The sequence below is a fragment of the Streptomyces fuscichromogenes genome (genome assembly GCF_014645815.1).
GTDB classification, from domain to species: domain Bacteria; phylum Actinomycetota; class Actinomycetes; order Streptomycetales; family Streptomycetaceae; genus Streptomyces; species Streptomyces fuscichromogenes.
The window spans coordinates 114,566-169,853 of the sequence record NZ_BMML01000014.1 but is presented as its reverse complement, the minus strand read 5'-3'; the positions used below and the strand labels follow the sequence as shown (position 1 = coordinate 169,853).

Genomic DNA, 55,288 nt, shown 5'->3' with positions numbered 1-55,288 from the left:
GGTGCGCGGGAGCGGTTCTAACCTGACGGTATGTCAGATGACGAGTCGTACGAACTGCTCGGGTTCGACAATGTGGTGATGCCCGTCGGGAGGCTCGCGGACGCCGTCGCCTTCTACGAGCGGGCCGGGTTCACGGTCGGGTTCCGGTTCGACGAGGGCGGCATCGCCCTGCTGAAGGTCGGCGGCGAGACCCCCGGGATCCTGCTGCGGACCGAGGAGGGGCTGGGGCACCGGCCGGCGGTGTGGGCCTCGCCGCGTGTGTGGCTGGAGGTGCCGGACGCGCGGGCCGCGGCCGAGCGGCTCAAGGAGGCCGGGATCGCCGTGCTCGACGAGCCGTTCTCCGTGGCCACCGGCTGGACCGTCGAGGTCGCCGACCCCTGGGGGAACATCCTCGGCCTCACGGACTACAGCAAGCGGCCGGAGCTGGCCCGGCGAGCGTGAACGGGGCCACTCGGCCATCGAGTTGAACGTGTTCAAAACAAGGTCTACAGTCATCCCTGTCAGCGTTTTGAACGCGTTCAAGAAGGGGTGGGGCATGGACCGTACCGTCATCGCCTACGTCATCTACCTGCTCGTCAGCATCGGCCTGACCGTCTGGGTGGCCCGCACGCTCAGCCGCAACGGGCGGATCTTCCTCTCCGACGTCCTGCACGGGAACGAGCAGCTCGCCGACGCCGTCAACCACCTCCTGGTGGTCGGCTTCTACCTCGTCAACCTCGGCTTCGTCGCGCTCTACCTGCACACCAGCGACACGATCGAGGACACCCGGGGCATCTTCGAGGCGCTGTCGTCCAAGCTCGGGGTGGTGCTGCTGGTGCTCGGTGTGATGCACCTCGGCAACGTCTACGTGCTCAACCGGATACGGCGGCGCGGAATCATGGAGAAGGAGCAGTTCCCGCCGGTCCCGCCGCAGGGCTGGACCGCACCGGCGGCCGGGGCATGAGCACCGTGACCGCGACCGCCGACCGGGGCGCCCAGCGCGTCCCGGTCCACGGGCTCACCGTCCTCTACGACGCGGAGTGCAGCCTCTGCACCCACCTGCGCGACTGGCTCGCCCGGCAGCCGCAGCTGGTACCGCTGGAGCTGGTCCCGGCGGGCTCGGCCGAGGCGCGGACCCGCTTCCCGGAGCTGGACCACTCGGCCACCTTCGAGGAGGTCACCGTCGTCGGCGACTCGGGGCAGGTCTACCGGGAGACCGCCGCCTGGATCGTCGTGCTGTGGGCGCTGCGGGAGCAGCGGCCGCTGGCGCACCGGCTGAGCACACCGGCCGGGGCCCGGCTGGCGCGGGGCGCGGTGCTCGCCGCCGCCCGCTGGCGGGGGGCGCAGTGGGGCGGGAAGGTGTACCGGCGGGAGGACGGATGGTCATATGACCCGGGGATCGGGTGGATCTACGACCCGCCGGGCTGTGACGGCGGCGTCTGCGCCACTCGTTAGGCTCTGTCCGTGTCCGCGAAGAACGACGGTCCTGTCGAGACCGGTGCCCAGAGCAGCAAGTCCGAGCAGACCCGTGCGCTGATCCTGGAGACGGCGATGCGGCTGTTCCGGGAACGCGGCTACGAGAAGACCACGATGCGGGCGATCGCCACCGAGGCCGGGGTCTCCGTCGGCAACGCCTACTACTACTTCGCCGGCAAGGAGCACCTGATCCAGGGCTTCTACGACCAGCTCGCCGCCGAGCACCGGGTGGCGGTCCGCGAGGTCCTGGAGCGGGAGACCGACCTGGAGGCGAGGCTCGCGGGGGTGCTCAAGGTGTGGCTGGACATCGCCTTGCCGTACCACGAGTTCGCGGTCCACTTCTTCAAGAACGCGGCCGACCCCGACAGCCCGCTCAGCCCCTTCTCCCCGGAGAGCGAGCACGCCCGCGAGGAGGCGATCCGCGTGCACCGCGAGGTGCTGGCCGGGGCGAAGACCAAGGTGGCGCCTGAACTGCGGGACGTGCTGCCGGAGTTGATGTGGCTCTCGCAGATGGGGCTGGTGCTGTACTGGATCTTCGACCGGACCGAGGGGCGCGAGCGCAGCTACCGGCTGGCCGAGCGGGGGGCCCGGCTGACCGCGCGGGGCGTGTCCCTCGCCCGGTTCCGGGTGCTGCGGCCGCTGGTCCTGGAGGTCCACGAGCTGTTCACGGACTTCCTGCCGGGGATGACGCGGGTGCTGCCGGATCCGGGGGGCAAGGGGCGGCGGGGCCAGTGATCACTTTCGGGTGAACGGCGTCGAACGGGACACCGAGGGTGCCGCGTGCCTACGATGATGCTCTCGACACCAGCCCATGGGAGGCACCTGATGTCCGCAGCAGCTGTCGAGTATCCCGAACGTCCGGCGAGCAAGAGTCGCCCCATGACGCTCACCGAAGCTGCTGACATGTTCGGGGACCGGATGCCGGGCTACCGCGTCGAGATCATCGGAGGCCAGCTCCTCGTGACCCCACCGCCAGACGGCCCCCACGGGGAGGTCCTCACTGACTTGATGGTTCCGTTCCTCGCAGCGGGCCTGCACGGCAAGCAGTCCAAGGTGATTCAGGGCATCGGGCTGTCGCTCCCGGAGGGACCGGAGGATTACGCGATCCCGGATCTCTCGCTGGTCGACTCCGACTACGTTGATCACCGTACCGAGAACGGCTGCTACGACCCCGCGTGCTTCCGCCTGGTCCTGGAGGTCACCTCCAACAACTACCAGCAGGATCTGCGGACCAAGGTGGCTGTCTATGCCAAGGCGATGATCCCCGTCTACGTCATCGTCGACCGCAAGCACAAGCGCCTCCACGTACTCACCGACCTCACCGAGGACGCCTATGCGACTCATCGCGTCCACGCCCCCGGCGAGATCGTTTCTCTGCCCGACCTCATCGGCGCCACAGTCAGCCTGGACGTCGGGCAGATCTTGGAGGTGGGGAACCCGACGCCTAATTGACCGCGTCCACCTCACCCTCGGCAAGCTCCACGTCGTACACCACCGGCCCCTCCCCCACCGTCACCTGCCGGGCCTTCGAGCCGTACGACGGTGACGTGACCGACAGCAGGTACGCGCCCGGCGCTGGGACCGAGACGATGTAGGAGCCGTCCGCCAGGGACGTCACGCGGTCCAGTTGGCGGCCGCCCTTGGACATCAGGGCCACCGTCGCCGCCTCCACCGGGTCGCCGTCCGCCGTGCGGACGAAGCCGTGGATCGCCGTGGCCGGGCCGGTGGGCTCACCGGGCTCCGGGGCCGCCGTCTCCTGCGGTTCCACCGCGAGATGCGGAAGCCGCTTGTCCAGCCAGGCCGGCAGCCACCAGTTGGAGTTGCCCAGCAGGTGCATCGCCGCCGGGACCAGGGCCGTACGCAGGATGAAGGCGTCCAGGGCGACCGCGGCCGCAAGACCGACGCCCGCCATCGCCGCGCCCGAGTCGCCGCTGAGGACGAAGGCCAGGAAGACGCAGACCATGATCAGGGCGGCGCTGTTGATGACGCGGCTGGTCTCCGCCAGACCGACGCGGACCGCCCGTGCGTTGTCCCTCGTGTGCACCCACTCCTCGTGCATCCGGCTCACCAGGAACACCTGGTAGTCCATGGAGAGGCCGAAGAGCAGGGAGAGCATGATGACCGGGAGGAAGGCGTTGATCGGGCCCTCCTTGCCGAGGCCCAGCAGGTCCAGGCCCCAGCCCCACTGGAAGACCGCGACCAGCACGCCGAAGGAGGACGCCGCCGCGATCAGGTTCATCAGGGCGGCCGTCAGCGGGACGACCAGGGAGCGGAAGGCGAGCAGGAGCAGCAGGAAGCCCAGGGTGATGATCGTCGCGATGAACAGGGGCAGCCGGTCGCCGGTGACGGAGGCGAAGTCCTTGGAGACCGCCGTCACGCCGCCGACATGGGCCTGGACGCCGGCCTTCGGGATCACCCGGTCGCGGATCGTGTCGATGAGGTCGTCCGTCTCCTTGGACTGCGGGGAGGTGGTGGGGACCACCTGGATGACCGTGACGCCCTGGGACGGGGGCAGTTCGGCGACCTGGGCGACGCCCGGCGTCGACCGCAGGCCCTGGACCAGCTTCGCCGTGTCGCCGCCGACGCCGACCACCTGGAGGGGGCCGTTGAAGCCGGGACCGAAGCCCTCGGCGAGCAGGTCGTAGGCCTTCCTGGTGGTCGTGGACGCGTCGTCGTTGCCCTGGTCGGTGGCGCCGAGGCGGAGCGAGAGGACCGGGATGGCCAGCACGGCCATGACGACCACCGCGAGCGCGGCGATGCGGCGCGGGCGCTTCTGCACGTTCGCCGACCAGCGGGCCGCCAGGCCGCTCGCCTTCTCCGGTTCGGGGCCCTCGGCGGCCAGCCGGCGGCGCTGGCGGCGGCTGAGGACGCGCGGGCCGAGGAAGCCGAGCAGGGCCGGGAGGAGGGTGGTGGCCGCGAGGACGCTGAGCACGACCGTGAGGGACGTGCCGACGACCACGCCGTCCAGGAAGTGCAGCCGTGTGACCAGCATGCCGGCCAGGGCGATGCAGACCGTGCCGCCCGCGAACAGCACCGCCCGGCCCGAGGTGTTGAGGGCGGTGACCGCCGACTCCTCGGGATCCATGCCGCGCAGGATGCCCTTGCGGTGCCGGGTGACGATGAACAGGGCGTAGTCGATGCCGACGCCGAGGCCGATCAGGGAGGCCAGCAGCGGGGCGATGTCGGGGATGTCGACGGCGTGGCTGATCAGCTGGGTGGAGAACAGGCCCATGCCGACCCCGAAGACGGCGATCGCGATCGGAAGGGTCATGGCGAAGAAGGAGCCGAAGGCGAGGAAGAGCACGACGGCGGCCGCGACGATGCCGACCATCTCGGAGAGGCCCTGCGGCGGCTCCTGGACGCGCTGGATGGCCTGGCCGCCCAACTCCACCTGGAGACCGCTGCGTTCGGCGGCCTGCGCGGTGTCGAGGACCTTCTGCACCTGCTCCTTGGGTATCTCGTTCGCCCGCTTGGTGAAGGTCAGCTGGGCGTAGGCGATCGTGCCGTCCTTGCTGATCTGCCCCGCGCCCCGGGTGCCCGCGTAGGGGCTGGTGACCGCGCCCACGCCGGGCAGCTTCGCGATCGTGTCGAGGGCCGGCTGGATCCGGTCCTGGACCGCCTGGTCCCGCACCGAGCCGCTGTCGGTCTTCCACACCACGGTGTCCGTGTCACCGGAGGTGTTCGGGAAGGCCTTCTCCATCAGGTCGTACGCGCTCTTGGAGTCCGTGTCGGGGAGGGAGAACACGTTCGCGTAGTTCGTGCCCGCCGCCGAGGCCGAGAAGCCCACGCCGAGGAGTGCCCCCACCCATACCAACAGGACCACCAGCCGGTGCCGATAGCACCACCGTGCCAATGCCGTCACGCTCAACAGCTCCTTGTCGTAGATCACTTCGGTCGGTCGGTCCCCCAGGTCCTGGGCACCAGGATCGGCAGCGGGCCGCACGCCGGGACACCGGGCGCGCATGACTCTCAAGGAACTCCAAAGCTGCGCGCCCCCGGCCGTCGGCGGCGGCGCCGATACTGGGGGCATGACGGCTCCAGGCAGCACCGTGCTGATCGTGGAGGACGAGCCCAGCATCGCGGACGTCCTCGCCATCGCCCTGCGCTACCACCGGTTCGAGGTGATGACGGCCGGTACGGTCCGGGACGCCCTCGCGCTGGCCGAGCGCACCCGGCCGGACGCGGCCCTGCTCGACGTGATGCTGCCGGACGGCGACGGGCGGGCGCTGGGGCGGGAGCTGCGTGCCCGGCGGCCGGACCTGGCGCTGGTGTTCCTGACCGCCCGGGACGCGCCCGCCGAGATAGTCGGGGCGCTCGGCTACGGTGACGACTACATCACCAAGCCGTTCAACATCGACGAGGTGGTCGCCCGGATCGGCGCCGTGCTGCGCCGCACCCGCCCGGCGGACGTCATCCAGCAGCGCCCGCCGCTGTGCTACGGCGACCTGGAGCTGGACGAGACGACGTACTCGGTGCACCGCGCCGGCCGCACCGTCGAGCTGACCCCGACCGAGTACGCGCTGCTGCGCTTCCTGGTCCGCAACGGCGGCCGGATCGTGCCGAAGGAGCAACTGCTCAAACACGTCTGGCAGTACGAGCACATACCGTCCGAGTCGACCGTCGTGGAGACCTACATCAGCTATCTGCGGCGCAAGCTCGACGCCCTGGGAGCCCCGGTGATCACCACCCGGCGGGGCGTCGGATACGGCCTGACATGAGCCTCGGCAAGCGCCGGCACCGGCACGGTCTGCACTCGCTGCGCGGCAAGCTCACTCTCGCCAACGTGGGGCTGCTCGCCGTCGGCATCGTGGTGGCGACCACCGTGAGCATCATGGGCATGCGGCTGTACCTGCTCGACCAGGTGGACTCCGAGCTGCTCAAGATGCGTACCTCGCTGGGGAGTTCGGGGCTGACGCTGCGGCAGGTCGACTCGCTGAGCGCACTCGGTGTGATCCGCGACCGGATCGTCCCCACCGAGTCCGACCCGGCACCGGACTCGATCTTCACGGTCATCGACGCCCGGGGCGACGCGATCTCCGTCTTCGACATGAGGCCGACCGAGGCCCAGCGCGCCCTCGCGGCCGCCGTGCCCGACCCGCGCGCCCTCGCCGCCGCGCCCGCCCCGCACGACGTCGACGTGCACGGGTCGTCCTACCGGGTGACGGCGACCCGGCTCGCCGACGGCCCCTACATCCTGCTGGCCACCTCGACCGAGCTGCTGCACCAGGGCATAGCCAAGGCGCTCCGGCTCGACTTCGCGGTCGGCACGCTGCTGCTCGCGCTGCTGTGCTGTCTGACCATGTACAGCGTGCGGCAACGGCTGCTGCCGCTGGAGGACATGGTGGAGACGTCGTCGGCGATCGCCGAGGGCGACCTGACCCGTCGGGTGCCCTCCAGCCAGCACCCGACGGAGGAGGTCGAACAGCTGCGGCTCGCCCTCAACTCGATGCTGCACCAGGTGGAGACGGCCTACCGGACCCGCGAGCACAGCGCGGCCCAGCTGCGCCGGTTCGTCGGCGACGCCTCGCACGAGCTGCGCACCCCGCTCGCCGCCATCCGCGGCTATCTCCAGCTGTACGAGAAGGGGATGCTGAGCGAGCCCGGGGAACGGCGCCGGGCCTGGGGCCGGATGCAGGGGGAGGTCGACCGGATGGGCCGACTGGTGGACGAGCTGCTGCTGCTCGCCCGGCTCGACCAGCGGCCGGAGATCCGGTTCCGGAACGTCGACGTGAGCCGGCTGGTACGGGACGCGGCGGAGGACCTGCGGGCGCAGCAGCCCGGCCGGCCGGTGGCCGTCAGCGCCGACGGGGCGGTGCTGGTGCGCGCGGACGAGTCGGGGCTGCGGCAGGTGCTGGGGAACCTGATGGCCAACGTGCGGGTCCACACGCCGTGCGACGCCACCGTGCGGTTGGGGGTGGAGCGGGTGGACGGGGTGGTGCGGGTGTGGGTGGCCGACGAGGGGCCGGGGCTGAAGGAGGAGGACGCGGGGCGGATCTTCGACCGGTTCTTCCGGGTGGGGAGCGGGGAGGGGAGCGGGCTGGGGATGGCGATCGTGCAGGGGGTGGTGGAGGCGCACGGGGGTGAGGTGTCCGTGCGGACGGCGCCCGGGGAGGGGCTGGCGGTGACGGTGACATTGCGTTGCGGCTGAGTTTCGGGCGCGGGTGCGTGGGGGCTGGTCGCGCAGTTCCCCGCGCCCCTAAAGGGGCGCACTGCAACGCCCTTCTTTTAGGGGCGCGGGGAACTGCGCGACCAGCCACGACGGCGCCGCAGCCGCAATACCTACAGGTCGACCGAGATCAAGGCCCACACGGTCTTGCCGTGGGATCCCCTGCTCCACACTCCCCAGGCCGCCGCGATCGTCTCCACCAGGTGCAGGCCCCGGCCCGTCTCGTCGTCCTCGCGCACGATCCGCGGTCTGGGCTCGGCGCGGCCCTCGTCCGAGACCTCCAGCAGGCAGGAGCCGTCCGCCAGGGCGGTGACCGCCACCTCGAACTCCCGCTCCCGCAGGGGGCCGTGCCGGACGACGTTGGTGGCGAGTTCGGAGACGAGGAGCAGGGCGTCGCCGACCGCCGGGGTGTCCGGGCCGTGGCCCCAGGCGGCCAGGTGGTCCCGGACCCGGTGCCGGGCCAGGCCGACGGACGCCGGGTGCCTGGGCAGCCGGAAGGCGTTGCGTCTCAGCACGTCTGCTCCTCACCCGGCGCCCGCCCGCGTCACGTGGGGTGCGCCGGGTGTCAGCCCGTCAGATCCAGTTCAGGCTCCACAGGCGGAAGATGCCCGTGCTGTCCGTGAGGTACTGGGCCCCGCCCACGTCCTCGCTGCTGAGGACGTAGTCCGTGCGCTGCCACAGCGGGATCAGCGGGACGTCGTCCGCCACGTCCGTCTGTACGTTGCGGAAGTCCTGGTCGGCCTGGCTGCGGTCGGCGTAGCGCTGGCTGTCCTGGAGGAGGTGGTCGACGATCTTGTTGCTGTAGCCGGTGCTCATCACGGAGTCGCTGCCGACCAGGGAGGCGCCGAAGGTGTCCGGGTCGGGATAGTCTGCGACCCAGCCGACCGCCCAGGCGTCCATCTTCCCCTCGGCCCAGGACTTCTGGAAGTCGGTCCACTCGTAGCCCTTGACGTCGACCTTGAACAGGCCGCCCGCCTCCAGCTGCTTCTTCAGCGCGGCGGCCTCCTCGGCTCCCGCGCCGTGGCCGATGCCGTACCCGAAGGAGAACGTGACGGGGGTGCTGATGCCGGCCTCCGTCAGGAGCGCCTTCGCCTTGGCGACGCTCTGGGTCGGGTAGGTGTCGAAGAAGGAGGTGGTGTGGCCGGTGAGGCCGGTCGGGATCAGCGAGTACAGCGGTTCCACCGTGCCGTCGTACACGGTCGAGGCCAGTTGCTCGCGGTCGACCAGCCAGGCGAGGGCCCGGCGGACCAGCACGTCGTGCAGGGGCGAGCTCTTGCGGGTGTTCAGGTACAGGTTGCGGGTCTCGGAGCTGTCCGACTCCAGGACCCGCTGGTCGGGGTCGCTCGGCGAGAGCTTGGAGACCATGGCGGGCGGCAGCGTCCGGGTCGCCACGTCGATCTGCTTGGCCTTGTACGCGGCGGCGAGCTTGGCCGAGTCGGCGTAGTAGCGCAGTTCGACGGGGCGGCCGGTGCCGCTCAGCCCGCCCTGGTAGCTGCTGTTGGGCTGCAGACTCGCCTGCTTGTCCTTCGTGTACGACGTCAGGGTGTACGGGCCGGTGCCGTCGACCGCGTTGTCGGTGCGCAGCTTGTCCGCGGGGTACCTGTCCTTGTCGACGATCGCGCCGGCGCCGGTGGCCAGCTTGAACGGGAACGTCGCGTCCGGGGACGACAGGTGGAAGGTGACGGTCCGGCCGGAGGCGGTCACCGAGGCGAGCGTCGAGAGCAGCGAGGCCGGGCCGACATCCGAGTTGATCTTCTTGACCCGGTCGAAGGAGTACTTCACGTCCTCGGCGGTCATCGCCCGGCCGCTCGGGAAGCTGATCCCGTCGCGCACCACACAGCGGTACGTCCGCAGACCCGAGTCGGTGAACTTGCAGCTCTGGGCGGCGTCCGGGACCGGCTGGACACCTCCGGGCTCGAAGGTCATCAGTGTCTGGAAGACGTTGTTGAACAGCGCCCAGGAACCGGCGTCGTAGGCACCGGCCGGGTCGAGCGAGGTGACGGCGTCGGTCGTGCCGACGGTGATCGTCCTGCCCTTGTTCTCCTGCGACGGCAGCAACTGCCAGCCACCGATTCCCACGACCGCCAGAACGACCAGTGTCACGAGAATCCGCATGCGAACAGATCGCATGGTTGGTGCCCTCCCCAAATGTCACTCCCCTAAGTGACGCGGCTCACCTAACCACAGGTGTTTCTCGTGGGGGAAGAGTGATCCGACTAGATGAGGAAGAACTTACCGAGGGCTTGTTTCCCCCGGATTTCACAGCTTTTCCACAGGGGGCCGCCGTGCCGCTCCCCGTGGCGTCGCTATGACGTACGGCGCAGCGCGCGCACTCCGCGCAACCCGATGACCCCGATGACCGTCCCCAATACGAAGGACACGACGGCCAGGGTCAGGTGGATCCAGAAGTACGCCGTGGGGTGGCCGTCGTCGAAGGCGAGCCCGCTGCCGTCCTTGACGAGGTTCTTGACGAAAGTGATCCAGATGAACCAGCTCCACACCCCGAACACGAGCAGGAACCAGGAGACCCGACGGCTGAGCTTCATGGGTTCAGTATCTCCGGGCGGTGTCCGGTTCCGGTTCCGGGGTGGGGTCGGTGACGGGACTTCGGTGTCCGGGGCAGGTACGTTCTCGTCCGTGCCCGCTCCGAAGCCCAAGGCCAGCCGTGTGCTGCTGGTCACCTCCGCCGCCCTGCTGTCCCTGTCGCTCACCGCGCCGGCCGCGCTCGCCGCGCCGACCCCCTCGGCCACTCCGTCGGCCACTCCCCCGGCGGACATGTCGACGGTCGGCGGTACCCGGCTGGGGCAGCCCGGTACCCAGGTGAACCCGGCCGCCGGGGTGCCGGTGCTGCCGAAGGACGTCACGGCGCGTTCCTGGATCGTCTCCGACGCCGAGTCGGGCGAGGTGCTCGCCGCGCACAACGCGCACTGGCGGCTGCCCCCGGCGAGCACCCTGAAGATGCTGTTCGCGGACACCGTGCTGCCCCGGTTCCCGAGGTCGACCCCGCACAAGGTGGTGCCGGCCGACCTCGCGGGCATCGGCGCCGGCTCCAGCATGGTCGGGATAAAGGAGGGCCAGACCTACACGGTCCACGACCTCTGGCTCGGCGTGTTCCTGCGCTCCGGCAACGACGCCGTGCATGTGCTGTCCGCGATGAACGGCGGGGTCGAGCAGACCGTCCGGGACATGCAGCAGCACGCGGACGAACTCCAGGCGCTGGACACCCATGTGGTGAGTCCGGACGGGTACGACCAGCCGGGGCAGGTGTCGTCGGCGTACGACCTGTCGCTGTTCGCGCGTTCCGGGCTGCAGAAGAAGGACTTCCGGGAGTACTGCTCGACCGTGCGGGCCGCGTTCCCCGGCGACACGGCGAAGAACGCGAAGGGCAAGGCGGTCCGTGGGACCTTCGAGATCCAGAACACCAACCGGCTGCTGAGCGGTGACACCGACGTCCCGGTGTACCAGGGCATCGCGGGCGTGAAGAACGGCAACACCACCAACGCGGGTGCCACCTTCACCGGGGTCGCCGAGCGGAACGGCCGGGTGCTGCTGGTCACCGCGATGAACCCGGAGAAGAAGGAGCACAACGAGGTCTACAAGGAGACCGCCAAGCTGTTCGACTGGGGCTTCCAGGCGGCCGGGAAGGTGACGCCGGTGGGTGAGCTGGTGCCGCCCAAGGGGGCCGTGGGCACCAGTCCCGAGCCGCGGGCCACCGCCGTCGGGAAGGACGCCGGCGTGAGCTCGAAGCCGGTGGCCGCCGCCTCCGCCCAGGGCTCCGGCGGGGTCGGGATCGCGCTGGCGATCGCGGGCGGCGCACTGGTGCTGCTGACCGGCGCCGCGTTCCTGGTCAACCGCCGTTGGCCGCTGCCGGATCTGGTGCGCCGGCGGCCTCGTCCCTGAACTCGGCGGTGGTCTCCTCCGCCGTCCAGGCGGCGCAGAACAGGACGATCCTGGCGGTGAAGTTGATCCACAGCAGCAGGGCCACCGGGACGCCGAACGCGCCGTACATGCTCTTCCCGGCGACGCCCTGGATGTAGCCGCTGAGCAGCAGTTTGAGGAGTTCGAAGCCGACCGCGCCGATCAGGGCCGCGACCAGCAGGCGGCGGCGCGACGGTTCCACGCCGGGCAGCAGGGTGAGGACGTAGAGCAGGAGCAGGAAGTCGGCCGTCACGGCGACGGCGAACGCGGCGGTACGGAGCAGGATGCTGCCCCAGCTGTGTTCGGCGATGCCGAGCTGCCGGGATGTCCAGCCGACCGCCGCCGAGGCGATGGTGGACACGGCGAACGTGACGAGCACCGCGCCGCCGAAGCCGACCAGGATCACGCTGTCCTTGGCCTTGGCGAGGATCGGGTTCTGGTCCTTGTCGGCCAGCTGCCACACCGCGCGCAGGCAGTCCCGCATCTGGCCGACCCAGTTGATGCCGGTGAACAGCAGGACGGCACCGGCGATCAGGCCGACCGTGCCGGCGTTCTGCACCAGGGAGTGGATGTCCAGCTGGTCGGAGATGCCGGGCACCTGGTCGGCGATCTTCTTCTGGATGTCCTGCTGCCGGGACTCGCTCAGCGTGGCGGCCCCGATCGCGGCGCCCACGGTCAGCAGCGGGAAGAGCGAGATGAAGCTGATGAAGGTCATGGCGGCGGCCAGCCGGGACCACTTCACCCGGTCGAGCCGCTCGTACGACCGCCACGCGTGCGTCGTCATGAGCCGGCCCACGAGGGGGCCGACCACGGGGAGTTTTCTCAGCCAGTCCATGATCCGACTCTGCCCTGTGCGCGGAACACCAATGTACGGGTACCCCAGAAGCGCAGGACGGTGGCCAGCGCCATGCCGACGACCGCTCCGGAGACGGTGTCGGCGCGCTGGGAGGTGAGCCCGAGTCCGTAGTGGCTGACGGCGAGGCAGACCAGCTGGACCAGGGCGCCGGCGAGGTTCACCGCGACGAAGACGGCGTAGGGGCGCACCCCGGTCGCCCGCGCGTGCCGGTAGGTGCCGCAGGCGTTGCCGAGGTAGGCGACCGTGCAGCCGGCCACGAAGGACAGGGACTTGGCGGTGAGCGGGTCGAGGGCGGCCGGGCCGCGCAGCCAGCTGAAGAGGCCGAGGTCGGCGGTGTAGGCGAGCAGGCCGACGGCCGCGAAGCCGATCAGTTCGCGCTGGTGCGCGGTCACCAGTGGGCCACCGCGAGGCCGTACATCGCCAGCCAGGCCAGGCCGATCAGGGCGAGGGCGCGGTCGCCCAGGACGACGTCCTCGGGTTCGCCTGCGGTGCCGCGGTCGGCGAAGACGGCGTACCGCAGGATCGCCAGGATGAAGGCGACCATGGACAGCTGGCGCCAGGGCAGCAGGCCGGCGGCGGGCCCGCGGTGGCCCTCCAGGGCCCACAGGCAGTAGGCGAGGACGGCGACTCCGGCGGCCAGCTGCCAGACGAAGCGAAGGTAGCCGGTGGTGTACTCGGTGAGCAGCGCGCGGGTGGCGCCGGCCTTCCCGGCCATCTGCACGGCCTCGGAGTAGCGCTTGGCCGACACCATGAAGAGCGCGCCGAAGCCGGTGGTGATCAGGAACCAGCGGGACAGCGGGATGCCGAGGGCGACCCCGCCGATCATCGCCCGCATCAGGAAGCCGGTGGTGACGACGACGAGGTCGACGACCAGGACGTGCTTCAGGGCGACGCAGTAGGCCAGTTGCATGCCCAGGTAGGCGATCAGCAGGGCCGGGACCAGGGGTGGGGTCAGCCGGGCCGCGAGCAGCGGGGCCAGGACCGCCAGGACGCCTCCCGCGGTGTAGGCGACGGGGACCGGGACCTGCCCGGCGGCGACCGGGCGGCGGCACTTGACGGGGTGGGCGCGGTCGGCCCCGGCGTCCCGGGCGTCGTTGATCAGGTAGACGGCGGCCGCGCAGGCCGTGAAGAGGGCGAAGGTGAGGGCGAGGCGGGCGAGGGCGTGCCCGGAGAACAGCTGGCCGGCGGCGGCCGGAGCGGCGATGACCAGGGTGTTCTTGACCCACTGCTTGGGTCGGGTGGTCTTCAGCAGGCCGAGGAGTACGCCGTGGAGGGTGACGGGGGCCCGGGGTGGTGCGGACGGCCGCGCGGGGTGGGCGCGCTGCTCATGCAGAGTCGTTTCAGCAATGCCCTCGGCCGGCCCCTGCGCCGGTGTCGTCCCGGCGACGCCCCCGGCGGCGGCGTGCGCGGTCTCAGTCACGCCCGCCTCCGCTCATCCAGCGCGCCCCGGCGCGGGCCGTGAGCGCGCCCAGGGCCGCGCCCGCCGCCACGTCCGTCGGGAAGTGCACGCCGACGACCAGCCGGGACAGGCACATGGCGGCCGCGAGGGGAGCGAGGGCGGGCACGCCGAGCGCCCCGAAGGCGACGGCGGCGGCCGTGGCGGAGGTGGCGTGCGAGCTGGGGAAGGAGTGCCGGCCCGCGGTGCGCATCCGGGGCCGGACATGTGCGGGGCGCGCCCGGCGGACGACCCGTTTGACGCCCATACTGCCCAGGTGCGCACCCGCGACCAGCGCCGTGCCGCGCAACCAGGCGCCGCGCCGCGCGCCGTCCACGGCGGCCCCGGCGAGGCCCGCCGCGAGCCAGAGCGCGCCGTGCTCACCGGCGAGGGAGAGACCGCGCGCGGCCGACGCGACGCGTGGATCGGCGCCGCAGGCGTGCAGTGCGGAGAGGATCCGGTGGTCCATGTCGTCCATTGGACTCACTGTTCACCTTCACCCCGCCAAAGCTACGACCATATTGAGCGACATTCCGATAATCACCCGTTTCGAGGAGTCGGGTGATCTTCCGTTACCAACCCCTCATTGCTCGCATCACACCCATACGACAGCGATACGGTCGTCCTCATGCCTGGAAAGCCTGAAGGGCCCGCAGGTCCCGCCGCGCCCGAGACCACCGTCTCCGTCACCGGCTGGGGCCGCACCGCCCCCACCGCCGCCCGCCTGATCCGTCCCCGGACCTACCAGGAGGCGGCGAACGCGATCCGGAGCTGCGGGGCGCGCGGCGGTATCGCGCGGGGGCTCGGACGGGCCTACGGCGACGCGGCGCAGAACGCCGGCGGAGCCGTGCTCGACATGACGGGCCTCGACCGCATCCATGCCATCGACGCCGACGGCGGCACCCTGCTGTGCGACGCCGGGGTCTCGTTGCACCGCCTGATGGAGGTGCTGCTGCCGCTCGGCTGGTTCGTCCCGGTGACCCCGGGGACCCGCCAGGTGACGGTGGGCGGCGCGATCGGCGCCGACATCCACGGCAAGAACCACCATGTCTCGGGATCGTTCTCCCGTCACGTGCTGTCCTTCGAACTCCTCACCGCCGACGGCCAGGTCCGTACGGTGAGCCGCGGCACCCCGCTGTTCGACGCGACGGCCGGCGGCATGGGTCTGACCGGAGTGATCCTCACGGCGACCGTCCGCCTCCTCCCCGTCGAGACGTCGTACATGCGCGTCGACACCGAACGCGCCACCGACCTCGACGACCTGATGGCCCGGCTGACCGCCACCGACCACCGCTACCGCTACTCGGTCGCCTGGATCGACCTGCTCGCGCGCGGGGCGGCGACCGGGCGCGCGGTGCTCACCCGCGGCGACCACGCGCCCCTGGAGGCGCTCGGCAAGGCCACCCGCGCCGGGCGCGCGCCCCTCGCCTTCCGCCCCCGCACCCTCCCGGCCGCGCCCGGCTTCGTCCCCGACGGCCTGCTGGGCCGCGCCACCGTGGGCCTCTTCAACGAACTCTGGTACCGCAAGGCACCCCGCGCCCGGGTCGGCCAGCTCCAGCGCATCGCCACGTTCTTCCACCCCCTGGACGGCGTTCCGCACTGGAACCGCGTCTACGGCCGGGCCGGCTTCGTGCAGTACCAGTTCGTCGTCGGGCACGGCCAGGAGGCCGCCCTGCGCCGGATCGTGGGCCGGATCGCCGAGCACCGCTGCCCGTCCTTCCTGGCCGTCCTCAAACGCTTCGGCGACGCCGACCCCGGCTGGCTCTCCTTCCCCGTGCCCGGCTGGACCCTCGCCCTGGACATCCCCGCCGCGCTGCCCGGCCTCGCCGGCTTCCTCGACGAACTGGACGAGGAGGTCGCGGGTGCCGGCGGCCGCGTCTACCTCGCCAAGGACGCCCGGCTCCGCCCCGAACTGCTGGCCGCGATGTACCCCCGCCTCGACGACTTCCGTTCCCTGCGGGCCGAGTTGGACCCACGCGGGGTCTTCGTCTCCGACCTGTCCCGCCGTCTCGGTCTCTAGACCTCCGCCAGACCTCCGCCAGCCCTCAGGAGTCGCCGTGAAGGACGCTTTCGGAATGCCCCAGTCCCTGCTCGTCCTCGGCGGTACGTCGGAGATCGCGCTGGCCACCGCGCGCCGGCTGATCGCCCGCCGCACCCGTACGGTCTGGCTGGCGGGCCGCCCCTCCCCCGCCCTCGAACAGGCCGCCGGGCAACTGCGCGCCCTCGGCCCGGACGTGCACACCGTCCCCTTCGACGCGCTCGACCCCGAGTCCCACGAGGCGGCGCTCGGCAAGGTCTTCGCCAACGGCGACGTCGACCTGGTGCTGCTCGCCTTCGGCATCCTCGGCGACCAGGCGACCGACGAACGCGAACCGGTGAACGCCGTGCGCGTCGCCCAGACCAACTACACCGGCGCCGTCTCGGCGGGCCTGGTCAGCGCACGGGCCTTGCAGGCGCAGGGCCACGGCTCGCTGGTGGTCCTCTCCTCGGTCGCCGGGGAGCGGGCCCGCCGCTCCAACTTCATCTACGGTTCCAGCAAGGCGGGCCTGGACGCCTTCACCCAGGGCCTGGGCGACGCCCTGCACGGGACGGGCGTGCACGTGATGGTCGTCCGGCCGGGGTTCGTGCGGTCGAAGATGACACAGGGTCTGGAGGAGGCACCGCTCGCCACGACCCCGGAGGCGGTCGCGACGGCCATCGAGGTGGGCCTGCGCAGGCGCTCGGAGGTGGTGTGGGTGCCGGGCGCGCTGCGGGTGGTGATGTCGGCGCTACGGCACGCGCCGCGGGGTCTGTTTCGGAGACTTCCGATCTGAAGCGCCCCGTGAGGGGCGCGAGGAACTGCGCGACCAGCCACGAACCACCCGCGGGCTACCGACTCGCGATGCTCCCCCGCTCCGCATGCCCCACCTGAGGCGGCACAACGGCCCCGCCGAACACGTACTCCCGCAGCTTCCGCCACACCCCGTCGAGCCCCTGCTCGTGCAGAGCGAACCCCGTGCAGGGCCACTCGGCCTCGAAGTCCGCCAGCTCGGCGAACGCCCGGTCCATCGCCGCCTCGTCGATCCCGTGGGCGACCGTCACATGCGGGTGGTACGGGAACTGCAGCTCCCGCTCCAGTGGCCCCGACGCGTCCCGCACCCGCTGCTGCAGCCAGGCGCAGCCGTCCGCTCCCTCGACCACCCGGACGTACACCACCGGCGACAACGGCCGGAACGTACCGGTCCCGCACAGCCGCATCGGAAACGGCCGCCCCACCGCGGCGACCTCGCTCAGGTGGGCCTCCACCGCGGCCAGCGCCGCCGAGTCGATCTCCGTCGGCGGCAGCAGGGTCACGTGTGTCGGAATGCCGTGGGCCGCGGCGTCGCCGAAGCCCGCGCGCCGCTCCTGGAGCAGGCTGCCGTGAGGCTCCGGGACCGCGATCGACACGCCGATCGTTACGGTCCCCACGTCGTCTCCCGTCGGTCGTGGTGGGCGGACGCATGTCGGGTTCGTACCCGGGCGTCCGGCTATCGACTGTACGGCCACGGCCGCCTCCCGGGCAGCCGCGGCCGAAGTGATGTGCAGCGCTTCGCTTCGCTCAGTGCTTGGCGGGCAGGAAGCCGACCCTGTCGTAGGCCTGGGCCAGGGTCTCGGCCGCGACCGCACGGGCCTTCTCGGCGCCCTTGGCCAGGATCGAGTCGAGGGTCTCCGAGTCGTCCAGGTACTGCTGGGTGCGCTCCCGGAACGGGGTGACGAAGTCGACCATGATGTCGGCGAGGTCCGTCTTGAGCGCGCCGTACATCTTGCCCTCGTACTCCTGCTCCAGCTCGGCGATCGACCTGCCGGTGAGGGTGGAGTGGATGGTGAGGAGGTTGGAGACGCCCGGCTTGCCCGCGGCGTCGTAGCGGATCACGGTCTCCGTGTCGGTGACCGCGCTCCTGACCTTCTTCGCGGTCGCCTTCGGGTCGTCGAGGAGGTTGATGAGACCCTTCGGCGTGGACGCCGACTTGCTCATCTTGATCGACGGGTCCTGGAGGTCGTAGATCTTCGCCGTCTCCTTGAGGATGTACGGCTTCGGGATGGTGAAGGTCTCGCCGAAGCGGCCGTTGAAACGCTCGGCGAGGTCGCGGGTGAGCTCGACGTGCTGGCGCTGGTCCTCGCCGACCGGCACCTCGTTGGCCTGGTAGAGCAGGATGTCGGCGACCTGGAGGATCGGGTACGTGAACAGGCCGACGCTCGCGCGGTCCGTGCCCTGCTTGGCCGCCTTGTCCTTGAACTGGGTCATCCGGCTGGCCTCGCCGAAGCCGGTGAGGCAGTTCATGACCCAGGCGAGCTGGGCGTGCTCGGGGACATGGCTCTGCACGAACAGGGTGCAGCGGTCCGGGTCCAGGCCGGCCGCGAGCAGCTGGGCGGTGGCGAGCCGGGTGTTGGCGCGCAGGTCGGCGGGGTCCTGCGGGACCGTGATCGCGTGCAGGTCCACGACCATGTAGAAGGCGTCGTGGGACTCCTGGAGCGCTACCCACTGGCGGACGGCGCCGAGGTAGTTGCCCAGGTGGAACGAGCCGGCGGTGGGCTGGATGCCGGAGAGCACGCGGGGTCGGTCAGAGGCCATGTTCACCATTCTCTCAGAGGGCGAGGGTGGGAATGGCCCGGCGGTGAGGGGTGGTTTCGGAGCGCGGGGACTGCGGGCCCGGTGGGGGCTTGTCGCGCAGTTCCCCGCGCCCCTGACGGGGCGCTGCCCCTCGCGGTGCCGATCAGCCGAGGTCGATCTCCGGGTACAGCGGGAAGCCGGAGACCAGGTCCGTCGCGCGCTGGGCGATCTCCGTCGAGACCTTCTCGTCGAGGACGTGGGAGGCCTTGGACGGGGCGCCGGACTTCGTGGTGCCGGGCTCCGTGGCGGTCAGGACGCGGTCGATCAGGCCCGCGACCTCGTCCATCTCCGCCGTGCCCAGGCCGCGGGTCGTCAGCGCGGGCGTGCCGATGCGGATGCCGGAGGTGTACCAGGCGCCGTTCGGGTCGGCGGGGATCGCGTTGCGGTTGGTGACGATGCCGGAGTCGAGGAGGGCGGTCTCGGCCTGGCGACCGGTGAGGCCGTACGAGGTCTCCACGTCGATCAGGTTGAGGTGGTTGTCCGTGCCGCCGGTGACCAGGGTGGCGCCCCGGCGCATCAGTCCCTCGGCCAGCGCGCGCGAGTTGTCGACGATGCGCTGGGCGTAGTCCTGGAAGGCGGGCTGCCGGGCCTCGGCGAGGGCGACGGCCTTGGCGGCCATGACGTGCGGGAGCGGGCCGCCGAGGACCATCGGGCAGCCGCGGTCGACCTGGTCCTTGAGGGAGTCGTCGCACAGGACCATGCCGCCGCGCGGGCCGCGCAGCGACTTGTGGGTGGTCGTGGTCACGATCTGGGCGTGCGGGACCGGGTCGAAGTCGCCGGTCAGGACCTTGCCGGCGACCAGGCCCGCGAAGTGCGCCATGTCGACCATGAGGGTCGCGCCGACCTCGTCGGCGATCTCCCGCATGATCCGGAAGTTCACCAGACGGGGGTACGCGGAATAGCCCGCGACGATGATCAGCGGCTTGAACTCGCGGGCCTGGACGCGCAGCGCGTCGTAGTCGATCAGGCCGGTCGTCGGGTCGGTGCCGTAGGAACGCTGGTCGAACATCTTGCCGGAGATGTTCGGGCGGAAGCCGTGGGTGAGGTGGCCGCCCGCGTCCAGGGACATGCCGAGCATCCGCTGGTTGCCGAAGGCCTGGCGCAGCTCCGCCCAGTCGGCCTCGGAGAGGTCGTTGACCTGGCGGACGCCGGTCCTCGCGAGGAAGGGGACCTCGACGCGGTCGGCGAGGACGGCCCAGAAGGCGACCAGGTTGGCGTCGATGCCGGAGTGCGGCTGGACGTAGGCGTGCCGGGCACCGAACAGCTCGCGGGCGTGCTCGGCGGCGAGCCCCTCGACGGTGTCCACGTTGCGGCAGCCGGCGTAGAAGCGGCGGCCGATGGTGCCCTCGGCGTACTTGTCGCTGAACCAGTTGCCCATCGCGAGCAGGGTCGCCGGGGAGGCGTAGTTCTCGGAGGCGATCAGCTTGAGCATCTCGCGCTGGTCGGCGACCTCCTGGCCGATGGCGTCGGCGACCCGCGGCTCGACCGCGCGGATCACGTCGAGGGCGGCGCGGTAGGCCTTGGACTCGGTGGACAGGGGCGCGGACGGGTCGGACATTCGGGACCTCCGGAGATGGCGTTCGGCATTCACGGTTCGGCCCAGGCGCACGGCACTCGGTCAGGACGCAGGCCGCTCCCCGATGGTCGGTCCCATCCTCGGGGTCTGCCATCACATTCCCGCCTGCTCCGCGGCGCCTGGCACGCACGTCTGCGGCGTTGTCGTCAGTCGCCGACGCTCCGCGTCGACTCCCTCCTCCGCCTTGCAGCCGCACGCACCAGGCGCCGCGGAGCCCGCCCTTCGGGCGGACGACGGGAATGTGACGGCAGACCCCAGCGCGCCAGTCACGGCCCGCAGGTCACATTACCGGGCACGCCGGGCCCGGGGGCCGTGGCGTCCACCAGTCGGGCAGGGGCAGAGGGTAGGAAAGGGGTCATTCCGCCGCGCCCCCTGGAGTCGCCGTGACCACTACGGAAGCCCTCATCGCCGCCGCCGACGCGCACAGCGCGCCCACCTACCACCCGCTGCCGGTGGTGATCGCGAGGGCCGACGGCGCCTGGATGACGGATGTCGAGGGGCGCCGGTACCTGGACTTCCTGGCCGGGTATTCGGCGCTGAACTTCGGGCACGGCCACCCGCGTCTGGTCGCGGCGGCGAAGGCTCAGCTGGAGCGGGTGACGCTGACCTCCCGGGCCTTCCACCACGACCGGTTCGCCGCGTTCTGCACGGAGCTGGCCGAGCTGTGCGGGATGGAGATGGTGCTGCCGATGAACACGGGGTCGGAGGCCGTGGAGACGGCGGTGAAGACCGCCCGGAAGTGGGGGTACCGGGTCAAGGGCGTGCCGGCCGAGATGGCGAAGGTCGTGGTGGCGGGCGGGAACTTCCACGGCCGTACGACGACCGTGATCAGCTTCTCCACGGATCCGGCGGCACGGGCCGACTTCGGGCCGTACACGCCCGGCTTCGAGATCGTGCCGTACGGGGACCTGACGGCGATGCGGGCCGCGGTGACCGAGAACACGGTCGCGGTGCTGCTGGAGCCGATCCAGGGCGAGTCGGGGGTCGTGGTGCCGCCGCAGGGCTATCTGGCGGGGGTGCGGGAGCTGACCCGGGAGCGGGGGGTGCTGTTCGTCGCGGACGAGATCCAGTCGGGGCTGGGGCGGACCGGGCGGACCTTCGCGTGCGAGCACGAGGGGGTCGTACCGGATGTGTACCTCCTCGGGAAGGCGCTGGGGGGCGGGGTGCTGCCGGTGTCGGCGGTGGTGGCGGGCGCCGACGTGCTCGGGGTGTTCCGGCCCGGGGAGCACGGGTCGACCTTCGGCGGGAACCCGCTGGCCTGCGCGGTGGGGCTGGAGGTGATCGCGATGCTGCGGACCGGGGAGTTCCAGGAGCGGGCGGCCGAACTGGGAGACCTGCTGCATCGGCGGCTCGCGGAGATCGCGGGCAGCGGGCGGGTGACGGCCGTGCGGGGGCGGGGGCTGTGGGCCGGGGTGGACGTGGACCCGGGGGTGGGGTCGGGGCGGGTGGTCTCGGAGCGGCTGATGGAGCGGGGGGTGCTGGTGAAGGACACCCACGGGGCGACGGTGCGGATCGCTCCGCCCCTGGTGGTCGAGGAGGAGGACCTGGAATGGGGGATCGAGCAGCTGTGGGGGGTGCTGAGCGCCTAGCAGGCGGAGGCTGCGGTGGGCGGGTGCGGACTACGCGGTGGGGCTCACCGCGGAGCTGTTCACCCGGCGTCGGCGCGTCCTGAGGAACAGCGCGGGACCGGCGGCCAGCACGAGCAGGCCGCCGGCCAGCAGGAGCCACGGGTCGAGCAGGCCCTCGGTGCAGCTGTCGGCGGTGGCCGAGGAGGTGCAGTAGGTGCCGGGGCCGTGCCGGTTCAGGTAGGCGAGCAGGAACAGGGGCAGGCTCGCGCCCGAGAGCAGGCCGGGCAGGCTCCGCCGGGTGTCCCGGCGCGTGGCCAGCACGAGGGTGCCGGCCACCGGGACCGGCAGGATGAGGAGCCCGACCGACAGCACGGTGAGAAGGGCGAGCAGGTAGCAGGCTCCGGTCAGGAACCACCCGGCGAAGAGCAGCCAGGCACGTCTGTCACTGGTCATGTCTTCCTCTTTCGTCTGAAGATGTCGAGGAGGGAGGCGATCTTCGCGGCACGGTCGAACAGGGCCAGCGCGGGCTCGCGTTCCTCTTCGAGGCCGGCGAGCATCTCCAGGCCCAGGTACAGGGCGACGATCGCGTGCGCGAGTTCTTCGGGGGGCATCAGCCGGGCGGCGGGAGAGCCGGCGAGGGCCTCGCGGACACTGTCGGCGGCGAAGGTGCGCCACGGACGGATCCGGGCGGCGACCTCCGGGCGGAGCTCCGGGGTGAACTGGGCGGCGGCGATCATCTCGACGAGCACGGTCACATGGCCCTGGTCCAGGTCCTCGTCGAAGACGGCCCTGGCGGCCCGCACCAGGTCGCCGATGCTCTGGGACTCCTCGGCCATCGCCCGGTAGCGCGTGTCGCGCGCACCGCTGACCCGGTCCAGGGCCGCCAGGTGCAGCTTGGCCACCGAACCGAAGTGGTAGAAGACCAGCGACTGTTGGCAGCCGGCCCGGCGGGCGATCTCCCGCGCGCTGGCCCCGGCGAAACCCACCTCGCGCAGTGCGTCGGCAGCCGCCGCGACCAGCGCCGCCCGCGTCGCCGCCGAACCGGCGTTCCCGGACGGCTCGACCGACCTCTTCCCTCCGGCTCTGGCCACACCGCACCCCTTCGACTGACCGAACGGATTGAGCAACTGCTCAAAAAGTAGGGGCCGTCGGGAGCACCGGACAAGAGTCCGGATCCGGCCATGATCGGCAGTCGGGCGCCGGAGCACCGACTTGTCATGCACAGGTAAGAAAATCATGTGAAGCGGCCGGGGTTCCTGTCGGCGCACCGCGTCCCGCCGGTACCGTCCAACTGCCCGTGGGTGAACGATCAACTTCGAACTCTACGCGCGCAGAACGACCCCCGACGCACCACCCGCACCGCCATCCCTCTCGCACCCCCCACCGATGGAGGAATGACAGATGCCCGGCTTCGCCACCCCCCGCCGCGAACTCACCACGGCCCTGGCCGTGCTCGGCCTGATCGCGGCCGGTGCCGCCGTCCAGGCCACCAGCGCCGCGACCCCCGCACACGCGGCCGGCACCTACAACATCCTGTTCGACGACGGCCACGCCGAGGAGGCCGGCAACGCGGACTGGATCATCTCCACCAGCAAGCCCGACCCGCTCGCCCAGGACTCCTCCCCGTCCTCCGACAAGGACTGGACCGGCGCGCTCTCGTCGTGGGGCATCGCGCTCCAGAAGACCGGCGACTACAGCCTCAAGACCGCCACCAGCGCCCTCGCCTACGGCGGTTCGTCGACGACCGACCTGTCGAAGTTCGACGCGCTGGTGCTGCCGGAGCCCAACACCAAGTTCACCACCGCCGAGAAGACGGCGATCATGAACTTCGTGAAGGCCGGCGGCGGTCTCTTCATGATCTCCGACCACACCGGCGCCGACCGCAACAACGACGGCTACGACGCGGTCGAGATCCTCAACGACCTGATGACCAACAACAGCGTCGACTCGACCGACCCGTTCGGCCTCTCGATCGACTCGCTGGACATCGGCTCCGGCTACCCGAAGGCCATCACGGACAGCGGCAACGCGGTGCTGCACGGCGGCTTCGGCACGGTCACCAAGAGCCTGATCGCCGACGGGACCACCGCCACCCTCAAGCCCTCCGACAACTCCGCCGTCAAGGGGCTGGTGTACCGCAGCGGCTACTCCGGCAACACCGGCGCCTTCTTCGCGACCAGCACCTTCGGCAGCGGCCGGGTCGCCTTCTGGGGCGACAGCTCCCCCATCGACGACGGCACCGGCCAGTCCGGCAACACGCTGTACGACGGGTGGAACGACACCGGCGCCACCAACGCCGCCCTCGCCCTGAACGCCACCGCCTGGCTGGCCGGCGCGAGCTGACCCCCGAGGGACGGGAACAGCGGGTCCGGGATCGCCCCGGGCCCGCTTCTTACTCTTCTCCCGATCACCGCACGCTCCCCTCCCCTACAGTCCCTCTGTGCTCTTCGGAATGGTGTGCGCCCTCGCGGCCGCGATCTGCTTCGGTACGGCGACGGTCCTCCAGGCGATGGCCGCACGGGCCGCCGGTGACGGCGCCGGCGGGGAGGCCGCGCTGCTGCTGCGGGCCGTGCGGCAGTGGCGGTACGTCGTCGGACTGGGGCTGGACGGGCTCGGGTTCGTGTTCCAGATCCTCGCGCTGCGGTCGCTCCCCATCTACGCGGTGAGCGCGGCCCTGGCGTCGAGCCTCGCGGTGACGGCGGTGGTCGCCGCGCGGCTGCTGCGGGTGCGGCTGAGCGGGGTGGAGTGGGCCGCGGTGGGGGTGGTGTGCGCGGGGCTCGCGATGCTGGGACTGGCGTCGGGGCCGGAGGGCGACCGGGCCGGCTCCATGACCTTGAAGTGGGTGATGCTCGGCACCGCCGTGGGGGTCCTGCTGCTCGGCCTCGCGGGCGGGCGGCTGACCGGGCCGGGGCGGGCTCTGCTGCTGGGGCTCGGGGCGGGGTTCGGGTTCGGGGTGGTGGAGGTGTCGGTGCGGCTGATCGACACCCTGCGGCCGGCCGGGCTGCTCACCGAGCCCGCGACCTATGCGCTGCTGGTCGGTGGCGGCGCAGCCTTCATGCTGCTGACATCGGCCCTCCAGCGCGGTTCGGTGACCACGGCGACGGCCGGCATGGTCGTCGGCGAGACGATCGGCCCGGCGGCGGTGGGCGTGGTGTGGCTCGGGGACCGGACCCGGGAAGGGTTCACCTGGCTCGCGGTGCTCGGGTTCGCGGTGGCCGTGGCGGGGTCGCTGGCGCTGGCCCGCTTCGGGGAGGCGCCGGACACGGAGGGCGCCGGCCCCGAGGCGGCCGGACCGGTCAGTCCATCGCGGCCGTGATGCCGTCCCACAGGCGGGACCTGGCCTCCAGGGCGAGGAGGACGGTGTCGACGGCCTCGTGCCAGCGCTGGTCGTCGGTGCCGCACAGGTCGGCGACCATCTGGAGGGCCATGGGGGTGTGCTCCTCGCCGTCGACCTCGATATGGCGGGCGAGGTAGTCCCGGAAGAGCGGGAAGCGGTCGGTGCCCTCCTCCTTGATGACCTGGTCGAACATGTCCGGGATCAGGTCCTCGCGGGAGAACGCGAAGGCGGCCGCGCGGCAGTGCAGCGGGCGGTCGGCGATGATGCCGAAGGTCGTGCGGACGAACTCGGCCGCCGGGGCGGGGACCTGGGCCACCCGCAGGGCCGCCGGGACGTCATGGCCCTCCGCGATCAGCGCGATGAAGGTGTCGAGGGGGACGGTGTCGGCCGCCGCCTCGGTCATGGCGGCCCGGTACAGCTCGAAGTGGCTGGTGAAGCCGCCGTTCAGCTCGTCGCTCTCCTCGACCAGCGTGATGTCGTTGATCAGCCGGCGGGCCACCGCCGAGCCGCGCGGTACCCAGGGCACGTCGACGCAGGTCAGTTCCCTCTGGAGCGACTTGAGCAGCGACATGAAATCCCAGACGGCGAACGCGTGGTGGGCCATGAAAGTGGCCAGGTGTTCCCGGTCCGATATTCGCTGGTAAAGCGGGTGTGCGGTCACTTCTTTTCGCGCCGGTTCGATCATGGAACGCGCCTGATCGATTGCCTGTCGACCCTCGTCGGTCAAATTCCAGACGTACCTCGACATGGCGTCCTCCTTCGTTCTCGGACGGCGATCGTGCAACTTTCACGGCCGACCCGGCAAGCACTTTCGAGAATTGCGGGAGAGTTACCTGAAGTAGCCGACGGCAGACCACAGCAAGCTCACAGAAAGCGCTATAAAAAGTAACGATCCGGACAACAAAAAAACTCGTTGAATCTTTGAACGCGCCGTGTGTCGATTCCGTAAAGGACACCGTGACCAGTAATCCCGTCACCGTCACCGTGGCCTATCACGTGCTGCCGGGTCGCGAGGCCGACTTCCACTCCTGGGGGTGGGCCATGCTGGGCGCGAGCGCCCGCCGACCGGGGTTCCTCGGTGGCGGTGTCCTAGTCGACCAGGAGGCGGAATGGCATGTCGTGTATCGCTTCGCCACCGAGGACTCCGCGCTGGACTGGGAGAACTCCCCAGATCGTGGCCAGTGGGAGACCCGCACGGACGGCATCGCCCGGCCCACCGGGCGCCGTAGCGTACGGGGGTCGAAGGAGTGGTTCGACTCACTGGCCGGGCCGCCGCCCGCGCCGCCGCCGCCCACCCCGCCGGCGAAATGGAAACTGTGGTTCATCAACATGAGCGCGGTGTTTCCGCCCGTCCTGCTCTTCAATATCATCGTGATTCCCCATCTCGGTGGCCTCAATCCGCTCATTCGCACCCTGGTGCTCTGCCTCTGCGTGACAGCGCTTGTCACGTGGATTCTCATGCCGCGACTGCAGCGTTTCTTCAAGAAATGGCTGTATCCCCCGCTCCAGGCCCTGCGCGGGCGGCACAAACGACGGGCCGCATAGGCCCGGGAACGACCCGAGGGAGGTGGGCGGGTGAAGACCCTGCTCATCGACAATTACGACTCGTACACCTACAACCTGTTCCAGCTGATCGCCGAGGTCAACGGCGAGGAACCGGTGGTGATCCGCAACGACGAGCCGGCACCGCCCGCTCTCGCGGAGTTCGACAACGTGGTGGTGTCGCCGGGGCCCGGACACCCGGGCGACGCCCGTGACTTCGGCATCAGCGCCCGGCTGATCGCCGAGGCCACGGTCCCCGTGCTCGGGGTGTGCCTGGGCCACCAGGGCATCGCGCTCGGGGAGAACGCCCGGGTGGCGCCCGCGCCGCAGCCCAGGCACGGGCATCTGACCCGGGTCCGGCACGACGGACGGGACCTCTTCGAGGGGCTGACCCAGGGTTTCACCGCGGTCCGCTACCACTCCCTCGCGGTGCACGAGCCGCTGCCCGCCGCCCTGGAGGCCACCGCCTGGGCCGAGGACGGTGTCCTGATGGGACTGCGGCACCGCGAACGGCCGCTGTGGGGCGTGCAGTTCCACCCGGAGTCGGTGCTCACCGAGTACGGCCACCGGATGCTGGTGAACTTCCGCAACCTCACCGCCCGCCGGGCCCGCAGGGCACGTACCAAGAACACCGCCGTCCCGCCGACCGAGGCGGCGATCCCCCGGCCGCGGGCCGCGACGGACGCGGTGAGCACGGCCGGTGCGGTGGACGCGGCCGGTGCGGCGGGGTTCGGTCTCCCGGCCGGCGCCGCCCGTTCGAGGCAGTCGGCGCGGACGGCGGGGCCCGGTTCCGGGACCGGGTCCGTGTCCCGCACGGCCGTCCCCCGGCCCCGCTCCGGTGACGTGCCCGCCTACCGCCTGCACACCCGGCAGGTGGCCGGCGCCATCGACACGGAGGCCGCCTTCGGCCGCCTCTTCGCCGCCTCGCCCCGCGCGTTCTGGCTGGACAGCTCGCTGGTGGAGCAGGGCCGCTCGCGCTTCTCGTTCCTGGGCGACGACAGCGGCCCGCTCGCCGAGTTCGTGCGCTACGACGTCACGGCCGGGCGGTGCGTGGTCGAGCGGGCCGGACGGCCGGCGCGCAAGGTGTCCGCCAGCGTCTTCGACTACCTGAAGCGGCAGCTGAGCAGCCGCCGGGTGGACGCGGACGGGCTGCCCTTCGACTTCACCGGCGGCTATGTCGGCTACTTCGGCTACGAGACCAAGGCCGACTGCGGCTCCCCGAACCGGCACCGGGCCGACACCCCGGACGCCTGCTGGCTGTTCGCGGACCGGCTGATCGCCGTGGACCACGAGGAGGACGTCACCTACGCGGTCTGCCTGGCGGAGGACTCGCCGCAGGCCGCGCGGGCGGCCGAGGAGTGGCTGACCGACACGCTGGCCCAGCTCAGCTTCCTGGCGCCGGACGCGCCCCGGCCGGCCCCGCCGGCGGCCGGGGAGCCGGACCTGGAGGCCGCCGAGCCGTGGCTGGTGCGCGACCGGGCCGCCTACCTCTCCGACATCGAGTCCTGCCGGCGGGAGCTGCGGGCCGGCACCAGCTACGAGGTGTGTCTGACCGACGCGGCCCGGCTGCCCGCCCCGACGGACCCGTACGCCTTCTACCGGGAGCTGCGCCGCGTCAACCCGGCGCCGTACGCGGCCTTCCTGCGCTTCGGCGTGCTGGACGTGGCCGGTTCCTCGCCGGAGCGGTTCCTGCGGATCACCCGGGACGGGGTGGCCGAGGCGAAGCCCATCAAGGGGACCGCGCCGCGCGGGGCGACGCCGTTCGAGGACGACCGGCTGCGGGACGCGCTGGCGGCGGACGCCAAGACCCGTGCCGAGAACCTGATGATCGTCGACCTGCTCCGCAACGACCTGGGCCGGGTCTGCCGTACCGGAACCGTCCGGGTCCCCCGCCTGATGGCCACCGAGTCGTACGCGACCGTGCACCAGCTGGTGTCGACGGTGACCGGACGGCTGCGGGCCGGGACGGACGCCGTGGACTGCGTGCGGGCCTGCTTCCCGGGCGGTTCGATGACCGGCGCCCCCAAGCTGCGCACGATGGAGATCATCGACACGCTGGAGACCGAGGCCCGGGGCGTGTACTCGGGAGCACTCGGCTACCTGGGGTGCAGCGGCGGCGCCGATCTCAACATCGTCATCCGTACGGCCGTGATCGCCGACGGCCGGATGCAGCTGGGCGCGGGCGGGGCGATCGTCCTGGACTCCGACCCGGCCGCCGAGTACGACGAGATGCTGCTGAAGACGGCCGCGCAGATGCGGGCGCTGCGGGAGCACACGGCGTCGGCCGCGGCGGACACCGTGGAGGAGGCCGCCCGATGACCCAGGCCCCCGCCCCCGCCCGCACCACCAAGACATCGACCACCAACACAGGCACAGGCACAGGCAGCGGCACCAGCACCGGCGCCGACAACCTCGCCGCTCGTCTCGCCGAACTGGCCGAGCGGCACGGCTGGCGCGACCGTCCCGCCTTCCACCAGGGCCACCGCGCCTGGACCCACGGCGAGGTGCACGACCTCGGGGCACGGGCCGCCACCGTCCTGGCCGCCCAGGGCGTGGCCCCCGGCGACCGGGTGGTGCTCGCGCTGCCCGACGGCATCGCCTGGGTGGTGGCCTTCCTCGCGGTCGCCCGGATCGGGGCCGTGGCCGTCCTGGTCAACCCCGAACTGCCCGCCGCCGACCACACGTTCATGGCCGCCGACACGGAGGCGGTGCTCTGCCTGACCGGACCCGGCCTGGAGGACCGCTTCGGCCGGCACGCCCGGCTCGGCGCCGACCAGCTGCTCGCGCTCGCCCCGGCCGCCGAACCGTTCCCCGCCCGTCCGGTCGACGCGGACAGCCCGCTGTACATCCAGTACACCTCGGGGACGACGGGCAAGCCCAAGGGGGTCGTCCACACGCATGCCCACCCGGCGGCGTACTACGACCTCATCGGCTGGCCGCTGCTCGGCGTCACCCAGGACGACGTCACCCTGTCGGTGTCCAAGCTGTACTTCGCCTACGGCTTCGGGAACGCCTTCGTCTTCCCGCTGTTCTCGGGGTCGAGCGCGGTCCTGGTGGACCGGCGTCCGGCGCCCGCCGCCGTGGACGAGCTGGTCGCCCGGCACCGGGTGACCCTGCTGTACTCGGTGCCGTCCGCGTACGCGGCGCTGGTCGCCGACCGGGGGACCGGGCACCAGGCGTGCTTCGCCTCGGTACGGGCCGCCGTGTCGGCCGGCGAGGGGCTGCCGGACGGGCTCGGGGAGCGGGTCGCGGAGCTGCTGGGCGCGCCGGTCCTGGAGCAGATCGGCTCCACCGAGGCCGGGCACGCCTTCTGCGCCAACAGCCTCGGCCACAACCACCCCGGCAGTGTGGGCCGTCCGGTGCCCTGCTTCGAGGTGGAGCTGCGCGACCACAACGGACGGCCGGTGCCCGACGGCCACGAGGGCGAGCTGTGGGTGCGCGGGCCGACGGTGACGCCCGGCTACCTCAACCGGCCCGAGGAGACCGCGCGCACCCTGGTCGGCGGCTGGCTGGCCACCCACGACCGGGCGGTCCGCGAACCCGACGGCGCCTACCGGCACCTGGGCCGCGCCGACGACATGGAGATGGTCGGCGGGATCACCGTCTCCCCGCTGGAGGTGGAGGCCGTGCTGCGGTCCCATCCGGCGGTGCGGGAGGTCGCGGTGGCGGCGGTGCCGGACGGGACCGGCGCGGTACGGCTGCGGGCCTTCGTCGTCCCCGCCGTCACCCCGGCGCCGGCCGGACTCCAGGAGGAACTGCTGCGGCTGGCCCGGGAGCACCTGGCCGCCTTCAAGGTGCCGCGCAGCGTCAGTCTCCTGTCCTCCCTGCCCCGCACCTCGACCGGCAAGCTGCGCCGCCATCTGGTCCGCCGGGGCGCGTGGTGACCCCGGCCCCGACCGACCCGACTGAAAGGTACGTCCCCATGCAGGAGTCCCTCATCGGCGACCGCGGCTTCTACCTCGGCCCGCTGTTCCGGCGGGCGGCCGAGCGGCACGGCGGGGTGTTCGTCACCCTGGACCGCCCCCTGGACACCCATCCGGACCTCGGGGTCCGCCTGAGCTACCCGGAACTGGCCGACACGGTCGAGGACCTGTCGGCGCGGCTGTGGGCGGCCGGGGTGCGGCCCGCCGAGCAGGTCGTCGTGCACAAGACCGACAACGTCGACATCGTGCTGCTGACCTGCGCGGTCTCCCGGATCGGCGCGGTGCCCGTGCTGCTCTCCCCCGCGCTGGCCGGCGAGGTGGTCGGCAAGCTGCTCGCCCGGCTCCGGCAGCCGTGGCTGGTCACGGACGGGGCGAAGCTGGCCGGCCTGGAGGTCAGGGGCCTGGTCCGGCAGACGCTCACCGTCGACAGCGTGCCGGGCGTGGTGTCCCTCGCGGAGCACGCCGGTGCCGAGGTCCCGGCGCCGATCCGGCTGCACCCGCGCGAACCCGCCCTGATCACCCACAGCTCCGGCACCACCGGCGTCCCCAAACTGGCCGTGCACTGCCCGCAGACCATGTGGAACCGCCTGGTCCCGCAGCAGGCGATGGGCTGGCCCACCCGCGGCGAGGTCGCGGCCCTGCACATGTCCTTCGTGCACTCGCGCTTCTACCACCTGCTGGGCGTCCTGCTGCACTACGGCAGCCCGCTGCTGCTGATCACCGACCCCGACCCGGCGAAGGTCGGCCCGATGCTGGCCCGGCACCGCCCCGGCATCGTGGAGACCCACCCCAACACCTTCGTGCTGTGGGAGGAGCTGGCGGACGCGCCCGGCGCCCCGCTGTCCCGGGTGAAGTCGTACGGCTCGACCTTCGACGCCATCCATCCGCGCACGGTACGACGGCTGCTCGACGCCTCGAAGCGCCGTAGCCCCTGGCTGCTCCAGCTGTACGGGCAGAGCGAGACCGGACCGGTCGCCTTCCAGTGGTTCACGCGCCGGAGCGTGGCCCGCATGGACGGGCGGCGGGTCGGCACCGGGATCCCCGGCTTCACCCGGGTCCGGGTCACCGGCCCCGACGGCCAGCCCGCCGCGCCCGGCACCCCCGGCCGGATCGAGGCCCGCACCCGGGGCCGCATCCTCACCTACCTCGGCGCCCGCGAGCAGTACGAGCGACAACTGGACGGCGAGTGGTGGCAGATGGGCGACATGGGCTACCGGAGCCGGCTGGGCGCGCTGTACCTGATCGACCGGGAGATCGACCGGATCGACTCCGTGCACAGCAACCTGGAGGTCGAGGACGCCCTCATGGACCGGCTGGAGGAACTGCGTGAGGTGGTCATCGTGCCGGGCGCGGACCGGGAGCCGGTGCCGGTGGTGTGCGTGCGCGGGGACCGGCCGCTGGACCCGGAGCGCTGGCGGGTGGCGACCGCCGACCTGCCCGCGATGGCCGAGCCCCGGCAGTGGCGGTTCGAGGAGCTGCCGATGACGGCGACCTGGAAGGTGAAGCGGGTGGAGATCACCCGGATGCTGGCGGCGGGGGTGGGCGCGTGACCCCGGTCGTCGTGGTCGGCGCCGGGCCCGTGGGCCTGTCGGCGGCGCTGGCGCTGCGCGCGCACGGGCTGCCGGTGATGCTGCTGGAGGCGGACCCCGAGGACCGTGAACGGCCGGGCAGCCGGGCCCTGTTCGTGCACCGCGAGACGCTCGCGCTGCTCGACGGGATGCGGCCGGGGCTGGCCGCGGCGATCACCTCGTACGGCCGGACCTGGCACACCAGACGGACCCTGTACCGGGGGCGGGAGGTGTACTCCCGCACCTTCCCGCCGCCGTCCGGCCGGCCGCCCTTCACCAGCCTGCGCCAGGTGGACACCGAACGCTTCCTGCGGGAAGCCTGCGCGGACGCGGGCGTGGAGTCGGTGTGGAACGCGCGCGTGATCGGCGTCCGCACCACCGCCTCGGGCGTGTCGCTGAGCTGCGCGGACGGCCGGGAGCTGACGTGCGGGTACGTGATCGCGGCGGACGGCGCCCGGTCCGCCGTCCGGGCCGGGCTGGGCATCCCCATGGAGGGCACCCACGGCGAGGGCTTCCACGTGGTCGTCGACGTGGCGGACCGGCCGGGCGCCGAGCTGCCCCTCGAACGGGTCTTCCACTACGAGCATCCGGGGGTCGGCGGCCGCAGCGTGATGCGGGTGCCGTTCACCGGGGGCTTCCAGGTGGACCTCCAGTGCCACGCCCACGACCCGGTGGAGGAGTACGGCACCGAGAAGGCCGTCCGCCGCTGGCTGCCCGGGGTGGTGGGCGAGGGACACGGGGAATACGCAGACCGGATCCTGTGGGTGTCGACGTACCGCTTCCTGCGCAAGGTCGCGGCCTCCTTCACCGACCCGCACCAGCGGGTGCTGCTCGTCGGGGAGGCCGCGCACCTGTTCCCGCCGTTCGGGGCGCGGGGCATGAACAGCGGGATCGCCGACGCGGCGGCGGCGGCGGACGCGGTCGCGACGGAGGCGGCCACGACCGGCACGGCCGCGACCGGCGCCGTGGCGGACTTCGCGGCGGTACGGCGGGCCGCGGCCCTGTTCAACAGCGAGGCCGCCGGGGCCGCCCTGGAGCATCTGCGGCCGCAGCGGCGGAGCGTACGGCTGCGGCAGCGCGCGGCGGCGGCGCTGGCGCCGGTCCTGCCGTCCTGCGGATCCTGGCTGGAGCACGCGCCGTACGGGCCGCGGGGCGGGGCGCCCGCGCTGGCGGGCCGTAAATACTGAGCATGACGAAGGGCCGGACGAGGGAGGGAGGGGCCATGACACAGCAGGCGGTGTCGGAAGGCGTGCTGGCATGGTCGCCGCGCGCCGGGCTGCGGCCCGCCGAGGACGCGGGGGCCGGCGAACCGCTGCTGGTCGCGGACTCCTGGCTGGTGCGCAACGGCAGGGTGCGCGGCCTGCACCGGCACCGGGAGCGCTTCGTGCGGTCCTGCGGCGAGTGCGACGGGCCACCGGCCCACCGGCTGCTGGAGTTCTGGCGGGACATGACGGCCGCGCTGCCCCGTACCGGCGAGTGGTTCCCCCGCGTCGAACTCACACCCCACCACGTGCGGCTGCGGCTGCGGCACGCGCCGCCGCTGGGCTCCGCCGTCGAGGTCTGGGCGGTCGGCCAGCCCGATCCGCGTGCCGTGCCCCGCCGCAAGGGACCCGACCTGGACGCCCTGGCCCGGCTGCGGTCCCGGGCGGTCGAGGCGGGGGCCCAGGAGGCGGTCCTGGTGGGACCGGCCGGGGTGGTCCTGGAGGCGGCCACCACGAGCGTGCTCTGGTGGGAGGGCGACACGCTGTGCCTGCCTCCGCCCCGGCTGCCGGTGCTGCCCGGGGTGACCCTGGCGCTGGTCCAGGAGCGCGCGGAACGCCTCGGCATCCGCGTCGCCCACCGGGAACGGACCCTGGCCGACCTGGCGGACCGGGAGGTGTGGCTGGTCAACGCCCTGCACGGGATCAGACCGGTGACCCGCTGGGTGGGCGGCCCGGCGAAGGCCGGCGCGGCGGTACGGGCACCGGAGTGGCGGAAGTGGCTCGACGAAAAGGCGCCGGAGTCGATAGCGCCCCTTTAGGGGCGCGGGGAACTGCGCGACCAGCCCCCACGCACCCGCAGCCGAAAAGACGCAACAAAAAAGACGCAACAAAACCGGCCCGGCGATAATTCACCGGGCCGGATATCGGGCTGTTTTTATTCGGCCCGCTTGGGCTGATAAGCCCCCGGCACCATCCGCGTGGCAATGGCGATCCGGTTGTACGCGTTGATGACGGTCGCCGCCCACACGAGCGCCGCGACCTGTGCCTCGTCGAAGACCCCGGCGACCTCCGCGTAGACGTCGTCGGGCACGTGGCCGTCGGCGACGAAGGTCACGGCCTCGGTCAACGCCAGTGCGGCCCGCTCCCGTTCGGTGAAGAAGGGGGTCTCCCGCCACGCGTTCAGGGCGTAGATCCGCTGCTCGGTCTCGCCCTGCGCGCGAGCGTCCTTCGTGTGCATGTCGAGGCAGAACGCGCAGCCGTTCAGCTGGGAGGCGCGGATTCTCACCAGTTCCAGGAGTTCGGGTTCGACCTTGGCGTCCTGGGCCGCGGTGACGGCGGCGGCATGCAGGGAACCCATCGCCGCGGAGACGTCCGGGGTGATTTTCTTGAGGGCCACACGGGATATCTGATCACCATTGCTCATGAGGGAGACTCTAGCCCCTGAATTCAATTACGGGGACCATTGCCGGGGAATTCATCGGGCGTTGGCCGCGGTCGCGTCGGACAGCACCGCGCACAGGATGTCCAGCGCCCCCGACCAGGCGTGGTCGGCGGGGGTGCCGTAGCCGAGGACGAGCGCGTCCGGGGGCTCGGTGGCCGCGTCCGGGTGGCGGTGGCGCGGGGTGAGCCCTTCGAGGGCGAGGCCGCGCTCGGCGGCGCCCCGGATCACCCGGTGCTGGGTGCCGGGCGGGAGCCGCAGGACGATGTGCAGCCCGGCCGCGATGCCGGTGACCCGGACCGCCGGGGCGCGGTCGGCGAGGGCCGCGACCAGGGCGTCCCGCCGCCGCCGGTAGCGGGAGCGGGACGCGCGGACATGACGGTCGTAGGCGCCGGAGGCGATGAACTCGGCCAGCGTCAGCTGGTCGGGCGCTCCGCAGGTGTCCACGTCGCCCTTGACCGCCGTCACCGTCCGGGCCACGGCCGTCGGCAGCACCATCCAGGCCAGTCGCAGCCCGGGGGCCAGGGCCTTGCTGGCCGTGCCCAGGTAGACCACCTCGTCGGGGGCGAGGCCCTGGAGGGCGCCGACGGGCCGGCGGTCGTAGCGGAACTCGCCGTCGTAGTCGTCCTCCAGGACCAGGCCGCCGGTGCGCCGGGCCCAGTCCACCACCGCGGCCCGCCGGTCGTGGTGGAGCGGCACGCCCATCGGGAACTGGTGCGCGGGGGTCAGCAGCACGGCGGCCGGCCCCTGGGCCAGCTCCCTGGTGTCGGTGCCGAGTTCGTCGAAGGGCAGCGGCACCTGGCGCAGCCCGACCGCGGTCAGCGACCGCCAGTGCTCGTCGAGGCCGTACGACTCCACGGCGACCGTGTCCGCCCCGCGGGCCCGCAGCGCTCGGCCGAGCAGGCTCAGGCCGTGCGTGAACCCGGCGCAGATCACGATCCGTTCGGGGTCGGCGCGCACTCCCCGGGCGCGGGCGAGGTAGCCGGCGAGCGCGGTGCGCAGTTCGGGGCGGCCGCGCGGATCGCCGTAGCCGAAGGCCTCGTTGGGGGCGGCGGTCAGGGCACGGCGGGCGGCCCTGAGCCACTCGGCGCGGGGGAAGGCGGAGACGTCGGGGAAGCCGGCCCGCAGGTCGTAGGCGGGCCGGTGGGCGGCCGCACCGTCGGCGGCCGGTGCCCGCCGCCCGGCGGGTACCGCGGGCAGCCCGGTCGCGACCCTGGTGCCGGAGCCCTGCCGGGCGGTGAGCCAGCCCTCGGCGACCAGGTCGGCGTAGGCGTCGGCGACGGTGTTGCGGGCGATGGCCAGGTCGGTGGCGAGCGAGCGGGAGGAGGGCAGCCGGGTGCCGGGGAGCAGCCGGCCGCTGCGCACGGCTTCGCGCAGGGCGTCGGTCAGCCCCCGGCGCAGGCCCGGACCGGCGGCCGGTTCCAGGTGGAGGTCGATGCCCAGAGTGGTCCGGGCTGCCTGAGTGGCCCACGTTTTCCCCATGGAAATGGACCATACCCCTGGGCTGCCTGGCCCCTACGGTTGAACCATGACCACAGACGAGACGATCGAGTACGCGCCCGAGCACACCCCTCGCCTGGCCTGGGCGCAGCACGCGCCCGAGGTCTACAGGGCGATGGTCCGGCTGGACGGAGCCGCCCGTAAGGGCCTGGACGCCAAGCTGTTCGAGCTGGTGAAGATCCGTGCCTCGCAGCTCAACCACTGTGCGTACTGCCTCGACATGCACACCAAGGACGCGCTCGCGGCGGGCGAGAGCGTCCAGCGCATCGTCCAGCTCAGCGCGTGGGAGGAGTCGAAGCACTTCTACACCGAGCAGGAGCTGGCCGCGATCGAGCTGACCGAGGCCGTCACCGTGGTGACCGACGGCTTCGTGCCGGACGAGGTCTACGAGCGGGCCGCCAAGCACTTCGACGAGGTGCAGCTGACGCAGCTGATCGCCTCGATCATCGTGATCAACGCGTGGAACCGGTTCGCCGTGACCACCCGTATGGTCCCGGGGCACTACCGGCCGGGCCAACACGGGTGAGCGAGGCGGGCGGGTTCGGACGCCAGGGACGCTAGGAGAGCCACTTCCTCCACACCGACGGGTGGCTCGCCACCCACTTCTTCGCGGCCTCCTGGGGGCTCAGTCTCCGGTCGGCGATCATCAGGGAGACCTCGTTCTGGTCCTCGGTCGTCCACCGGAAACTCTTCAGGAAGGCCGCGGCCCTGCCGCCGCCGTGCGCGAAGCCGGTGTTGAGGTACTTGCGCAGCGGGGTGCGCGGATAGCCGCAGGCGACCTTGGCCGCGTCCGCGTCGCAGCCCTCCTTGTACGCGGGCAGCTTCACCTCGGTCATCGGCACCTTCCTGAACAGCCACTGGGGCGCGTACCAGTAGGTGAGGAAGGGCTTCTTCTCCTTGGCGAACTGCCTGATCTGGGTGATCTGGGCGGCCTCGGAACCGGCGAAGACGACCTGGTAGTCCAGCTTCAGGTTGCTCACCAGCGCCTTGTCGTTGGTGACGTACGACGGTGAGCCGTCCAGCAGCTGCCCCTTGCCGCCGCTCTCCGCGGTGCGGAAGAGGGAGGCGTACTTGTTCAGGTTCCGCCAGTCCGTGATGTCCGGGTGCTGCCTGACGAGGTAGGTCGGCACGAACCACCCGATGTGCCCGGTGACCCCGAGCTCCCCCGCGCGGCTGATGGTCCTCTTCTCCTCGACGTACCGCTTCTCCTGGTCCGGGTGCCCCCAGTCCTCCAGGATCGCGTCCACGCGTCCCTGGCTGAGCGCGTCCCAGGCGGGCACCTCGTCGACCTGCACGGTGTCGACGCGATAGCCGAGCTTGTGCTCCAGGAGGTACTGGGCGACGGCGACGTTCGACTGTGCGCCGACCCAGGACTGCACGGACAGGGTCACCGTCCTCGCCCCCCGCGCGTCGGCGAACGGCGAGGCCTGTCTCGTCATGTCGGCGGCACCGCACCCGGTGGTGAGGACCAGGACGGAGGCGGCGGCGACGAGTGTCGTACGGCGCATGGTCACGCTCCCTTCCTCGTACGGCGTTCGGTGGGCTGGGTGACCCGGTCGAGCATCAGCCCCAGGCAGACGATGGCGGCACCGGCGACCAGCCCGGTGGCCAGGTCGCCCTGGGCGAGGCCGAAGGCGACGTCGTAGCCGAGGGCGCCACCGCCCACCAGCCCGCCGATGATGACGACGGCGAGGACCAGCACCACGCCCTGGTTGACGGCGAGCAGCAGCGCGGGCCGGGCGAGCGGGAGCTGGACCTGGAGCAGCTGCTGGCGCCCGGTCGCGCCGAGCGAGCGTGCGGACTCCAGGGCGGCCGGGTCCACCTGGCGCAGCCCCTGCGCGGTGATCCGTACGACGGCCGGCAGCGCGTAGACGACGGCGGCGGCCACGGCGGGCGCGCGGCCGACGCCGAACAGCGCGACGACCGGGATCAGGTACACGAACTGCGGCATGGTCTGGAAGACGTCCAGGACGGGCCGCAGCGCCCGCTCCACCCGGTCGCTGCGGGCGGCGGCGACGCCGGTCGCGAAGCCGAGGACGAGCGTCACAGCGACGGCCGCGAGGACCTGGGACAGCGTGTCCAGCGCCGGCTCCCAGACCCCCAGCACACCGATCGCGGCCATCGCGAGGACGGCGGTGAGCGCGGTGCGCCAGGTGCCGATCGGCCAGGCCAGGGCGGCGACCAGGAGCAGGACCGCCCACCAGGGCAGCCCCTGGAGCCCGTCCCGGAGCGGGTCGAGGACCCAGGTGGTGAAGTGCCCCGCCCAGTCCGCCGTACCTCCGACGACCGGCACGCCCGAGTACAGGTGGGCGGTCATCCAGTCCACGGCCCGGTCGACCGGTTCGGCGAAGTCCAGGGTCCAGGCCGCGGGCCAGTCGAGGCGACCGAGGAGCCGGGCGGCGAGCGCGACGGCCACGGTGGCGCCGAGGGCGTGGGCCCAGGCGCGGGGGTGGGCCCGCGCCTCGGTGCGCTCGCCCGCTGCCGCCGTGATGCGGTCCAGTACGACCGCGAGGAGCACGAGCGGAAGGCCGGCGGCGAGGGCCGCGCCGACGTCGACCGAGGCGAGGGCCTGGTAGACGCGGTCACCGAGGCCTCCGGCGCCGATGACGGACGCGATGACCGCCATCGACAGCGCCATCATGATCGTCTGGTTGAGGCCGAGGAGGAGTTCCCTGCGGGCGAGCGGGAGTCGGGCGGTCAGCAGCCGCTGCCTGCCGGTGGCCCCGAGCGACTCCACGGCCTCCAGGACCTCGGGATCGGCGCCGCGCAGGCCGAGGGCGGTGAGCCGGGCCATGGGCGGGGCGGCGTAGACGACGGTGGCGAGGACGGCCGCGGGGACGCCGATGCCGAAGACCAGGACGACGGGGAGGAGGTAGGCGAAGGCGGGGAGCACCTGCATGGTGTCGAGGACGGGGCGCAGGGCGCGGTGCAGCCGGTCGGAGAGCCCGGCACCGAGGCCGAGGACGACACCGACGGCGACGGACGCGAGTACGGCCACGACCATCAGCGCGAGGGTCTGCATCGTCGGCACCCACATGCCGAGGACACCGCAGAGGAGGAACGCGGCGGCCGCACCGACGGCGAGCCTCGTCCCGGCGACGCGGTGGGCGACGGCGGCGGCGAGCACGGTGACGCCGGGCCAGCCCGCGGCGAGCAGGGTGAGGTAGACGGCGCGGACGGTCAGCACGACGGCGTTGCTGACGTAGCCGAGGAAGTAGAGGAAGAGGGGGTGGGTGTCGCGGTTGTCGACGACCCAGTTGCCGGCGGAGGAGAGGGGGGCGGAGAGATCGACGGTGAGGTGATGAGGCCAGGCAGGCTCGGGCCAGTGCGCGTGGGCGAAGGGCACGAGGACCGCGGCGGCCAGGGCCAGGCCGAGGAGCTTGCGGGCAGCCCTGTTGCCGGGAAGCACCGCTCGTCCACGGCTCGGGACAGTGATCGTCGCCATCAGACGTCCTCCGGGCCGGTGCGCGGGGCGGGGGGTCTCACTCGCCCGCGCTCGCGGGGTGCCGCCGCGCCCACCCGTGCCGCCCCAGCGGCACGACTGCCCGCGGCTGGGGCACTTCCCAGCAAGGGCTCCGCATCCCCACCCACGGTTGGGGCACTTTGCGACTGACGTTCCGCGTCCCCACCCAGGGGCGCGGGGAACTGCGCGACCGGCCCACCACCGCCCGCACCCGAAACCTCACCCGCACCCCGGGAACCCTCCGACGAAGGCCCCGCATCCCCACCCAGGGGCGCGGGGAACTGCGCGGTCGGCCCCCGCCGGGGCGCGGTCGAGGTATCGCCCGCGGCCCCCTTCGCCACCACCCCGAGCAGCGTGTCGGCGTCGACCACACCGACGCACCGGTCGCCGGCCACGACCCGCGCCGGGGCGCCGGCGGCCGCCACCGCCTCGATCGCCTCGGCGACCGTCGCGTCCGGGCCGACCTCGGGGCCGGTCTCCTCGGCCTCCCGCGGCGCCCGCATCGCCGTCCGGACCGTCAGTACCTGCTCGCGCGGCACGTCCCGGACGAACTCCCGGACGTAGTCGTCGGCGGGCGAGCCGACGATCTCCTCCGGGGTGCCCAGCTGGACCACCCCGCCGTCCCGCATCAGGGCGATGCGGTCGCCGAGTCGCAGCGCCTCGGAGAGGTCGTGGGTGATGAAGACCATCGTGCGGCCCTCCTCGCGGTGCAGGCGGATCACCTCCTCCTGCATGTCCCGCCGGATCAGCGGATCGAGCGCGCTGAACGGCTCGTCGAAGAGGAGGACCTCGGGATCGACGGCCAACGCCCTTGCGAGGCCCACGCGTTGGCGCTGCCCGCCGGACAGCCGGCCGGGACGGCGCTGCTCCATGCCCTCCAGGCCGACCTTGGTGACGACCTCGGCTGCCCGCGCCCGCCGCTCGGCCCTGCCGACGCCCTGGATCTCCAGGCCGTAGGCCACGTTGTCGAGCACGGACCGGTGCGGCAGCAGCCCGAAGTGCTGGAAGACCATCGCGGCCCGGTGCCGGCGCAGTTCGCGCAGCTGCCCCCGGTCCATCGCACGGACGTCCTCGCCGTCGACGGCGATCCGGCCGGCCGTCGGCTCGACGAGCCGGGTCAGACAGCGGACCAGGGTCGACTTGCCGGAGCCTGACAGGCCCATCACCACGAAGACCTCGCCCTTGCGCACGTCGAAGGAGACATCGCGGACGGCGGCCGTACAGCCGGTGCGGCTGCGGAGTTCGGCCGGGGGCAGGGCGGTCAGCTCAGGGTCCGCCGGGACGCGTTCGGCCCGGGGGCCGAAGACCTTCCACAGGCCGTCGACGGAGAAGACAGGGTTCGTACCGTTCATCACGCACCGCCCTTCAGCAGATCCACGGCCCGCTCGCCGACCATCAGCACCCCCACCATCGGGTTCACGGCCGGCATGGCCGGGAAGACGGAGGCGTCGGCGACCCGGATGCCGTCCAGGCCCCGGATCCGCAACTCCGGGTCGACCACGGCCAGTTCGTCGTCGGCCGCACCCATCCGGCAGGTGCCCGCAGGGTGGTACACCGTGTGGGCGGCCCTGCGGGCGTACTCGCTCAGCTCGGCGTCGCCGAGGATCTCCGGCCCCGGACACACCTCGCGCTTCAGCCAGCCCGCCAGCGGCTCGGTCCTCGCGATCTCGCGGGCGATGCGGATGCCGTCGACGAGGGTGCGGCCGTCGTGGTCGTCCTCGTCGGTGAAGTAGCGGAAGTCGAGCGCGGGCTTCACGGACGGGTCGGCACTGGTCAGGTAGAGACGGCCGCGGCTGCGGGGCTTGGGGATGTTCGGGGTCATCGAGACGCCGTGCGCCGGGCGTTCGTAGCCGAGGCGCTCGGGGTTGTCGGTGAACGGGACCTGGTAGAAGTGGAACATCAGGTCCGGGCCCGGGTGTCCGGGGTCGCGGCGGACGAACAGGCCCGCGTCGGAGTCCGTCGCGGAGTTCTCCGGGATCGGGCCGTGCGTCTCCCAGACGATCACCGACTCGGGGTGGTCGAGGAGGTTCTCGCCGACGCCCGGGAGGTCGTGCGCGACCGGGATGCCGAGGGCTTCGAGGTCCCGGGCCGGGCCTGTGCCGGAATGGAGCAGCAGGCGCGGGGAGTCGACCGCGCCGGCGCACAGGACGACCTCGTTGCGGGCCCGTATCAGCAGCTCCGCACCGTCCTTGGTGCGCACGTGCACGCCCTCGGCGCGGCTGCCGGCCAGCTCCAGCCGGTACGCCCAGGTCTCCAGGAGGAGGTGGAGGTTGGGGCGCCGGTCCAGCACCGGGTGGAGGTAGGCGACCGACGCGCTGGACCGCTTGTTGGTCTCGGGGTGGTAGGCGAGGTCGAAGAAGCCGGCGCCCTCGGTGAACGGCCTGCGGTTGAAGCCCTCCACCCGCGGGACGCCGAGCGCCTGCCGGGCCGCGTCGACGAAGTCGCGGGCGACCGCGTTCCGGTCCTTCTCGTCGACCGGGACGATGTTGTTGAGGAGTCGGGCGTAGTACGCCTCCATCGGCACCGCGCCCCAGCCCCTGGCACCGGCCTCCTCCCACTCGTCCCAGTCGGAGGGCAGCGGCTTGAAGGCGATGAGGGTGTTGTGGCTGGAGCAGCCGCCCAGCACCCGGGCCCGGCTGTGCCGGATGTGCGAGTTGCCGCGCGGCTGCTCGGTGGTCGGGTAGTCGTAGTCCAGCTCACCGCCGAGCAGCCCGGTCCAGCGGCGCAGGGTGAGGACGTCGTCGCGGCCGACGTCGCTGGGTCCGCCCTCGATGACGGCGACCGTGACGTCGGGGTCCTCGGTGAGCCGGGAGGCGATGACGGAACCGGCGGTTCCGCCGCCTATGACGACGTAGTCGTACTCATGGACGTGGGGCATGGGGGTACTCCAAGAAAGCCTGGCGTGTGTGTGGGGGGGGGGAGGAGAGGCGGGGCCGGGGCGGGGGCGGGGGCTCAGCCGGCGAACCAGCGCACCGGCCTCGGGGCCAGGTTCTGGTAGACGTGCTTGGTCTCCCGGTACTCGGCGAGCCCGGTGGGCCCCAGTTCGCGGCCGGTCCCGCTCTTTCCGAAGCCGCCCCACTCCGCCTGCGGGAGGTAGGGGTGGTAGTCGTTGATCCAGACGGTGCCGTGCCGCAGCCGCCCGGCGACCCGGCGGGCCTTCCCGGCGTCCGTGCTCCACACGGCGCCCGCGAGGCCGTACTCGGTGTCGTTGGCGAGGGCGAGGGCCTCGTCCTCGGTGCGGAACGTCTCGACGGTGAGGACCGGGCCGAAGACCTCCTCGCGCACCACCCGCATCTCCCGGTGGCACCGGTCGAGGACGGTGGGCTCGTAGAAGTAGCCGGTGGCGGGGCGGTCCGCGGACGGTTCGGGGCGCTTGCCGCCCGTGCGCAGCACCGCGCCCTCCGCCAGCGCCGACGCCACGTACGCCTCGACCTTGGCGCGCTGCCGCTCGGAGACGAGCGGGCCGCACTCGACGCCGTCGGCCGTGCCCCGGCCGAGGCGGATCCTCGCGGCCCGGCGGGCGAGTTCGGCGACGAAGCGCTCCCGGACCGGCTCCTCGACGATCAGCCGGGTACCGGCCGAGCAGACCTGGCCGCTGTGGATGAACGCGGCGTTCAGGGCCTGGTCGACCGCGGTGTCGAAGTCCTCCGGCGTGGCGCAGGCGTCGGCGAAGACGACGTTGGGGTTCTTGCCGCCCAGTTCGAGGGCGACCTTCTTCACGGTGGGCGCGGCGGCGCGGGCGACCTCGATGCCGCTGGCCAGGCCGCCGGTGAAGGAGACCAGGTCGACGTCGGGGTGCCCGGCGAGGCGGGCACCGACGGTGCGGCCGGGGCCGGTGACGAGGCCCGCGACCCCCGCGGGCAGCCCGGCCTCGGCCAGCAGACCGATCAGCGCGACCGTCGTCAGCGGGGTGAGCTCGCTCGGCTTGACCACGAACGTGTTGCCGGCCGCGAGTGCCGGGGCGATCTTCCAACTCGCCTGGAGGAGAGGGTAGTTCCAGGGGGTGATCAACGCGCACACGCCCACCGGCTCGTGCACCACGACACTGTGGACGTCGGCGGAGCCCGCGTCGACCACCCGGCCCGCACCCTCCGCCGTCACCAGGTCGGCGAAGTAGCGGAAGGCGTCGGCGACGCAGTCGATGTCGACGCGGCCCTCCTCGACGGTCTTGCCCGCGTCCCGGCTCTCCAGCAGCCCCAGCTGTTCGCGGTCGCGTACGAGGAGGTCGGCCACCCGGCGGAGCAGCGCGGCGCGCTCGGCGACGGGGGTCCCGGGCCAGTCACCGGCGTCGAAGGCACGCCGGGCGGCGGCCACCGCCAGCTCCGCGTCCCGCTCGTCGCCCTCGGCGACCACGGCACAGGGCAGGCCGTCCGCGGGGTCGATGATCTCGCGCGTCGCGCCGGAGGCGGCTGCCAGCCACTCGCCTCCGGCATGAATGGTCGCTCGTGCCGTGCTGTCCGCCATGATCGGTACTGCCTTCCGTTCCTGTTCGGCGCCCCCGTGCGGCAGTCGGGCCGCACTCGGGGACCGCCGGCACCTGCCCTCGGCATCGGATTGCATGCGCAATCGTCGGCGGAAAGTGCGCCGCGTCACGGAACAGCCGGACAGAACGGTACGAACGGATCACGCGAGTCGGTGGCGGGTCCCGCCCCTCCCGGATTCAGGACGTGGCGGCCGCCGGCTCGGTGGGCGTGGCGTGCCGGGGGCGCCCTTTGGTCGAGATCTGACCGACGAGCTCCCAGAAACAGACCAGGGCGGTGACGGGCGGAATCCCGAAGATCACTAACGACAACAGCGCATGGGACGAGTGGCTGATGCACAGGGCCACGGCCACGACGGAGGCAGCCAGCACGACGCACCAGGACCGCCGCGCGCTCCGGCGCTGCGCGGTGGCCCGCAGGACGGACAGCGCCGCCACGAACCACGGGCCGTAGACCGTCAGCGGCCAGTACTGCGCCAGCCCCCGCGGGAGCACCGACGAGGCGATGCCGCGCAGCTGCGCGTAGGAGTAGCAGACGGACCAGACCAGCATGAGCACCGCGCACAGCGAGACCGCCGCGATCAGGAGCGTGACGTGCGTGACACTCCGGCCGCCGTCGAGCAGGTGGGAGTCATGACGGACCCGCCGGCGGCTGCCCCGGCGCTGGGCCGGCACGTCCACCAGGGTGGGGGCCGCGGCCACCACGGTCGGCGCGGACAGTATCTGCGCCAGCTCCTCGACCGGGTCCCAGTCGCTCGGCGCGACGTCGGGCTCCGGAACACCCCAGGTGTGGTCGTAGAGACCGGGATGATCATAGAAGCCGGTGTGGTCGTAGAGCCCCGGACCCGAGTCGTGCTGAATCCCGTCCATCGATTAACCTCCGCACCCTGTCTCAGAACGCCGCGTACAGATCAGCCAGGGTCCGCCGATATTCGTTTTCCATCGCATTGATTCTCTTCAGGAAATCATCGAGCAGGTCCGAGCATGAGGTGATATCCATACCACCCGGCCAGCGGAGCATGGTTGTCGGATGATCTTCCGCTGCGTACCAGTCCAATCGCGTCACGGTCAGCTAACGACCGTCGGACGGGGCGGTGTTTGGAGCGTTCGGGGGAATTCAGTCACCCGGAAGAGAAGTCATAGAATAGCCACCGCCCCGCAATCGAAGAGGTCGTAAATATGCGGGAGATTACACTCCGTGAATACGGAAACTAAACGAACGACGATGTGACCGGTGCGAGGGGACGGCGACGGAACGGAGTCGTCCGAGGTCACCGCTGGTCAGAAGTCGGCCGGCGGGTCCTCCCCCACGCGTCCGTCGACCGCCTCCCGTATCAGGTCGGCCTGTCCGACGTGCCGGGCGTACTCCTCGATCATGTCGGTCAGCAGCCGGCGCAGGCTGGGCCGCGCGCCGTTGCGGGCGGTGTACGCGATCAGGACACCGGCGTCCCCGTCGGCCGCGACCCGGCGCAGGGCGGCCCGGGACCGGGCCACCGCGGCCGCCCAGAGCGCGTACAGCTCCTCGGGGCTGTCGGCGGCGGCCGATCGCCACTCCCAGTCGGGCTCGGCGTCCCAGTCCACCGCGTCCCACGGGGCGGGGAGCTTCTCGCCCAGCAGCCGCACGGTGAAGTACTGGTCCTCCACCAGCGCGAGGTGCTTCAGCAGCCCGCCGAGGGTGAGGGCGGAGGGCGCGAGCCGGCTGCCGAGCGCCGCCGCGTCGAGTCCCTCGCTCTTCCAGGCGAAGGTGCGCCGCTGCCGCTCCAGAGCGCCGGTCAGGGTGTCGAGTTCGGTGCCGGCGACGGGCGGCTCCCACTGGACGGCCGACCAGGTGTCATCAGTCATGCCCCCGACTCTACGGACCGCCACTGACAACGGCCCCGGCTCCCTCGGTCATCAACTCCCGTACACAGCGCCGCAGCCAGGCGTGGGCCGGGTCGGCGTCGTGGCGCGGGTGCCAGGCCAGGCCCAGGGGGATCGGCGGCAGCGGCAGCGGGACCTCGAAGGTGGCGAGGCCCAGGGCGGTGGCCAGCGCAGCCCCCCAGGCGCTGATCAGGCCGACCAGATCGGAGTCGCGGAGCACGAAGAGGGAGGCCGGGAAGGTGCCGACGGTACCCACCACATGACGTTCCAGGCCGAGTTCGGCCAGCGCGACGTCGACGGGGCCGTGCAGCTTGCCGCGCCGCGAGACGTTCAGGTGACCGGCCTCGGTCGCGTACCGCTCGGGCGTCAGTTCGCCCGCCAGCAGCGGGTGTCCGGACCGTGCGACACCGAGCATGCGGTCCTCGTGGAGCTGCTCCACCCGTACCTCGGGCGCGGTGGTGTCGATCGCCCCGACCTCCAGATCGGCGGTGCCCTGCCGCAGGTACGGCAGGTCCACATGGGCCTCGGTGAGGAAGCGCAGGCGGATGCCGGGCGCCTCGGCGGCGGCCCGGGCGAAGAGGGCGGCGGCCTGGGTGCCGGCGATCGCGTCCGAGCCGATGATCGTGAACGTCCGGGACACGGTGCGCAGATCGGTGTCCCGGCCCGGCGCGAACAGCGCCCGCGCCCGTTCCACCACGGCGCTCACCTCGGCGCGCACGGCCAGTGCGCGCGGGGTCGGCACCATCCCGCGCCCGGCGCGCACCAGCACCGGGTCACCGAGGGCCCGGCGGATCCGGCCCAGGGTGCGGCTCATGGCCGGTTCGGACAGGTGCAGCCGCCGCGCGGCCCCCTGCACGCTCTGCTCCTCCAGGAGCACGTCCAGCGCGACCAGCAGGTTCAGGTCGAGGCTGCCGGGAGAACCAGCGGATTGCGTCACACGCATTTATCCCTTGCGAAGGTTGCACTGGAAAGCAGGTCGGCCCCGAGCCTACGGTGCCGGGGCATCCCACACCACCCACCAGCTCCCCGGGAGGAGCCGTGCCCTCGCACGCCCTGAAACGCCCTGTCCTGCTCGTCCTGTGCGCCTGCGTGCTGGTCGCGCAGAGCATGGTGGCCGCGATCAACCTCCTCATCCCCGAACTGGCCGCGTCGTCCCTGCACCCCTCGCACAGCGAGATCCTGTGGACCGTCGACGCCTACGTCATCGCCTTCGCCGCCCTGCTCGTCCCGGCCGGCGCACTCGGCGACCGGTACGGCCGCAAGGGCGCCCTGCTCGCGGGGCTCGCCCTGTTCGCGGCGGGCGCGGCCACCAGCGCGCTGGCCGCGGATCCGGCCGTGCTGACAGCGGGCCGTGGCCTGTCCGGCGCCGGAGCCGCCCTGATCACCCCGGCCACCATGTCGACCCTGGTCCACCTCGCCGCCCCCGAGCGGCGCGCCCGCGCCCTGGCCTCCTGGACCCTGGCACTGGGCCTGGGCGGCGCGGCCGGCAACCTGGGCGGCGGCCTGGTCGGCCAGTTCCTGTCCTGGCGGGCGCTGTTCGCCGCCATGGTCCCGCTGGCCGCGCTGCTCGCCCTGGCCGTCGCCCTGGTCACCCCGCGCACCGGCCGCTCCGCGCGCAGCGACCTCGACCCGCTCGGCACCCTGCTCCTGACGGCCGGCCTGGTGGCGGTGCTGTTCGGCATCATCGAGGGCACCACCTACGGCTGGACGTCGGCGCCCATCCTCGGCTCCTTCGCGGCGGGCGCCACCCTGACCGCCCTGTTCACCGTCCACGCCCTGCGTGCGGCGCGCCCGCTCTTCGACCCCCGCGTCTTCGCCTCCGCCCGGCTGCGCTCGGCGTCCCTGGGCACGGCGGCCGGCTTCTTCGGCCTCTTCTCCCTCTTCTTCGTCAACTCGCAGTACCTCCAGGACGTCAAGGGTTACGACGCGGCCGTCGCCGGCTTCGCGATCATGCCCCTGACGCTCGGCATGGCCCTGGTCCCGAGGCTCGCCGCCCGCTGGGCGGGCCACCCGCGCGCGGTCGTCGGCGCCGGGCTCTCGCTGATCGGCCTCGGCCTGCTCGGCGCGTCCACGGTCGGCGCGGCCACGCCGTACTGGACGTACGCCTGCTGGCTGCTGGTCATCTCGGCGGGCACCGGTCTGTCCATGCCGGCCCTCACCCTCGGCGTCGTCAGCTCGCTCCCGCCGCATCAGGCGGGCCTCGGCTCCGGGCTCGGCACCACGGCCCGCGAGACCGGCGCGGCCCTCGGGGTCGCGGTCACCGGCACCGTCCTGTCCGCACACGGCGACCTCGGCTCCGGGATGGGCCCGGCCCTGCGCACCGTCGCGCTGCTGGTGCTCGCGGCGACGGCGCTCGTGGTGGCGGGTCTCGGCCGCCGCACCCCGACACGCTCTATCGCGTCCGACCCGGAACGCGTACTATCGCGTTCCATCGACGCCTGAGCAACTCCCCACACATTACGGCCCGTTGAGGAGCCCCCGATGCCCGCCCTCCTGAACCCCGTCCTCGACCTGCTGACCCTGCGCGGCACCGTCACCGAGGCCGAGCGGATCACCGCCCGCATGCGCCGGCTGCGCATCGACGGCGACCAGCTCGCCGGCCTCGACGTCCGGCCCGGCCAGCAGGTCCGGGTCCTGGTGACCGGCCTGACCCTGCGGACGTACTCGGTCTGGCGCTACGACCCGTCCGGCGTCGTCGAGCTGTGCGTCCTCGACCACTCCGAGGGCGGGCCGGGCGCCCGGTGGGGCCGGACCGTCGAGGCGGGCGAGCCGGTACGGCTGCGCAGGCCCGAGGGCACCTTCACGCTGCGCCCCGAGGCCGCCCACCACGTCTTCGTCGGCGACGAGACGGCCGCGGTCGCCTTCGGCGCGATGCTCGCGGCACTGCCCGAGGAGGCCCGGATCTCCGGGTGCGTCGAGACGGAGACGGCCGCGGACCGGCTGCCCCTTCCGCACGCCGAGCACCTCGACTGGCTGCTGCGGACCGAGACCTCGCTGCCGGAGGCGGTACGCCGGCTCGCCCCCGAACCCGGCGGGGTCGCCTATGTCGCCGGGGAGGCGCGGACCGTGCAGGCGGTGCGCAAGGTGCTGGTCCAGGAGGTGGGCTGGGACCGGCGCGCGGTGCTGACCAAGCCGTTCTGGACGCCGGGCAAGCGCGGCATGGAGTGACCCCGCGGACACGGCGACGGGCCCCGCTCCGGAGCAATCCGGAGCGGGGCCCGTCGGGGTGCGGGTGGCTCAGATGAGGCCGAGGGCGCGGACCGCGTCGCGCTCCTCCGCCAGCTCCTGCACCGACGCGTCGATGCGGGCGCGGGAGAACTCGCTGATCTCCAGGCCCTGGACGATCTCGTAGACGCCGTCCTTGGTGGTGACCGGGAAGGAGGAGATCAGGCCCTCCGGGACGCCGTAGGAGCCGTCCGACGGGATGCCCATGGAGGCCCAGTCGCCGTCGTCGGTGCCGTTGACCCAGGTGTGCACGTGGTCGATCGCGGCGTTGGCGGCGGAGGCCGCGGAGGACGCGCCACGGGCCTCGATGATGGCCGCGCCGCGCTTGGCGACGGTCGGGATGAACTCCTCGGCCAGCCACTTCTCGTCGTTCACGACCTCGGCGGCGTTCTTGCCGGCGACGGTGGCGTGGAAGATGTCCGGGTACTGGGTGGCGGAGTGGTTGCCCCAGATGGTCAGGCGCTTGATGTCGGCGACCGTGGAGCCCGTCTTCTTCGCGAGCTGGGTCAGCGCGCGGTTGTGGTCGAGGCGGGTCATCGCGGTGAAGCGCTCGGCCGGTACGTCCGGCGCGGCGGCCTGGGCGATCAGGGCGTTGGTGTTGGCCGGGTTGCCGACGACCAGGACCTTGATGTCGTCCGCGGCGTGGTCGTTGATGGCCTTGCCCTGCGGCTTGAAGATGCCGCCGTTGGCCTCCAGCAGGTCACCGCGCTCCATGCCCTTGGTACGGGGGCGGGCGCCGACCAGGAGGGCCACGTTGGCACCGTCGAAGGCGACGTTCGGGTCGTCGGAGATGTCGATGCCCTGGAGCAGCGGGAAGGCGCAGTCGTCGAGCTCCATGGCGGTGCCCTCGGCGGCCTTGAGCGCGGGGGTGATCTCCAGGAGGCGGAGCCGGACCGGCACGTCCGCGCCGAGCAGCTGGCCGGAGGCGATGCGGAAGAGCAGGGCGTAACCGATCTGGCCGGCCGCGCCGGTGACGGTGACGTTCACGGGAGTGCGGGTCATGGCGTTCTCCGTATGACAGCTGGCGGTGGGCGTCCTTGCCCTGGGTGCCCTGGGGTGCGGACGTACAAATGATCGATCTCTTGGTATCAAGAGATCCACCGGTCAGGCTATCGCGCATCAAGGATGCCGGAGGTCGAGGGGTCGGTGTGGCTCACCCCACAAAAGAGGCGGCCGCCTGCCCGGGAGAGGTGGGACAGGACGGCCGCCACTCGGGGGTACCGGTTTCCGGACTCCCGTGGGGGGGATACCTTCCGCGTGCCCGGGACGGCGCCCGGCATTCCTGTGTGCCGCCGGTTTTTTCGCCGGCCGGCGTCCGCCGGACGGGCCGGCCGGGAGACGCCTCCTACGTCGTGCACCCCGTCCGCCCCGACGCCAGCGCCGCGCAGGCCTTCGCCGTCGTCGCGTCCCGTACCGCCACCATCGGCGTGTACGCGATCGTGTCGCCGACGGCCGTGATGTCGCCGCGCTCGGTGGTGGTGCCGACCGTGACCCGGACCGAGTCGCCCCGGGCGGCCCCCGTGATACGGCCCCACGCGGCACCGCAGGTCCTGCTGTAGCGGACCTCCAGGGTGGTCGCGCCGACCGTGACGGTCTTGGCGGTGGTCACGAGGTCGCCGCTGCACCCCATGGCCACCGCGTCCTTGCCGGTACAGCCGGCGCCCGCGCACTTCACGCCGGCCGGGAGGTCGCTGCTGGTGCCGGTGGACGGGGTGCCCGACGGGCCGCCGCCCTGGTTCTTCTTCCCGCCCCCGTCGCTTCCGGCGAGGAAGAGGACCGCGGCGATGACCACGGCCACCCCGACGACCCCGGCGAGGAACATCGTCAGCCGCCGCCTGCCGCCGCCGGGCGGGGCCGCGGGCGCGGCCGGGCCGCGGGAACCGGTGCCCTCCCGGCGGTTCGCGTCGGGTGCCGTCGGCTGGGGCGGGATGGTGGGCGAGACACCCGCCGGCCCGGCGATCCCCGGCATCGCCACGGCGCTGCCCGCCCGGCGCGGCGCCTTGCCGCCACCGGCGGCGGACGTGGTCGCCGACGTGGCCGGCGGCGCCCCGAACTCGCCCAGCGCGGCCCGCGCCTGGGAGATCCGGATCGCCTCCATGGTCATGTCGTGGCGCATCTCCGAGCGGCTCCAGGCCCGTTCGGCAAGCTCCCACATGGTCGTGAGGTGGACGGGATCGGTCTCGGTGACCTCGGCGAGCGCGACGACCGCGCCCTTGGGTGCCAGCAGACGGCCGTTGAGATAGCGCTCCCAGGACGTCCTGGCGTAGCCGGTGCGGTCGGACAGTGCCGCGACACTCAGCCCGCCGCGGTCCACGAGCCGCCGCAGCTGGGTCGCGAACTCCTTGACCTGCGGATCGAGTTCATCCGGCAGGGCTTTCCAACGAGGCATTGCTTCCCCCTCTTTCCCCCGGTCCTCTTTCCCCGGTCCTCTTTCCCCGGTCCTCTTTGCCCCGGTCCTCTTTGCCCCGGCTCGGTGCCGTGTACTGCCCGGCGTTCCCGCCGCGCGATGCCCCGCGCCGGTCCCCGTTCTGGCTACCCACCGGGATGCGGCGGGCCCGGAAGTCAGTCGCCGGGCAGGGGGCGCACTGGAGCGTCGGCCCGTCCGGCATGCACCGTTGCACGCCTGCCGCCCTGCGGTCCAACGGGCCTCCGGCTCGTCCCGATTGGACACGTTAGCCCGGCCGTGGGTCGGCTTCGTGACATATCCGCTAACTTGTCAACACATCGACACACCGGTCATCCAGCCGTGACCTCGCGGGTCACAGGGCGCGCAGCTCACCCGAGAGTCACCGCGCCGACCACCGCCACCAGGAGCAGCGCGAGCAGCAGCAGGACCGCGTACAGCAGGAGACGGCCGCCGTGCGGGTGGGGCGCCGGGGCCGGCTCCGGCCGGTCCCACCACGGGAGGGTCGGATCGTCCTCGTACCCGGCCGGCTCCGCCGCGCCCGGCGGACGGTCCGGTGCGGTCGTCGGGCGCGGCCAGGCCTGGACGGCGAGTTCCCAGCGCACGGCGTGCCGTTCGGCGTCCGGGCCGGCCAGTCCCGCGACCCGGCACAGCGCGACGACGGCCTGGCGGGGCGGTGGCTGCACGGCGTTGAGATAGCGCTGCCAGGAGGACTTGCTGTACGCGGTGCGGGCGCCCAGCGCGACCAGGCTGAGGCCGGTGTCGTCCTTGAGGAGGCGCAGCTGCTCCACGAAGTGCCGTACCTCCGGCGGGAGCCCCTCCGGCAGCAGCTGCCAGCCGCCCATCACGCACCTCCACGACGTGCCTCGTCGCCCGTTCGTCGCCAGTCCAGAGCGGGTGACGACGGCCGGTGGCCGGACGGTTCCCGCAGGCCGTGGCGGTGCGGGCGGCAGGTAGCGGAACTGTCACCTCTCTGCCACAGCCGACGGACAGCCGTTGAACAGCCACCGCCGCACGGGAAGGCTGTTTCCGGACGGCGGTCCGTCCTGCTCGGGGGAGGGGACGGACCGCCTTTCGGCCGGAACCGCACCCGGACCGCCGTCGGTGCACCGGCCGGGTCGCAGGTCAGTTCGCCGGTCTGCCCGGGGTCACCAGGCCCGTCTCGTACGCCACCACCACCGCCTGGGCGCGGCTGCCCAGGTCGAGCTTGGTCATGGTGCGGTTGAGGTGGGTCTTCACGGTCGCCTCGCTGATGTAGAGGCGGTCGGCGATCTCCAGGTTGGACAGTCCGCGCGCGGTGAGTCTGAGGACCTCGACCTCGCGGGAGGTCAGCACGTCGAGGTCGGGCGGCGGTCCGGTGTCGGGGCCGGGGCCGTGCCGGTGGGCGAAGGCCTCGACCAGGCGCCGGGTGACGCTGGGCGCGAACAGGGAGTCACCGCCGTCCACCGCGGTGACCGCGGCCAGCAGCCGTTCCGGGCCGGAGTCCTTGAGGAGGAACCCGGAGGCTCCGGCGCGCAGCGCCCCGTACACGTACTCGTCGAGGTCGAAGGTGGTGAGGACGAGGACGCGGGGCGCGGGCCCGGCCGCCTGGGCGAGGATGCGCTCGGTGGCCTCGATGCCGTTGACCCCCGGCATCCGGATGTCCATGAGGACGACGTCGGGCCGGGTCTCGGCGGCCAGCCGCACCGCCTCCGCGCCGTCCCCCGCCTCACCGGCCACCTCGAACCCGGGGGCGGCCTCCAGCAGGCCCACCAGACCCGCGCGGATGAGGAACTGGTCGTCGACCACGAGCACTCTGGTCATCCGGTACGGTCGTCCCCCCGCCGAGCGAGTGCGGCCGAGGTCGGCAGGGTCAGCTCGACCGCGAAGCCGCCCTCGGAGCGTGGGCCGACGCTGATCGTCCCACCGTAGAGCTTGGCCCGCTCACGCATACCGATCAAGCCATGTCCGGCGCCCGTTCGCATTCTGTCCGGATTCACCCCCTCCCCGTCGTCGTGGACGGACACGGTCAGCTCGTGGGGCCCGTACCGGAGCAGCACGCACGCGCGGGCGCGGCCGGCGTGCTTGAGGACGTTGGTGAGCGCCTCCTGGACCACGCGGTAGGCGCACAGTTCGACGCCGGGCGGCAGCGGCCGGGGCGCGCCCTCGACCACGAACTCGACCGGCAGGCCGCCGGCCCGCACCCGGTCGACGAGTTCGACCAGCCGGTCCAGGGTCGGCATGGGAGCGCGCTCGGCGGCCCGCGGGTCCTCGTCGCGGAGCACCTGGAGCATGCGCCGCAGCTCGTCCAACGCCTCCCCGCTGGTGTCGGCGATGGTGCCGAGCGCCCCGCGCGCCTTCCCGGGATCGGACTCGAAGACGAACCGGGCGAGCCCCGCCTGCACGGAGATCACCGACATGTGATGGGCGACCACGTCGTGCAACTCCCGCGCGATCCGGCCGCGTTCCTCGACGACGGCGCGCCGCGCCCGCTCGGTCTGCTCGGCCCGCAGATGCCGGGTGAGCGCGGCGGAGCGCTGCGCGAGATGCCCGAACCAGACCAGCACCGAGGAGTACAGCAGCGCCTGTGTGACGACGGACGGCATCGAGGAGTTGTCGGTGACGATGCCCGCGTACAGCCACATGCCGGTCATGCAGGCGGCGCAGCCGACGGCGACCCGGACCGGCCGCACCGAGGCGATCGTGTACAGCGCCAGCATGGAGCCGAAGGTGCACACCACGGGCCAGAAGCCGAGGCTGACGTAGACGATCGAGGCGCCCTGCATCACGGCGAAGACCGCGACCGGCCACCGGCCGCGCAGCGCGACGGGCAGCTGCGCCAGCCCGATCAGCGCATACGCCCACGCGTCGAGCTGCGGCCACCCCTGGGTGGGCGACTCCCGCCCCAGCAGCACGGCCATCACGACCGTCATGCACGCGATCAGCGTGTCGACGGCGAGTGGGGGCGGCTGACGCGGTCGCATCGCCGCAGCGTAACTCCGGGCCCGGGAACGGCGAGTCAGTCACCGGGCGTACCGCGGAAGTTGTAGGGGTTTCAACCGGAGGTGGGATTCGCGGACCCCGCCGGATCCCTACCTTCGAAGAGGGGGAGGACGGCCCGCACCCACCGGGGGAGGTGCGGGCCACCGGGTCACCCGCCGGCGGGCGTCTCGTCGCGCAGCCTGCCGATGTAGTTGTAGACGGACGCGCGCGAGATCCCGAGCCGGCCGGCCAGCATCGGAACGGCGCGCCGGAGCTGGAAGACCCCGCGTTCGTCCAGGGTCTTGAACACCGACAGCCACTCGGCGGTGGCGAGGTGGGTCAGCGGCTTGCCCAGCTGCCCCTCGACCTCGGCGAGCACCGACTCGATGACGGTCTCCGCGTCGCTGCCGAAGGTGACCGGCTGCGGTTCCGCGGCCTCGCCGTTCCCGCCGATCACCTCGTTCAGCAGCATCGACGACATCCGCAGCTGCGTGACGTCGAGGTTGATGCAGAGGGCGCCCGTGACCGTGCCGTCCGCGAGGCGCAGCAGCATGGTGGTCGACTTCATGACCCGTCCGTCGGGCAGCCGGGTCACGTAGTTGAGCTTGTCCTCGGCCGCTTCGCCCTGCCGTAGCAGCGACAGCCCGATCGCGCTCATCGGCGAACCCACCTCGCGGTGCGTCACGTCGCCGGTGATCGCGACCACCGAGTGGTCCCCGCGCCGGAAGTCGTGCAGGACGACCTCGCAGATCCGCCCGAACGTGGCCTGGATCCCGGGCAC

The 55,288-nt window shown here is 72.3% G+C and carries 52 protein-coding genes and 1 pseudogene (1 of these 53 only partly in view); 22 read left to right on the top strand and 31 right to left on the bottom strand.

Annotated features, from left to right (window positions below):
* The first annotated feature begins 30 nt into the window (after nucleotides 1-30).
* The 5 genes from IEZ11_RS28645 (at nucleotide 31) to IEZ11_RS28625 (ending at nucleotide 2,907) form a co-directional block, all read left to right on the top strand.
* Nucleotides 31-441, top strand: a complete 411-nt coding sequence (locus tag IEZ11_RS28645) for a VOC family protein (RefSeq protein WP_189265795.1) — start codon at nucleotides 31-33, stop codon at nucleotides 439-441.
* Nucleotides 442-535: 94 nt separating this feature from the next.
* Nucleotides 536-943, top strand: coding sequence for a hypothetical protein (locus IEZ11_RS28640; protein WP_189265794.1), 408 nt, complete (start codon nucleotides 536-538; stop codon nucleotides 941-943).
* A complete protein-coding gene (locus IEZ11_RS28635; protein ID WP_189265793.1) occupies nucleotides 940-1,434 on the top strand; it encodes a thiol-disulfide oxidoreductase DCC family protein in 495 nt (164 codons plus the stop codon). Before IEZ11_RS28640 ends, IEZ11_RS28635 begins: the two co-directional genes overlap by 4 nt.
* 9 nt (nucleotides 1,435-1,443) lie before the next feature.
* A complete protein-coding gene (locus IEZ11_RS28630) occupies nucleotides 1,444-2,190 on the top strand; it encodes a TetR family transcriptional regulator (RefSeq protein WP_189265792.1) in 747 nt (248 codons plus the stop codon).
* 90 nt (nucleotides 2,191-2,280) lie between these two features.
* Nucleotides 2,281-2,907, top strand: a complete 627-nt coding sequence (locus IEZ11_RS28625; protein WP_189265791.1) for a Uma2 family endonuclease — start codon at nucleotides 2,281-2,283, stop codon at nucleotides 2,905-2,907.
* Here the strand turns inward: IEZ11_RS28625 and IEZ11_RS28620 are convergent.
* Nucleotides 2,900-5,308 carry an MMPL family transporter gene (locus IEZ11_RS28620; RefSeq protein WP_189265884.1) on the bottom strand — a complete coding sequence of 803 codons (2,409 nt, stop codon included), beginning with the start codon at nucleotides 5,306-5,308 and terminating at the stop codon, nucleotides 2,900-2,902. The two genes, IEZ11_RS28625 and IEZ11_RS28620, sit on opposite strands and share 8 nt — an antisense overlap.
* A gap of 175 nt (nucleotides 5,309-5,483) precedes the next feature.
* Between IEZ11_RS28620 and IEZ11_RS28615 the strand changes: the two genes are divergently transcribed.
* Nucleotides 5,484-6,173 (top strand): response regulator transcription factor, encoded by a 690-nt coding sequence (locus IEZ11_RS28615; protein WP_189265790.1) that lies wholly within the window; start codon nucleotides 5,484-5,486, stop codon nucleotides 6,171-6,173.
* Nucleotides 6,170-7,603, top strand: a complete 1,434-nt coding sequence (locus IEZ11_RS28610; protein ID WP_189265789.1) for a sensor histidine kinase — start codon at nucleotides 6,170-6,172, stop codon at nucleotides 7,601-7,603. Before IEZ11_RS28615 ends, IEZ11_RS28610 begins: the two co-directional genes overlap by 4 nt.
* A gap of 131 nt (nucleotides 7,604-7,734) precedes the next feature.
* Here the strand turns inward: IEZ11_RS28610 and IEZ11_RS28605 are convergent, their stop codons facing one another.
* The 3 genes from IEZ11_RS28605 to IEZ11_RS28595 all read right to left on the bottom strand — a co-directional run bounded on the left by IEZ11_RS28605 (nucleotide 7,735) and on the right by IEZ11_RS28595 (nucleotide 10,167).
* Complete coding sequence (locus IEZ11_RS28605; RefSeq protein WP_189265788.1) at nucleotides 7,735-8,136, bottom strand: ATP-binding protein; 402 nt, start codon at nucleotides 8,134-8,136, stop codon at nucleotides 7,735-7,737.
* 58 nt (nucleotides 8,137-8,194) lie between these two features.
* On the bottom strand, nucleotides 8,195-9,751 hold the full coding sequence (locus tag IEZ11_RS28600) for an ABC transporter substrate-binding protein (protein WP_189265787.1): 1,557 nt from the start codon (nucleotides 9,749-9,751) through the stop codon (nucleotides 8,195-8,197).
* A 176-nt stretch (nucleotides 9,752-9,927) separates the two neighbouring features.
* Nucleotides 9,928-10,167: an SCO4848 family membrane protein gene (locus IEZ11_RS28595; RefSeq protein WP_189265786.1), complete on the bottom strand. Its 240-nt coding sequence runs from the start codon at nucleotides 10,165-10,167 to the stop codon at nucleotides 9,928-9,930.
* Between the two features lie 91 nt (nucleotides 10,168-10,258).
* Between IEZ11_RS28595 and IEZ11_RS28590 the strand changes: the two genes are divergently transcribed.
* Nucleotides 10,259-11,521, top strand: a complete 1,263-nt coding sequence (locus IEZ11_RS28590) for a D-alanyl-D-alanine carboxypeptidase family protein (RefSeq protein WP_373294987.1) — start codon at nucleotides 10,259-10,261, stop codon at nucleotides 11,519-11,521.
* Here the strand turns inward: IEZ11_RS28590 and IEZ11_RS28585 are convergent.
* From IEZ11_RS28585 to IEZ11_RS28570, 4 genes are all read right to left on the bottom strand, one after another.
* Nucleotides 11,469-12,374, bottom strand: a complete 906-nt coding sequence (locus IEZ11_RS28585) for a YihY/virulence factor BrkB family protein (RefSeq protein ID WP_189265784.1) — start codon at nucleotides 12,372-12,374, stop codon at nucleotides 11,469-11,471. The genes IEZ11_RS28590 and IEZ11_RS28585 overlap by 53 nt on opposite strands.
* Complete coding sequence (locus tag IEZ11_RS28580; protein ID WP_189265783.1) at nucleotides 12,362-12,787, bottom strand: GtrA family protein; 426 nt, start codon at nucleotides 12,785-12,787, stop codon at nucleotides 12,362-12,364. The genes IEZ11_RS28585 and IEZ11_RS28580 overlap by 13 nt, the downstream gene beginning before the upstream one ends.
* Complete coding sequence (locus IEZ11_RS28575; RefSeq protein ID WP_189265883.1) at nucleotides 12,784-13,743, bottom strand: decaprenyl-phosphate phosphoribosyltransferase; 960 nt, start codon at nucleotides 13,741-13,743, stop codon at nucleotides 12,784-12,786. The genes IEZ11_RS28580 and IEZ11_RS28575 overlap by 4 nt, the downstream gene beginning before the upstream one ends.
* A 64-nt stretch (nucleotides 13,744-13,807) precedes the next feature.
* Nucleotides 13,808-14,308: a phosphatase PAP2 family protein gene (locus IEZ11_RS28570; protein ID WP_189265782.1), complete on the bottom strand. Its 501-nt coding sequence runs from the start codon at nucleotides 14,306-14,308 to the stop codon at nucleotides 13,808-13,810.
* Between the two features lie 150 nt (nucleotides 14,309-14,458).
* Between IEZ11_RS28570 and dprE1 the strand changes: the two genes are divergently transcribed.
* Nucleotides 14,459-15,850, top strand: coding sequence for a decaprenylphosphoryl-beta-D-ribose oxidase (dprE1, locus tag IEZ11_RS28565; RefSeq protein WP_189265781.1), 1,392 nt, complete (start codon nucleotides 14,459-14,461; stop codon nucleotides 15,848-15,850).
* 37 nt (nucleotides 15,851-15,887) lie between these two features.
* Nucleotides 15,888-16,643, top strand: a complete 756-nt coding sequence (gene dprE2 / locus IEZ11_RS28560; RefSeq protein ID WP_189265780.1) for a decaprenylphospho-beta-D-erythro-pentofuranosid-2-ulose 2-reductase — start codon at nucleotides 15,888-15,890, stop codon at nucleotides 16,641-16,643.
* A 55-nt stretch (nucleotides 16,644-16,698) separates the two neighbouring features.
* Here dprE2 and IEZ11_RS28555 read toward each other — a convergent pair whose 3' ends face one another.
* The 3 genes from IEZ11_RS28555 to IEZ11_RS28545 form a co-directional block, all read right to left on the bottom strand.
* Nucleotides 16,699-17,277, bottom strand: a complete 579-nt coding sequence (locus IEZ11_RS28555; protein ID WP_189265779.1) for a 2'-5' RNA ligase family protein — start codon at nucleotides 17,275-17,277, stop codon at nucleotides 16,699-16,701.
* 130 nt (nucleotides 17,278-17,407) lie between these two features.
* Entirely contained in the window at nucleotides 17,408-18,421 is a 1,014-nt protein-coding gene (trpS, locus tag IEZ11_RS28550; RefSeq protein ID WP_189265778.1) for a tryptophan--tRNA ligase, read from the bottom strand.
* Nucleotides 18,422-18,563: 142 nt separating this feature from the next.
* Nucleotides 18,564-20,018, bottom strand: a complete 1,455-nt coding sequence (locus IEZ11_RS28545) for a glycine hydroxymethyltransferase (protein WP_189265777.1) — start codon at nucleotides 20,016-20,018, stop codon at nucleotides 18,564-18,566.
* Between the two features lie 401 nt (nucleotides 20,019-20,419).
* Here IEZ11_RS28545 and rocD point away from each other — a divergent pair, with 401 nt between their 5' ends.
* Nucleotides 20,420-21,625 carry an ornithine--oxo-acid transaminase gene (gene rocD / locus IEZ11_RS28540; RefSeq protein WP_189265776.1) on the top strand — a complete coding sequence of 402 codons (1,206 nt, stop codon included), beginning with the start codon at nucleotides 20,420-20,422 and terminating at the stop codon, nucleotides 21,623-21,625.
* Between the two features lie 30 nt (nucleotides 21,626-21,655).
* On the opposite strand, the gene IEZ11_RS28535 is transcribed toward rocD, so the two are convergent.
* Nucleotides 21,656-22,057 carry a hypothetical protein gene (locus IEZ11_RS28535; protein ID WP_189265775.1) on the bottom strand — a complete coding sequence of 134 codons (402 nt, stop codon included), beginning with the start codon at nucleotides 22,055-22,057 and terminating at the stop codon, nucleotides 21,656-21,658.
* Entirely contained in the window at nucleotides 22,054-22,695 is a 642-nt protein-coding gene (locus IEZ11_RS28530) for a TetR/AcrR family transcriptional regulator (RefSeq protein WP_189265774.1), read from the bottom strand. The genes IEZ11_RS28535 and IEZ11_RS28530 overlap by 4 nt, the downstream gene beginning before the upstream one ends.
* A gap of 310 nt (nucleotides 22,696-23,005) precedes the next feature.
* On the opposite strand from IEZ11_RS28530, the pseudogene IEZ11_RS28525 reads away from it, so the two are divergent.
* Nucleotides 23,006-23,944 (top strand): annotated as a pseudogene (locus IEZ11_RS28525) (hydrolase); the annotation flags it as partial.
* 112 nt (nucleotides 23,945-24,056) lie between these two features.
* Entirely contained in the window at nucleotides 24,057-24,920 is an 864-nt protein-coding gene (locus IEZ11_RS28520; RefSeq protein ID WP_189265882.1) for a DMT family transporter, read from the top strand.
* On the opposite strand, the gene IEZ11_RS28515 is transcribed toward IEZ11_RS28520, so the two are convergent.
* A complete protein-coding gene (locus tag IEZ11_RS28515) occupies nucleotides 24,901-25,626 on the bottom strand; it encodes a DUF3050 domain-containing protein (RefSeq protein ID WP_229713413.1) in 726 nt (241 codons plus the stop codon). The two genes, IEZ11_RS28520 and IEZ11_RS28515, sit on opposite strands and share 20 nt — an antisense overlap.
* 272 nt (nucleotides 25,627-25,898) lie before the next feature.
* On the opposite strand from IEZ11_RS28515, the gene IEZ11_RS28510 reads away from it, so the two are divergent.
* From IEZ11_RS28510 to IEZ11_RS28485, 6 genes are read left to right on the top strand one after another with little or no spacing between them, the layout of a single operon-like run.
* Nucleotides 25,899-26,486: a putative antibiotic biosynthesis monooxygenase gene (locus IEZ11_RS28510; RefSeq protein WP_189265771.1), complete on the top strand. Its 588-nt coding sequence runs from the start codon at nucleotides 25,899-25,901 to the stop codon at nucleotides 26,484-26,486.
* Between the two features lie 30 nt (nucleotides 26,487-26,516).
* Nucleotides 26,517-28,802, top strand: a complete 2,286-nt coding sequence (gene pabB / locus IEZ11_RS28505; RefSeq protein WP_189265770.1) for an aminodeoxychorismate synthase component I — start codon at nucleotides 26,517-26,519, stop codon at nucleotides 28,800-28,802.
* On the top strand, nucleotides 28,799-30,367 hold the full coding sequence (locus IEZ11_RS28500; RefSeq protein WP_189265769.1) for an AMP-binding protein: 1,569 nt from the start codon (nucleotides 28,799-28,801) through the stop codon (nucleotides 30,365-30,367). Before pabB ends, IEZ11_RS28500 begins: the two co-directional genes overlap by 4 nt.
* Before the next feature lie 38 nt (nucleotides 30,368-30,405).
* Nucleotides 30,406-31,956 carry a class I adenylate-forming enzyme family protein gene (locus IEZ11_RS28495; protein WP_189265768.1) on the top strand — a complete coding sequence of 517 codons (1,551 nt, stop codon included), beginning with the start codon at nucleotides 30,406-30,408 and terminating at the stop codon, nucleotides 31,954-31,956.
* Nucleotides 31,953-33,161, top strand: a complete 1,209-nt coding sequence (locus IEZ11_RS28490; RefSeq protein WP_189265767.1) for an FAD-dependent monooxygenase — start codon at nucleotides 31,953-31,955, stop codon at nucleotides 33,159-33,161. Before IEZ11_RS28495 ends, IEZ11_RS28490 begins: the two co-directional genes overlap by 4 nt.
* 35 nt (nucleotides 33,162-33,196) lie before the next feature.
* On the top strand, nucleotides 33,197-33,994 hold the full coding sequence (locus tag IEZ11_RS28485; RefSeq protein WP_189265766.1) for an aminotransferase class IV: 798 nt from the start codon (nucleotides 33,197-33,199) through the stop codon (nucleotides 33,992-33,994).
* A 116-nt stretch (nucleotides 33,995-34,110) separates the two neighbouring features.
* On the opposite strand, the gene IEZ11_RS28480 is transcribed toward IEZ11_RS28485, so the two are convergent.
* Together IEZ11_RS28480 and pdxR are read right to left on the bottom strand one after the other, a co-directional pair.
* Nucleotides 34,111-34,599 carry a carboxymuconolactone decarboxylase family protein gene (locus IEZ11_RS28480; RefSeq protein ID WP_189265765.1) on the bottom strand — a complete coding sequence of 163 codons (489 nt, stop codon included), beginning with the start codon at nucleotides 34,597-34,599 and terminating at the stop codon, nucleotides 34,111-34,113.
* 51 nt (nucleotides 34,600-34,650) lie between these two features.
* Nucleotides 34,651-36,096: a MocR-like pyridoxine biosynthesis transcription factor PdxR gene (pdxR, locus tag IEZ11_RS28475; protein WP_189265764.1), complete on the bottom strand. Its 1,446-nt coding sequence runs from the start codon at nucleotides 36,094-36,096 to the stop codon at nucleotides 34,651-34,653.
* A 46-nt stretch (nucleotides 36,097-36,142) separates the two neighbouring features.
* Here pdxR and IEZ11_RS28470 point away from each other — a divergent pair, with 46 nt between their 5' ends.
* Nucleotides 36,143-36,640 (top strand): carboxymuconolactone decarboxylase family protein, encoded by a 498-nt coding sequence (locus IEZ11_RS28470; protein WP_189265763.1) that lies wholly within the window; start codon nucleotides 36,143-36,145, stop codon nucleotides 36,638-36,640.
* 31 nt (nucleotides 36,641-36,671) lie between these two features.
* Here IEZ11_RS28470 and IEZ11_RS28465 read toward each other — a convergent pair whose 3' ends face one another.
* The 9 genes from IEZ11_RS28465 to IEZ11_RS28425 all read right to left on the bottom strand — a co-directional run bounded on the left by IEZ11_RS28465 (nucleotide 36,672) and on the right by IEZ11_RS28425 (nucleotide 46,860).
* Nucleotides 36,672-37,622 (bottom strand): ABC transporter substrate-binding protein, encoded by a 951-nt coding sequence (locus tag IEZ11_RS28465; protein ID WP_189265762.1) that lies wholly within the window; start codon nucleotides 37,620-37,622, stop codon nucleotides 36,672-36,674.
* 2 nt (nucleotides 37,623-37,624) lie between these two features.
* Nucleotides 37,625-39,559, bottom strand: coding sequence for an ABC transporter permease subunit (locus IEZ11_RS28460; RefSeq protein WP_189265761.1), 1,935 nt, complete (start codon nucleotides 39,557-39,559; stop codon nucleotides 37,625-37,627).
* The gene (locus IEZ11_RS28455) at nucleotides 39,559-40,929 is read right to left on the bottom strand and encodes a quaternary amine ABC transporter ATP-binding protein (RefSeq protein WP_189265760.1); all 1,371 of its coding nucleotides are present in this window, start codon (nucleotides 40,927-40,929) and stop codon (nucleotides 39,559-39,561) included. Before IEZ11_RS28455 ends, IEZ11_RS28460 begins: the two co-directional genes overlap by 1 nt.
* Entirely contained in the window at nucleotides 40,929-42,455 is a 1,527-nt protein-coding gene (locus IEZ11_RS28450; RefSeq protein WP_189265759.1) for a GMC family oxidoreductase, read from the bottom strand. Before IEZ11_RS28450 ends, IEZ11_RS28455 begins: the two co-directional genes overlap by 1 nt.
* A gap of 74 nt (nucleotides 42,456-42,529) precedes the next feature.
* Complete coding sequence (locus IEZ11_RS28445) at nucleotides 42,530-44,041, bottom strand: aldehyde dehydrogenase family protein (protein ID WP_189265758.1); 1,512 nt, start codon at nucleotides 44,039-44,041, stop codon at nucleotides 42,530-42,532.
* A gap of 196 nt (nucleotides 44,042-44,237) precedes the next feature.
* The gene (locus IEZ11_RS28440) at nucleotides 44,238-44,927 is read right to left on the bottom strand and encodes a DUF2637 domain-containing protein (RefSeq protein WP_189265757.1); all 690 of its coding nucleotides are present in this window, start codon (nucleotides 44,925-44,927) and stop codon (nucleotides 44,238-44,240) included.
* 22 nt (nucleotides 44,928-44,949) lie between these two features.
* Nucleotides 44,950-45,114 carry a hypothetical protein gene (locus IEZ11_RS28435; RefSeq protein ID WP_189265756.1) on the bottom strand — a complete coding sequence of 55 codons (165 nt, stop codon included), beginning with the start codon at nucleotides 45,112-45,114 and terminating at the stop codon, nucleotides 44,950-44,952.
* A 224-nt stretch (nucleotides 45,115-45,338) separates the two neighbouring features.
* Complete coding sequence (locus tag IEZ11_RS28430) at nucleotides 45,339-45,899, bottom strand: mycothiol transferase (protein ID WP_189265755.1); 561 nt, start codon at nucleotides 45,897-45,899, stop codon at nucleotides 45,339-45,341.
* Nucleotides 45,900-45,909: 10 nt separating this feature from the next.
* Nucleotides 45,910-46,860: a LysR family transcriptional regulator gene (locus IEZ11_RS28425; RefSeq protein ID WP_189265754.1), complete on the bottom strand. Its 951-nt coding sequence runs from the start codon at nucleotides 46,858-46,860 to the stop codon at nucleotides 45,910-45,912.
* Between the two features lie 95 nt (nucleotides 46,861-46,955).
* Between IEZ11_RS28425 and IEZ11_RS28420 the strand changes: the two genes are divergently transcribed.
* Together IEZ11_RS28420 and IEZ11_RS28415 are read left to right on the top strand one after the other, a co-directional pair.
* Nucleotides 46,956-48,359 carry an MFS transporter gene (locus IEZ11_RS28420; protein WP_189265753.1) on the top strand — a complete coding sequence of 468 codons (1,404 nt, stop codon included), beginning with the start codon at nucleotides 46,956-46,958 and terminating at the stop codon, nucleotides 48,357-48,359.
* A gap of 39 nt (nucleotides 48,360-48,398) precedes the next feature.
* The gene (locus IEZ11_RS28415; protein WP_189265752.1) at nucleotides 48,399-49,085 is read left to right on the top strand and encodes a siderophore-interacting protein; all 687 of its coding nucleotides are present in this window, start codon (nucleotides 48,399-48,401) and stop codon (nucleotides 49,083-49,085) included.
* Between the two features lie 69 nt (nucleotides 49,086-49,154).
* Here the strand turns inward: IEZ11_RS28415 and IEZ11_RS28410 are convergent, their stop codons facing one another.
* The 6 genes from IEZ11_RS28410 to IEZ11_RS28385 all read right to left on the bottom strand — a co-directional run.
* Nucleotides 49,155-50,144, bottom strand: coding sequence for a malate dehydrogenase (locus IEZ11_RS28410; protein WP_189265751.1), 990 nt, complete (start codon nucleotides 50,142-50,144; stop codon nucleotides 49,155-49,157).
* 343 nt (nucleotides 50,145-50,487) lie between these two features.
* The gene (locus tag IEZ11_RS28405) at nucleotides 50,488-51,531 is read right to left on the bottom strand and encodes a helix-turn-helix domain-containing protein (protein ID WP_189265750.1); all 1,044 of its coding nucleotides are present in this window, start codon (nucleotides 51,529-51,531) and stop codon (nucleotides 50,488-50,490) included.
* 386 nt (nucleotides 51,532-51,917) lie between these two features.
* On the bottom strand, nucleotides 51,918-52,391 hold the full coding sequence (locus IEZ11_RS28400; protein WP_189265749.1) for a helix-turn-helix domain-containing protein: 474 nt from the start codon (nucleotides 52,389-52,391) through the stop codon (nucleotides 51,918-51,920).
* 280 nt (nucleotides 52,392-52,671) lie between these two features.
* Complete coding sequence (locus IEZ11_RS28395; RefSeq protein WP_189265748.1) at nucleotides 52,672-53,349, bottom strand: response regulator transcription factor; 678 nt, start codon at nucleotides 53,347-53,349, stop codon at nucleotides 52,672-52,674.
* Entirely contained in the window at nucleotides 53,346-54,509 is a 1,164-nt protein-coding gene (locus IEZ11_RS28390; RefSeq protein WP_189265747.1) for a sensor histidine kinase, read from the bottom strand. Before IEZ11_RS28390 ends, IEZ11_RS28395 begins: the two co-directional genes overlap by 4 nt.
* A 167-nt stretch (nucleotides 54,510-54,676) precedes the next feature.
* Nucleotides 54,677-55,288, bottom strand: partial view of a helix-turn-helix transcriptional regulator gene (locus IEZ11_RS28385; RefSeq protein WP_189265746.1) — the 3' portion only. Its footprint extends 84 nt past the window's final position; only the last 612 of its 696 coding nucleotides appear in the window; the start codon falls outside the window, past its right edge; its stop codon occupies nucleotides 54,677-54,679.

Coding starts and splice junctions, on each gene's coding strand:
- IEZ11_RS28645 (WP_189265795.1), top strand. CDS start 31: ATGTCAGATGACGAGTCGTACGAACTGCTCGGGTTCGACAATGTGGTG.
- IEZ11_RS28640 (WP_189265794.1), top strand. CDS start 536: ATGGACCGTACCGTCATCGCCTACGTCATCTACCTGCTCGTCAGCATC.
- IEZ11_RS28635 (WP_189265793.1), top strand. CDS start 940: ATGAGCACCGTGACCGCGACCGCCGACCGGGGCGCCCAGCGCGTCCCG.
- IEZ11_RS28625 (WP_189265791.1), top strand. CDS start 2,281: ATGTCCGCAGCAGCTGTCGAGTATCCCGAACGTCCGGCGAGCAAGAGT.
- IEZ11_RS28615 (WP_189265790.1), top strand. CDS start 5,484: ATGACGGCTCCAGGCAGCACCGTGCTGATCGTGGAGGACGAGCCCAGC.
- IEZ11_RS28610 (WP_189265789.1), top strand. CDS start 6,170: ATGAGCCTCGGCAAGCGCCGGCACCGGCACGGTCTGCACTCGCTGCGC.
- IEZ11_RS28600 (WP_189265787.1), bottom strand. CDS start 9,751: ATGCGATCTGTTCGCATGCGGATTCTCGTGACACTGGTCGTTCTGGCG.
- IEZ11_RS28595 (WP_189265786.1), bottom strand. CDS start 10,167: ATGAAGCTCAGCCGTCGGGTCTCCTGGTTCCTGCTCGTGTTCGGGGTG.
- IEZ11_RS28585 (WP_189265784.1), bottom strand. CDS start 12,374: ATGGACTGGCTGAGAAAACTCCCCGTGGTCGGCCCCCTCGTGGGCCGG.
- IEZ11_RS28570 (WP_189265782.1), bottom strand. CDS start 14,308: ATGGACGACATGGACCACCGGATCCTCTCCGCACTGCACGCCTGCGGC.
- dprE1 (WP_189265781.1), top strand. CDS start 14,459: ATGCCTGGAAAGCCTGAAGGGCCCGCAGGTCCCGCCGCGCCCGAGACC.
- trpS (WP_189265778.1), bottom strand. CDS start 18,421: ATGGCCTCTGACCGACCCCGCGTGCTCTCCGGCATCCAGCCCACCGCC.
- IEZ11_RS28545 (WP_189265777.1), bottom strand. CDS start 20,018: ATGTCCGACCCGTCCGCGCCCCTGTCCACCGAGTCCAAGGCCTACCGC.
- IEZ11_RS28535 (WP_189265775.1), bottom strand. CDS start 22,057: ATGACCAGTGACAGACGTGCCTGGCTGCTCTTCGCCGGGTGGTTCCTG.
- IEZ11_RS28520 (WP_189265882.1), top strand. CDS start 24,057: ATGGTGTGCGCCCTCGCGGCCGCGATCTGCTTCGGTACGGCGACGGTC.
- IEZ11_RS28515 (WP_229713413.1), bottom strand. CDS start 25,626: ATGATCGAACCGGCGCGAAAAGAAGTGACCGCACACCCGCTTTACCAG.
- IEZ11_RS28500 (WP_189265769.1), top strand. CDS start 28,799: ATGACCCAGGCCCCCGCCCCCGCCCGCACCACCAAGACATCGACCACC.
- IEZ11_RS28495 (WP_189265768.1), top strand. CDS start 30,406: ATGCAGGAGTCCCTCATCGGCGACCGCGGCTTCTACCTCGGCCCGCTG.
- IEZ11_RS28485 (WP_189265766.1), top strand. CDS start 33,197: ATGACACAGCAGGCGGTGTCGGAAGGCGTGCTGGCATGGTCGCCGCGC.
- IEZ11_RS28480 (WP_189265765.1), bottom strand. CDS start 34,599: ATGAGCAATGGTGATCAGATATCCCGTGTGGCCCTCAAGAAAATCACC.
- pdxR (WP_189265764.1), bottom strand. CDS start 36,096: ATGGGGAAAACGTGGGCCACTCAGGCAGCCCGGACCACTCTGGGCATC.
- IEZ11_RS28470 (WP_189265763.1), top strand. CDS start 36,143: ATGACCACAGACGAGACGATCGAGTACGCGCCCGAGCACACCCCTCGC.
- IEZ11_RS28465 (WP_189265762.1), bottom strand. CDS start 37,622: ATGCGCCGTACGACACTCGTCGCCGCCGCCTCCGTCCTGGTCCTCACC.
- IEZ11_RS28460 (WP_189265761.1), bottom strand. CDS start 39,559: ATGGCGACGATCACTGTCCCGAGCCGTGGACGAGCGGTGCTTCCCGGC.
- IEZ11_RS28455 (WP_189265760.1), bottom strand. CDS start 40,929: ATGAACGGTACGAACCCTGTCTTCTCCGTCGACGGCCTGTGGAAGGTC.
- IEZ11_RS28450 (WP_189265759.1), bottom strand. CDS start 42,455: ATGCCCCACGTCCATGAGTACGACTACGTCGTCATAGGCGGCGGAACC.
- IEZ11_RS28445 (WP_189265758.1), bottom strand. CDS start 44,041: ATGGCGGACAGCACGGCACGAGCGACCATTCATGCCGGAGGCGAGTGG.
- IEZ11_RS28440 (WP_189265757.1), bottom strand. CDS start 44,927: ATGGACGGGATTCAGCACGACTCGGGTCCGGGGCTCTACGACCACACC.
- IEZ11_RS28430 (WP_189265755.1), bottom strand. CDS start 45,899: ATGACTGATGACACCTGGTCGGCCGTCCAGTGGGAGCCGCCCGTCGCC.
- IEZ11_RS28425 (WP_189265754.1), bottom strand. CDS start 46,860: ATGCGTGTGACGCAATCCGCTGGTTCTCCCGGCAGCCTCGACCTGAAC.
- IEZ11_RS28415 (WP_189265752.1), top strand. CDS start 48,399: ATGCCCGCCCTCCTGAACCCCGTCCTCGACCTGCTGACCCTGCGCGGC.
- IEZ11_RS28410 (WP_189265751.1), bottom strand. CDS start 50,144: ATGACCCGCACTCCCGTGAACGTCACCGTCACCGGCGCGGCCGGCCAG.
- IEZ11_RS28405 (WP_189265750.1), bottom strand. CDS start 51,531: ATGCCTCGTTGGAAAGCCCTGCCGGATGAACTCGATCCGCAGGTCAAG.
- IEZ11_RS28400 (WP_189265749.1), bottom strand. CDS start 52,391: ATGGGCGGCTGGCAGCTGCTGCCGGAGGGGCTCCCGCCGGAGGTACGG.
- IEZ11_RS28395 (WP_189265748.1), bottom strand. CDS start 53,349: ATGACCAGAGTGCTCGTGGTCGACGACCAGTTCCTCATCCGCGCGGGT.
- IEZ11_RS28390 (WP_189265747.1), bottom strand. CDS start 54,509: ATGCGACCGCGTCAGCCGCCCCCACTCGCCGTCGACACGCTGATCGCG.